Source organism: Dactylosporangium sp. NPDC051087 (assembly GCF_055586325.1).
Window position 1 is genome coordinate 1 of record NZ_JBVJIJ010000045.1, and the last position, 53,989, is coordinate 53,989.

The following is a 53,989-nucleotide window of genomic DNA, read 5'->3' on the forward strand; positions in this document are numbered from 1 at the left end:
TGCGGGCTGCGCAGGGTCGCACCCCACAGCATCCGGTCGGCCCACAGGTCGGAGGAGAACGCGAACTCGCCGGTCACCTTCAACGTCCCGTCGGGCCGCTGCGGCGACGTGCCGATGCCGCTGGCGGCCTGCACCGACGTCGTCATCGGGCCTCCCGGAGCTTGCGGGCGGCGCGGCCGAGGGCGGCCGCCACCGCCGTCTCGTCCACTGTGGACAGGTTGCCGTCCTGTACGACGGCGCGCCCGCCGACGAGCAGCAGCCGCAGCGGCGCGGGCGGCCCGAGGACGAGGGCCGCGACCGGGTCGTCGATGCCGGCGTGCCCGAGCCCGTCCAGCCGCCACAGCGCGATGTCGGCGAGCTTGCCCGCTTCCAGGGAGCCGAGCTCGTCGTCGCGGCCGAGGCACCGCGCGCCGCCGATGGTCCCGAGGGCCAGGGACTCGCGGGCGGTGAGCGCCGCCGGCCCGCCGCGCAGCCGGGCGAGGTACAGCGCCTGCCGCAGCTCCGCGCCGAGCTGCCCGGCCTCCTGCGAGGCGGCACCGTCGACGCCGAGCCCGACGGGGACGCGGGCGTCGAGCAGGTCGCGGACGGGGGCGATGCCGGCCCCGAGCCGCCCGTTGGAGCTGGGGCAGTGCGCGACGCCGGTGCCGGTCGCGCCGAGCTTCGCGATCGCGTCCTGGTCGAGGTGCACGGCGTGGGCGAGCCACACGTCGCCGCCGAGCCAGCCGAGCGACTCGGCGTAGTCGACGGGCGTGCAGCCGTGGACCTCCCGGCAGTACGCCTCCTCCTCGACGGTCTCGGCGAGGTGCGTGTGCAGCCGGACGCCCTCGGCGCGGGCCAGCTCGGCGGCCTCCCGCATGAGCCGCGGCGTGACGGAGAACGGGCTGCAGGGCGCGACCGCGATCCGCACCATCGCGCCCGGTGACGGGTCGTGGAAGCGGTCGATGGCGTCCTTCGTCGCGGCGAGGGCGGCGTCGGTGTCCTCGACGACGCTGTCCGGTGGCAGGCCGCCGTCCTTGACCGACAGGTCCATCGACCCGCGGCACGGATGGAACCGCAGGCCGACGGACGCGGCCGCGTCGATCTCCGCGGCGAGGACGTCGCCGCCGTCGCGGGGGAACACGTAGTGGTGGTCGGTGCTGGTGGTGCAGCCGGACAGCGCCAGCTGGGCGAGGCCCGCGGTGGCGGCGGCGTGCACGACGCCGGTGTCCAGCCTGGCCCAGACCGGGTACAGCTCGCGCAGCCAGCCGAACAGGATGTCCTGCTGCGCGTAGCCGCGGGTGGCCCACTGGTACAGGTGGTGGTGGGTGTTGACCAGGCCGGGCGTGGCGAGGCAGCCGGTGCCGTCGACCCGGGTCGCGCCGGGCGCGCCCTGGTAGCGGCCGGGTCCGACGGCGACGATCCGGTTGCCCTCGACGGCGATGTGCCCGTCGGTGTACTCGGTGCCCGCGCCGTCGACGGTCGCCACCGCGCAGTGCTCGATGACGATCATGCGCCGGCCGCCAGTCGCACCGCGGCGACGATGTTCTCGTAGCCGGTGCAGCGGCACAGGTTCCCGGCGAGCGCCTCGCGGATGTCGGGGTCGCTGGGTGCGGGGTTGCGGGCGAGGAGGTCGTGGACGGCGACGACGAGCCCGGGCGTGCAGAATCCACATTGGACCGCGCCGGCGTCGAGGAACGCCCGCTGCACCGGGTCGAGCCCTCCGGCGTCCGGGAGGCCCTCGACGGTCCGCACGTCGCGGTGCTCGGCCTGGCCGGCGGCGACGAGGCACGCGCAGACCGGGGTGCCGTCGAGGTAGACGGTGCAGGAGCCGCACTCCCCCTGCTCGCAGGCGTTCTTCGAGCCGGGCAGGCCGAGGCGTTCGCGCAGCACGTAGAGCAGGCTCTCCCCCGGCCACACGTCGTCGGCCTGGCGGGCTTCGCCGTTAACGGTCAGGTTCACGCGCATCGGTGCTCCTCCCAGGCCCAGCGCAGGGTGCGGCCGCCGAGGACCGCGAGGGCGTGCCGCCGGTAGGCGGCGCTGCCGCGCACGTCGTCGATCGGCCGGGCCGCGGCGCCGACGAGCTCGCCGAAGCGGCGGATCAGGGGTTCGGGCAGTGGCGCCGGATCGTCCCAGGGCAGTTCGGCGGACAGGGACTCCGCCTCGGCGGCGCGCAGTGGTGTCGGCCCGGCCGAGCCGATCCCGGTGCCGACGCGGCGCCGGGAGGCGTCGAGGGTCAGGGCGAACGAGCAGACCGCGATGACCATCGCGTTGCGGGTGCCGACCTTCGCGAACTGCTGCGGCCCGGCGGCCGGCGGCACGAGGAACGCGGCGATGAGCTCGTCGGGCGCCAGGACGCTGCGTTTGGGGCCCTGGAAGAACTCCGCGACGGCGACGGTGCGGGCGCCGCGGACCGAGGCGACCTCGACCTCGGCCCCGGCGGCGAGCAGCGGCGGGTGCGCGTCGCCGGCGGGTGAGGCCGAGCCGAGGTTGCCGCCGACGGTGCCCCGGTTGCGGATCTGCGGCGATCCGACGGTCCTGGCCGCCATCGCCAGGCCGGGCAGGCGCCCGCCCAGCTCGTCGATGATCCTGCGGTACGTGACGCCGGCGCCGACCCGCAGCCGGTCGCCGTCGGTGGCCCACTCGGTGAGCGGCCCGACCCGGGTCAGGTCCAGCAGGGCGGGCGGGCGGCGGCGGTCGAAGTTGAGCTCGACCATGACGTCGGTGCCGCCCGCGATCGGCACCGCGTCGGGATGTTCGGCCTTCGCGGCGAGGGCCTCGTCCCAGGTGGACGGTCTCAGAAACTCCACACGACCTCCTCGGCGACGTCGTCGTCGCGCCGGACGGTGCCTTCGATCAGCCCGTAGGGCCGGTCGGCGGCGAAATACACCTCATTGGGGTTGTCGAGCCCGAACGGGGTCAGGTCGACCAGGAAGTGGTGCCGGTTTGGCAGCGACAGCTTCACCTCCACGACCTCTGGGCAGGCGGCGAGGACCCGGGAGCCCATGGCGAACAGCGTCTGCTGCAACGCGAGGCTGTGGGTGTCGGCGAACGCCTCCAGGAGCGCGGCGCGGGCGTCGGCGAACGCCGCACCGGTGTGCCGCCAGGTGGCGTTCACGCTGGTGGCGAGGATCCGGTCGCGGGTCTCCGGCAGCGTGGTGTAGCCGTCCTTGACGTAGCCGTGGAACTCCGAGTCGGTCGTCTTGAGCAGCACCAGGTCACGGACCCCGGACACGACCTGGGTGCCGTCCGCGTCGGCGTGCACCCGCGCGGTGCGGATCTCGCCGCCGTCGCGGCGGAACGTGTGCCTGCCGTCGACGGGCTGCCACGGATACTGCTCGACGGTGACCCGGGCGCCGTGGATGCTCGGCTGCGACTCGACGAAGTGCCGGGCGAGCCGGGTCGCGAACGACTCGATGTCGTCGATGCCGTGCTCGCGGGCGAACGCGTAGACGGTGTTCTTCTGCGTGTCGGTCGGCAGGACCGCCCCGTTGTCGCCGGTGAGGTGGCTGGCGGCGAGGTCGCCGCGCAGGGCGACGCTGACGTTGAGGTCGGTGAGCCCGTCGCCGTCCGGGCCGCGGGTCACGCGCACGATGCGGGTCTCGGCCTTGCCGTACTGGTTGGGTCCGAGCGAGAAGGTCGGCACGGCTCAGCTCCCCCGGTAGGTCGAGTATCCGAACGGGCTCAGCAGCAGCGGTACGTGATGGTGCCGCTCGTCGGCGACGGTGAAGACGATCGTGACCTCGGGGAAGAAGTCGGACGCGAAGCCGGTGGCGAGGACGAGCCGGTGCCGCCCGGCTGCGAGCGGCGCGTCGTGACGCCACCGGCCGTCCGCGTCGGTCACCCCCTCGTGCGCGTCCGTCGGGGTCTCGAGCCGCACCGGTACACCGGCGACGGCCAGACCTCTGGAGGTGTCGAGGACATGCGTGGAGAAACTCACGCCACGAGCCGTTCCAGGCGCAGCTCCACGATCTTGCGCAGCTCACCGCGGACGACCTGGCGCTCGGTCTCCTCGTCGTTGCCGAGCCTGCCGCGCGCCGCGGCGAGGATCTCGGGCGCCGTCTTGCCGCTGGCGAAGATGAGGAACAGATGGCCGAAGCGTTCCTCATAGGCCCGGTTGGCCGCGGCGAGCTCCTCGTCGGCGCCCTCGACACGTGCCTGCTCGCGGCGCGACCAGGCGGCCTCGGCGCTGTCGCCGGCGGGGCGCTCGCCGATGCGGGGGTGCGCGGCGAGGACCCCGGCGAGGTCCTGCCAGGTCAGCGCGTCGAACTCGGCGACGCCGGTGACGACGACGTCGGCGGATGTGGGATACGGGCGGTGGTCGGCCACCCTGGCGGCCCAGCCGGGGGAGGCACAGCAGGCCATCAGGGCCTCCTGCGCCGCGGCGGGCGGCAGACCGTTGAACCGGTCGAGCATGGCCCCCCTCTCACTATCTTCGGCACCCTACTCCGGAGATGTTTCATGTCTAGACCTGTCCAGTATCCCCTTTTTGTCCGTCCCGGCCAGCGGCTTCTCCGCGCTGCTGCTTTCGCTCGTGCGTGGCAGACTCGAAACATGCAGCTGCGACCGGAGATCGAGCTCATCGAGGTGTCGGGCCGCTCGCTGCGCATCGTCGACGCGCACCTCATCAAGGCCGGCCCGATCGGCCACGACCTGCCCGACCGCGGCGTGTCGCTGACCGCCGGCGCCGACGGGTACACGGCCCGCTGGTCACGCAACTCGGTCAGCCTGCCGGGCATCGCCCGCGCGTTCGTCGGCGGCGCCGCGGGCGGGGCACTGTTCCGTCTGCTCGGCCTGCCCGGCGCGGTGCTCGGCGCGGTCATCGCCGTCGGCCTGGCCCGCACCGCCCGCGAGCGCCCCACGACCGTGCCCGACCCGACCGTCACCGTCGCCGAGGACGGCCCCGACCTGGTCCTGCGCTCCGCCGACCTGCCGTCGCTGGTGTTCGCCGTGATGGACCTGACCGGCGCGACCGGCCCCGTCACCGTGAGCCCCGCACCGGCGGTCGCCGAGCTGACCGACGGCGGCTCGGAGTCCGTCCGGCTCGACGACGTCGGCGGCCTGGAGGAGGTCGTCGCGCAGTTCCGCGACGTGGCCGTGTCGTTCCACCACCCCGAGGTCATGGCCCGCTGGGGCGCCACCCGGCCGCAGGGCATCCTGCTCTACGGCCCGCCCGGCACCGGCAAGACGATGCTCGCCCGGGCCCTGGCCAACGAGATCGGCGGCGAGCTGCGCGAGATCCGCACCCCGGAGATCCTCGACAAGTGGGTCGGCAACTCCGAGAAGAACATCCAGCGGATCTTCGCCGACGCCCGCCGCCTGCGCCACCCGACCGTCCTGCTCTTCGACGAGTTCGACTCCATCATCAGCTACACCGGCGCCGCCTTCGACGCCGCCGGCCAGATGATCAACGCGGTGGCGGGCATCTTCAAGCAGGAGATGAACACCCTCATCGAGCACAACCCCAACGTCATCGTGGTGGCCACCACCAACTTCCCCGACCGGGTCGACGCCTCGCTCATCCGCTCGGGCCGCTTCGACCTGAAGCTGGCGGTGCCGCCACCGGGCCCGTCGGCGCGCGCCGACATCCTCGCGAAGCTCCTGCGCCGCCTCATCGCCCGCCACGAGGTCGGCGGCTTCCGCCTGTTCGCCGACGACATCGACGTGCAGGCCCTCGCGTCCGCCTCCACCGGCCTGACCGGCGCCGACTTCAAGGAAGCGCTCCGCCGCGCCCAGCTCGACAAGGCGATGCACGAGGCCCGCCAAGGTCGCCCGCCGTCCCCGATCACGCAGGCCGATCTGCTTGCCGTTCTGGCAGGTGTACGCCCAGCCTCCTGACCCCCGCGCTCCGCGCGCCCGGCCCGGCCTTGACCCCGGCCGCCTTCCGCCGCCGACCCTCCACCCGGTGCGTCAAGCCCCGCGCCCGAGGTGGCACGCAGGGACGACAAACGAACGCTGTCGTGGTGGCCGGTTGCGGCAAGCCGAGCCGGCCGCATTCCGCCGTGTGGCACTCAGGGACTACGGACGAACGGTGTCGTGGTGGCCAGTTGCAGGAAGCCGAGCCGCTGGAGGATCGGGCGGCTGTCGGCGGACGCGTCCACCTGCAGGTAGCGGTAGCCGGCCGCGGCGGCGAGGGCGGCCCGGTGCGCGACGAGGGCCCGGAAGACGCCGCGGCCGCGCCACTCGGCGACGGTGCCGCCGCCCCACAGGCCGGCGAACCCGGTGCCGCCGTGGAACTCGACCCGCCCCGCGCAGATGGGCCGGTCGCCGGCCATGACGACCGCGGCGGCGATGGAGCCGGGCCGGTCGGCGATCCGGGCGAGGAGGTCCCTGCCGACCCGGGAGTGGTCGCCGCCGAAGACCTCGTCGTGCACCTGGACGAGCAGGTCGACACCGGCCGCGTCGGTGACCGGCAGCAGCGTCGTCCCCGCCGGGAGGGACACGTCCAGCGCGAGGCCGGCGACCTCGGCGAAGAGCAGCCCCTCGACCGGGTCGGGCTCGAACCCGGCGGCGAGGAGCCGTTCCGGCAGGTCGGCGGGGCGGTCGTGGGAGTAGTGCTTCCACTCCCACGGCTGGCCGACCCTGCCGAACCGCCGGATCTGCGCGGCGATGACCGCGTCGGCGTCGAGGCCGTCGAGGTCGCACCAGGAGATGCCGTGCCAGCCGTCGCTCGACGAGACGACCCGCACGATGCCGGGCTCCCGCTCCACGACGGAGCCGGTGCCGGCGCCGACGCCGACGCTGGGCTCCTGGCGGATCTTCCGGTCGTACAGCGCAAGCACCTGCTGGGGGTCCACGCCTCAAGACCACACCTTCACGCAGCGGCGTGCAAGCGGTTTGCGGCGTCAGCCGGTGTACGTGCCGACGACCTCGATCTCCCCGACGAGGTGCGCGTTGACGGCGTCGACGTCCTCCGCCGGGATCCACAGTTCGAGGACGTCCCCGCCACCGGCCCGCCTGGTGACGTACCGCCGGGCGAACGCCGTCGCGACCCGGAATCGCGTGACGTGCCCGGTCCCGGCCGCCGGCACGTTCCACTCGCGGGCGATCCGCACGGCGTACGCCTCGTTGAGGACCGGGTAGAAGATCGGCTGGTCCGGCAGGCGCGGCGGCCAGCGGCGCCGGCCGGCGGCCTCGACCAGACGCAGCTCCTCCGGCCCGACGGGACGCCACAGCGTGGTGGTGCCGTCCGGGTTCTCCACCCGCCCGTGCAGCAGGTGCTCCACGAGCCGGCCCACCTCCGCGCCCACGGCGAGCCCAGCGGACCCGGCTAGCGCGGCAGACCCAGCGGGCGCGACCGGCGGGGCAACCGTCGGGTCGGTGAGGTCGTCGATCAGGACGGCAGCGACGGGTTCGCCGGCGAGCCAGCGCAGCGCCGCCGCGTCGTCCGGGTCCGAACGGTCGACGAGCCGGTCGAGGGCCGTCGCGTCCAGGTCGTAGACGGCGGTGCCGGCGGTGTGCCCGCACACCTCCGTGAGCGCCGCCGGCCAGCCGGCATCGGCCCGGACGAACTCGCCGCCGGCCGGGCCGATGCCGTATGCCTTCACCACGCGGGACAGTGTCGCATCACGCGTGCCGTCCCCGCCTCGCGTTTCGGGGCCGGGCGAGGACCGGCGCGAGGCTCAGCGCCAGGCCCACGAGGGCGACGCCGGTGACGAGGTTGACGCCGGGGTGGAACTGGGTGAAGCCGCCGGCGCCCGAGCCGCCGGTGGCGACGAGGGCGGTGACCGCCGCAAGGATGAGGGCCGCGCCGACCTGGCCGGAACTCTGCACCAGACCTGAGGCGAGACCCTGCTCCGCGTCGGCGACGCCGTCGGTCGCCTGGGCCATGATGGAGCTGAAGCCGAACGCGAAGCCGCCGCCCAGCAGCAGCATCGCCGGCAGGATCGCGACCAGGTAGTGCGGCGCGCTGCCGGCGGTGAGCAGGAACCAGCCGTAGCCGAGGCTCATCGACAGCATCGAGGCGACGATGAGGCGTGGCGTGCCGTGCCGGTCGATGAGCCGGCCGACGAAGGGCGACCCGAACGCGACGAGAAGGCCGGCGGGCAGCAGGGCCAGTGCCATGCGCAGCGGCGACCAGTGCAGCACGCCCTGCAGGTACAGCGTCATCATGAACTGGAAGCTCAGGTATGAGCCGAACAGGGCGACCATGCTCAGGTTGGCCCGCACGATCGGGCCGCTGCGCAGGATGCCCAGGCGGATGAGCGGGTGCGCGGCGCGCCGCTCGACGAGGACGAAGCCGGCCAGCAGCGCGGCGGCGACGACGGCGGACCCGAGCGTCACCGGGTCGAGCCAGCCACGGTCGGGCGCGGACACCACGGTGTAGACCGCGAGGAGCGTGCCGCCCACGAGGGTCGCGGCGCCGGCAAGGTCGTGCCCGCCGTCGGAGGCGGGCTCGTCCCTGGGGATGAGGACGTAGCCCGCGACCAGCGCGGCGAGGGCGAGCGGCACCGGGATCAGGAACGTCCACCGCCAGCCGACGCTGGTCAGCAGGCCGCCGAGGATGAGCCCGGAGCTGTAGCCGCTGGCGCCGAAGACGGAGAAGACCGACAGCGCCCGGTTGCGGGCCGGTCCCTCGTGGAACGTGGTGGTGAGGATCGACAGGGCGGTCGGCGCGGTGAACGCGGCGGCGAGGCCCTTCACGAAGCGGGTGGCGATGAGCAGGGTGCCGTCGTCGACGAGCCCGCCGACGAGGGACGCGACGGCGAAGACGCCGAGCGCGGCGAGGAAGACGCGGCGGCGGCCGAGCAGGTCGGCGGTGCGCCCGCCGAGCAGGAGCAGGCCGCCGTACCCGAGGACGTACCCGTTGACGATCCACTGCAGCGAGGTGGTCGACAGGCCGAGCTCGGCGCCGATGGACGGCAGGGCGACGCCCACCATCGACACGTCGAGGCCGTCGAGGAACAGCACGGCGCAGAGCACCGCGAGGACTCCCCACAGTCGCGGGGTCATCGTCGCGTGGGTCTCCGGCGCGGTGGTCGTGCCTGGAGCCGGGAGGGTCGTAGTCACCCGACGGACACTAGATGCGCGTGCATTCAATGTCCATGCACTAATTGCAGATGCATTTAATGTAGGTGCATCCAGGTGTGGTACCGGAGTAGGATGCGCGGCATGACGTCGCAGGAGGCGCTTGTCGAGCACTGGCGCTCGCTGCTGACCAGCTACAACGAGGTCGCGTGCCATCTGGAGCGGGCGCTGTCGGACGCGCACGGGCTGAGCATGAGCGAGTTCGAGATCCTCGACCGGCTGGTCGCGCAGCAGTGTGAGAAGCGCCGCATGCAGGACCTCGCCGCCGACATGTATCTCAGCCAGAGCGCCCTGTCCCGGGCGGTCGCCCGCCTGGAGAAGAGCGGCCTCGTGGCGCGGGCGCTGTGCGAGGCCGACCGCCGCGGCGTGTTCGTGACGCTCACCGCCGAGGGGCTGCGGCGCCACACGGCCGCGCGGGAGACCCACCTCGCGGTGCTCGCAAGTCACCTGCAGGTCGGCCGCTGAGCAGTGCGGCGGGTGCCGTGCTTCAGGACACCCGGCGGTAGTAGGAGTGGACGGCGGGCTGGCCGGTGTAGTTCGCGCCGGCCTTGTCGTCGGCGCCGAGGTATTCGTACGGCAGCGTGACGTCGCCGCGGTCGTCCCGGCCGATCCTGCGGCGCCGCCCGTCGTAGTTGAACCCGGCGTCGCGCAGGTGCGCGGCGAGGCGCCGCCCCGCGGGCCGGCCGTCCTCCAGGCGGATGCTGTCGAGGTCGATGTCGGCGACGAGCCTGCCGCCGCCGGTCAGCCACCCCGCGGCCGCGGCGAGCAGCCCGAGCTTGTCGCCGACGTAGTGCAGGCCGTGCACGCTGGTGATGAGGTCGTACAGCCGGTCAGGCTTCCAGTCCGCCACCGACGCGGTCGTCAGGCGCAGCCACGGCACGTCCGGCGCCGGGTCGAACGCGTCGACGAGGTCCACCCCGTGGACGAGGACCCGGTCCTCCACCCCGGCGGCGTGCAGCCTGGCGGCGGCCTCGACCAGCGCCCGCCCCGTCCCGCAGCACAGGTCGAGCCACGCGACGGTGTCCGGCGCGCCGGTCACCGACACCAGCGGCAGGAGCGCCTCCACCGGGTTGAACCCCAGCTCACGGTCATAGCCGTTGACCCCGGCGAGGGCGCGCTCGCGGTTCATCGCGGAGTTGGCCACCACTGCCGAGCCGGCGAGCGTGTCGTCATCGAGCAGGGTCACCGAGCCATGATCGCAACCAGGACCCGCGAAGCCAACACCGTTCCGCCCTTCCAGCACCCCTCGCCCGCCGTCCGGTCTCGTCCTGTGGGACGACTCCCCCCCCGCCATTGCCTTGTGACCCGCTTGCGGCGGCGGATCAGCCCTGCCCGTGCCAGATGTTCCGCATCCCGCCCGCCGTCCCGCACCATGGGACACCCCGGCCCGCACGACGGCACCGAAGTGATCACCAGCGATGCCTGCGCGCCGCCGAGCCGCCCGCCGCCGCCGGTGGCGGCGGGCGGCGGGCGGGGAGATCAGCGCCTGCCGCCGTGGTCGTCGCCCACGTCGTGACCCGGGCCGTCGTCGGAGCCGTGACCGCCGCTGCCGTGGTCGTCGCCCACGTCGTGGCCGGGGCCGTCGTCCGAGCCGCCGCGCCCGCTGCCGCCGTGACCGGACCGGCCGCTGCCGGATCCGCTGCCGGATCCGCTGCCCGAGCCGCTGTTGCCCGAGCCGCCGGTACGGTTGCCGCCGTGGTCGTCGGCGGACGGGGAGGCCGAGGCCGTCGGGTTGCCGCCGTGGTCGTCCGTCGAGGCGGAGGCCGACGGGGACATGGTCGGGTCGTCGCTGGACGGCGACGCCGAGGGGTCACCGCCGTGGTCGTCCGCGGACGCCGACGCGGACGGGCTGTCCGAAGTGGACACCCGGGCCGGGCGGTCGTCGCCCGAGGGGCCGGACGCGGCGAGCGCCGTGCCGCCGGCGGCCAGGGCAACCGTCACGGTCGCTGCGATGATGAGGACCTTGCGCATGTCGTACACCTCCGTGGTTGTGCTGCGTTTGCAACAACCACGTTCCCGGGCGCGGCGATATCGGGGCGCTGTGGCAACCCTAAGGTTCGGTTAACGCGCTCAGCGTGACCGTGACCCGGGCGCCGCCGAGCGGTGAGCGGTCCACCGTGAGGGTGCCGCCGGCCGTACGCCGGGCGATGTCCAGGCCGAGTCCCGTGGAGCCGGCCCCGCTCACGCCACGGGCACCGGCGGCCGGGTCGAAGCCGGGACCGGCGTCCTGCACGGTGAGGACCCGGTGGCCGTCGAGCGTCACGGCGACCGCGACGCCCTCGTCGGTGTGCGCGAAGACGTTGCCCAGCAGGGCGTCGACGCACGCGGCGAGGTCGGCGGCGGAGACCGCCACGGGCAGCGGGCCGTCCGGCAGGTCCGTCGTGACCGGGCGGCCCTGGTCCTCGGCGAGCACCGTCCAGAAGCGGACCCGCTCGGCGACGACCTCGGTCGCGTCGCAGGCCGGCACGTCCCGCTCGCGGCGGGCGTCCTCGATGACGGCGGTGACCGCCAGGTCCAGGGCGGCGACGTGCGCGAGGATCCGGTCCGCGTCGGCCTCGTCGCGCAGGCCCTCGGCGTCCAGGCGCAGCGCGGTCATCGGGGTCCGCATGCGGTGCGACAGGTCGGCGACGCGTTCGCGTTCGGAGCGCAGGAGGTCGCGGATGCGGGCGGCGAGCTGGTTGAGGGCCGCGGCGACCGCCCGCACCTCCGGCGGCCCGGCCGTGGCCGGCGCCCGGCGGTCGAGGTCACCGCCGGCCAGCGCGTCGGAGACCGCGGCGAGGGTGCGGATCGGGCGGACGACCATGACGGCGAGCCGGTCCGCGACGGCGACGCCGACGGCGAGCAGGACGACACCGAGCAGTGTGAGCACCAGCCACGCGCGGGCAACGCCCTTGCGCAGCTCGGCCCGCGGCACGAAGACGCGGATGACGGCCGTCCCCTGCGGCAGGCCCTGCACGGCGACGAGCACCTCCCGGCCGTCCGGGTGCTCGACGGAGAAGGTGCCGGACCGGGCCGCGAGCGACACCCCGGGGGTCCTGCCGGCGGCCGGGCCGACGACGGCACCGTCAGGGAGGTACACCGTGACCGGGCGGGACACGTCGACGTTGACCTGCTCGACGGCGAGACGCAGCGACTGCGGGTCGGCGGTGGCGACGAGGACGCCGAGGGACTGCGCCTGCGTCATGGCGGCCGACACGGCCCGGTCCGCGGCGACGCCACGCAGCAGCAGCGCGAGGGGCACGAGGAACGCGAGCAGCACCAGCGTCATCGCCGCCGCGACCAGCAGCGCCAGCCGCCACCTCATCGCTGCAGCCCGAACTTGACGCCGACGCGGCGGACGGTGTGCAGGCGGCGCGGCTCCTGCGCGGTCTCCCCCAGCTTGCGGCGCAGCCACGACAGGTGCACGTCGACGGTCTTGTCCGCCGTCGTGTACGGCACCTGCCACACCTCGGTCAGCAGCTCCCGCTTGCCGACGACCTCACCGGCGCGGGAGACCAGGTGGTACAGCAGGTCGAACTCGCGCGGCGTGAGGTCCAGCGGCCCGCCGTCGAGGGTCGCGGTCCTGGCCCGCGGGTCGATGCGGACCCCGTCGACGTCGAGCGCCGGATCTCGTTCGGGTGCGGACGGTCCACCGTCGGCGCGGCGCAGCACCGCGCGGATGCGGGCGTCGATCTGTTCGGCGCCGTACGGCTTGACGACGTAGTCGTCGGCGCCGGCGTCCAGGGCGCGGACCATCTCGCCCTCGGTGCGTCTCGCGGTGACGACGATGATGGGCACGCGGCTCACGGCGCGCAGCATCCGCAGCACCTCCCGGCCGTCCAGGTCGGGCAGGCCGAGGTCGAGCAGGACGACGTCGGGCGCCTCGGCGACGGCGAGCTTGAGCCCGTCCATGGCGGTCGCGGCGGGCACGACGACGTGCCCGCGCCCGGTCAGCGCGCGCACGATGCCCGTCCGGATGGTCCCGTCGTCCTCCACGATCAGCACCTTCGCCATAGCCCGAGGTTAACCATGCCTTAGCGATCGGCGGTGGATAGTGGTGTACATGTCGACGACGTTGCTCCGCCGGTGGGTCCTCGCGGGTGGCGCCTGGCTGCTGACCGTCGCCCTGGCCACGGCCCTGGCGACGGGCGCGGTCGGGTCGATGCGGCAGGGCATCTTCGGCACGTCGGACGCACCGTACAGCGAGGCGGACGTCGACGCGCTGCTGGCCGCGGCGTCCGCCGCCCCCGTGCCGCCGTCCACGTCCCCGGGTTCCGCCGCGCCGTCCACGCCGTCCGCACCGCCCTCGTCGGCGGGGCAGGGCGGGGTCGTGCGGGCCCTGACGACCCCGGGCGGGACGATCGTCGCGGTGTGCGAGGCGGGCCTGGTGACGCTGCGGTCGTGGACGCCGGGCTCCGGGTTCGAGAGCGACCACGTGGAGCGGGGTCCGGCGGCGGTCGCGTCGCTGCGGTTCAAGGCCCGCAGCGGCGGCGCCGACGTCCGCGCCCAGGTCACCTGCGCCGGCACCGAGCCCAACCTCACCGTCACCGGCGACGACTGAGCGCCCCGCCCACGCCCCGGTCCCGCTGACGGTTCACGCCGGACAGCACGGCATCATGCGGCGGACGGACGGACGGACGGCGTTCCGGCGTGTGAAGGCGAAGGCCGAGCGGGCGCCCCCGGTCACGGCCGGAAGGCGTCGGCGAGGGCTCTGGCCGGTGGGGTGAGCGAGCCGTGCACGAGCTCCGTCCGATGGACGAGCCGGGGCACGGAGACCGGGACGCCGACGACGCCCGGATGGGTCAACGGGCCGGGCAGCAGCACCAGGCCCGCGCCGGCCGCGACCAGCTCCAGCAGGCCGCCGGTGTCGGTGCCCGGATAGGCGAACCCGTCGCGGAAGCCGCCGCTGTGGGCGAGGGCCCGCAGTTGCGGCAGCGGCGTGGCGACGTCGGGGGCGTCGATCCACGTCGCGTCGGCGAGCTCTGCAAGCCCGATGCGGCGGCGACCGGCGAGGGGATGACCCACCGGGAACACCGCCACGGCGGTGGACTCGGCCAGGACCGACGACACCAGCTGACCCGCGTCGGGCAGCGGCAACGGGTCGCTGGGCGCGGTCACGCCGTCGACGAGCCCGACGTCGAGCGTGCCGGTCGCGACCCCGGTGGCCACCGCGTCGCGCCCGGCGACCAGCAGCGTGAACCGGACGCGGGGCATGGCCCGCTGCACCGAGGCCAGCACCGCCGCGGCGCGGGCGCTGCCGGCGCACGGGGTCGCGCCGAGCACGACGGTCGCGGCGGGCTCCCCCGCCAGCCGGGCCACGTCGGCGCGGGCCGCGCTCAGCCGCAGCAGGATCGGACCGGCGTGCTCGAGCAGCCGCGCGCCCGCGTCGGTCGGCGCGACGGGACGCCGGTGCAGCAGCGCGGTGCCCAGGTCGGACTCCAGCGCGGCGATCTGCTGCGACACGGCGGACTGCGTGTAGCCCAGCTCCCGTGCGGCCTCGGAGAACGAGCCCGAGCCCGCGACGGCGACGAACGTGCGCAGCAGGTGCGGGTCCACGACATCAGTATCGCTTATCGCGGTACGCACATCAGTTGTTGGACTGATGCCCTCCTCCAGGAGGAGAGTGAAACGCATGGCACCGACCCGCACCGCCCGTGTCGCCCTCGTCGGCGACCGCTCTCCGCACGTGCGTTCCCACACCAGGATTCCCGGGCTCCTCGAGGTGCTGCGCGCACAGCACGGGATCGGCGTCGACGCGTACTGGATCCCGACCTCCGACGCCGAGGCGACGGACCTCGCCGGGTTCGACGGGATCTGGCTGCTGCCGGGGAGCCCGTATCTCAGCGAGGCGGGCGCCCTGCACGCGGTGCGGGTCGCCCGTGAGCACGGCATCGCGTTCCTCGGCACGTGCGGCGGCTTCCAGCATCTGCTGCTGGAGTTCGCCCGCACCGTCTGCGGCATCGCCGACGTCCACCACGGCGAGTCCGACCCCGGCGCCTCACCGCAGCTGATCGTGCCCCTGGCGTGCTCACTCGTCGGCCACGAGGGCGCGGTCCACCTGACCCCCGGCTCCCTCGCCGAACGCGTCTTCGGCGTGGAGCGGTCCGTCGAGCGCTATCACTGCGCGTACGGGCTGGACCACAGCTACCTGCCGGAGCTCACCAGGCACGGGCTGCGCTTCACCGGCTTCGACGACAGCGGCGAGGTCAGGGTCGCCGAGCTGGACGGCCACCCGTTCCTGATGGGCACCCTGTTCCAGCCGGAACTCGCCGGCGACGGCTCCCGCTGCCACGTCGTCATCCGCGCCTTCGCCGAGGCCGCCGTGTCCGTCGCCGCCCACCGACCCGTACGCACGCCGGCGCGCTGACCCGGCGCCTGGCGTCCGGCTGGCACCGCTGCCGTTCAGGCGTCCGGCGGCGGTGGCGTCTCAGCTGAGGTCGGCGACGACGGCGAAATGGTCCGACGGCCAGACGCCGTCGCGCGGCTCGGTGCCGGCCAGGTGGACGCCCTGGACGACGCCGCGCCCGCCGCCCCGCAGCCCGGCCAGCACGTAGTCGATCCTGGCGCTCGGAGCGCCGTGCTCAGCGGCGTGCGGGTTGCGGCGGTCCCAGGTCCAGCCGGGTTCGCCGCCGCCGGTGTACCGCCACGCGTCGACCATCACGAGTCCGGGCACGACCGGCGCGGTCAGGTGGCCGCCGGCGCGGCGCATCTCGTCGGAGTCCGGCTCGGCGTTGAAGTCGCCGGTGAGCACCGGCGGGTGACCGTCGGCGCGGTGCGCGGCGACGAACGGCATGAGCCGCTCGACCTGCGCGCAACGGTCCGCCGAACCGTCCGGCTTCGAGTCCAGATGGGTGGTGAACACGGGCACCGGCCCGCCGGGCGCGTCGACCCGGGCGTGCAGCACAGTGCGGCCCTCACCGCCGAGGTCGCCGATCGCGGTCGCGGCGATCGCCCACCGGCTGAGCACCGCGTTGCCGACGTCGACGCCCGTGTCGCCGATGCGGTCGTGCCAGCGCCGCGGCGCCGGCGACGGACTGTACGCCCAGTGCATGCCCAGCTCCCGCGCCAGCACCTCGACCTGATGCTCGCCGCCGTGGACCGCCCAGGCCTCCTGCAGGCAGCACACGTCGGGCTCCTCGGCCCGCAGCGTCGCGAGGATCGCACCGTGCCGGGCCCGCCAGTCGCCGAACCGCCACCAGACGTTCCAGGTCATGATCCGCACCGGGCCGATCGTAGATCAGTGCCGGCCGATCGGAACGGAACCGTCGACGCCCAGCGCAGCGGCGTGTCCTCACCGCAGGGCGGCGATGACCGGCAGGAGTGCGGCGGGGTCTTCGACGTGGGCGTTGTGGCCGAGGCCGGGGAGGTCGACGGGCTCCCGGACCAGCGCGGCGAGCTGTTCCCGGCTGACCATCCGGTCGTGCTCCCCGCGGGCGAGGACGACCGGGACCGGCGCGGCGGCGAGGAGGGCGGCGACGCCGGGCTCGCCGACGGCGAACGTCCGCGGGTCGTGCGTGCTCCGCCAGCCGTCGCCGTCCCGGACGACCGCCGCGCCGGGCGCGTCGTCCTTGAGACCGACGAGCCCTGCGACCCGCTGGAAGCGGGTTGCGGCCTCCTCGCGGGTCGGGTGGATGATCGGCGGCTTCCGGGCGACCGCGGCCGCGCGGCCGAGCTCGTCCCGGGTCCAGGCGACCTTGACGCCGAGCCCGACGACGGCACGCACGCCGGGCAGCTGGGCCAGGTGCAGGCCGACCACCCCGCCGAACGAGTGCCCGACGACGACGGTCCCGCGCGGGTCGACCAGCGGGGCGACGGCGTCGGCGACCCCGGCGAACGTGTACCCGTCCAGCCACGCCGAACCACCGTGCCCCGGCAGGTCGGGTGCCACCCACGCGCAGTCGAGGAGCGCGGTCAGGTCGTCCCACACGTCGGCGGTGGCGCCGAGGCCGTGCAGGAGGAGCACCGCCGGGGTGCCGGAGCCGCCACGGAGCACGCGAAGTTCGGTCACCCCGACAGCATCCCGCACGGAAGCGCCGCCGTGGGTGACCCGCCACCCGCCCGCCGGGTGAACGGGTGGCCGGGGCAGGCGATCCGGGTCCACAGCCGCACGGGGTGCCGCGCCATTGCGAACGCGACAGACCCGCACGGGGTGCCCGGCGGCGGGCGTCCACATCGGACCGTCCGGGGATCATGCGTCGAGGAACGGCCCGGCGTGGTCGAAGCTGGCCGCCGCGGGTGCGGCGGCCACCAGGGGCCAGACGATGCGCTTGACCTTCTACATCCCGCCGGACACGCACGCCGGCGGAGGGTTCACCGCATGGTGGCGTACGCGAGGAGGCGCGGTGCCGTGCTGCCCTCCCACGTGGCGGTGAGGGTCGGCGCGGAAGGCGCGACGTCCGGGTCGTCCTGGAGGACCCTGAACACGGTCAGGTCCAGCACGTCGGTTGCGATGACGGACGGGTCCCCGTCATCCACGCGGACGACGCCGGTGACGGCGGCGGCCGGTGAGGAGGAACCGGAGGCGGTGGTCTGCACGTCGCTGGGGCGGGACCGGCGGACGCCGTCGACCTCGAACTCCTCCACCGCCTGGGCGGCGCCGGTCAGGATCGTGTGGGCGAGCGTGGCGGCGTAGACGGGGTCGCCGGTCGCGTCGTACACCCACCGGCGGCCGAGGACCGAGTGCTCGGTCGTGCCGACGAGCCACCGGTCGGCGCCGTCGAGCGGGGCGCCGCGGTAGGTGAGCGGGATCTGCAGGACCGGCCCGTCGCCGGCCCGCACGAGCATCGTCTCGACGCCGACCTCGCCGGCGGGGTCGTCGAACCGGAACGCGCCGACCTTCGCCAGGACGGGGTCCGCCGGTCCGGTGTACCAGACCCGGCCCGGCAGCCACGCGGTGAGCAGTTCGAGCTTGCTGGGCGTCAGGTCCGCCCGGTGCAACAGCGCCATGATCGCATGCTACCGACGGCCCGTCCGAAGAAAGGCGGGCGCACCACGGCAGCGGGCCGGGTCAGCCCGCAGACGAAGGCGACGGCGGCGAAGACGGCGACGGCGACGGCGAGATGGCGCAGTCGTCGCCGATGTCCAGGGTGTGGTCGGGCTTCAGGTAGGCGTCGAGGTCCTCCGTGTCGGCCGGGCCCCGCACGTCGGCGGCGCTCTCCTTGAACGGCGCCAGCATCCCCTTGCGCGCGGCGGCGCAGTCGATCCAGGCCAGGTACCCGTCGCTGTGCCCGACCCACATCCCCTTGTCGCCGGCCCTGAGGCGGGCCGTGGCGGGGAAGTCCCAGCGGACCTCGTCGTGCGCGGCGGCGAGGGGATGGCCGGGGTTGCCGGTGAAGGCGTAGACCCAGACGAAGTTCGTGGTGATCTGCAGCGTCTGCAGGCCGTCGACGGACACGGACGCGAACGTGACCCGCCCGCTGACCCGCACCTCCTCGGCCGCGTCGAGGCGGGCGGACGGGTCGATCCAGGTGGCGAGGGTACTGAACGTGCTGCGGTCGAACCAGGGCCTGATGTTGGACGCCGAGTTGGGGGCGAGCAGCGCCAGGAACGGGGCGGGGTCGTGGCCGGTGAGCATCCGCTGGTCGAGGCGGGCGGCGACGAGCGCCGTGCGGACCTGTCGCAGCGCCGCGTCGACCTGCGCGGCGGTGAACCCGGTGACCGCGGTCGCCGCCGGCAGGGTGATGCCGGCCTCACCCTTCGGGTAGGTCGCGGCGGCGGTGCCCTCGAAGGGGTCGGTGGGCGCGGCGCTCGCCGTCGTGGTGACGGTGACGCCCGACGGCACCGCCTGCGTGGCATAAACGGCGGCGGAGTCGGTGTCCGCAGAGGCGGAGCCCGGCAGGTGGGTGCGGATCGCCGGCAGCGCGGCGGCGAGCAGGACCACGGCGACGGCGGCGCTGAGGAACCAGGCGACGGTCCGCGCCCGCTCGGAGCGGAACCGGAACGCCAGGCCGAGCCGGCGTCGCCGCTCCGCCCGTTTCGCCCTCCGCTCGGCCTCTTTGGCCCAGTCTTCCATGCCGTCGAAGGGGTCGCTCATCATCTGCTCCGGGCCGAGGGGTGGCGGCACAGTATGCACGACACCCCACATCGGCGATGCCCCCGGCAAAGACCAGGATCAGGCGAGGGCGAGCAGCCCGCGGTCGTGGCCGGGCGGCGCGATGACGGCGAGCCCGGCGGGCGGGACCGCCGAGGTGGGGACGGAGACGCTCGGCAGCCCGTAGGCGCTGGCCGGCACCGAGCACCGCAGCGTGTCCCGCCGCCACGTGTCGCGCGCGGTGAGGCTCAGGTCGCGCGGGTGGCCGGGCCCGCCGGCCGGCAGGACCAGCCACGCGTCGCGGTCGGCGAGCTGGTCGAGCAGCTGCGCCCGCAGCCCGGCGATGAGCGAGCGGGCGGCGGCCTCCTCGTCGGCGGTGACGGCCGCGCCGAAGCGGAAGCGGTCCTCGACGTCGACGCCGAGCGCGCGGGGGTGCGCGGCGATCCAGGCGCCGTGCGCCCGCCACGCCTCGGCGGCCTGCACCCGGCGGAACGCCAGCAGCAGCGGGTCGGGATCGTCCCAGGTGGACAGTGTGACGGTCGAGACCGGCAGGCCGAACTGGGAGGCGTCGACGCCGTCGACGGTGAGCAGCCGCGCCGGCGGGTCCGACGGGCCGTCGGGCAGCAGCACGGAGCCGACGAGGGTCAGGTTCGCGGCGGTGGCGGTGATCCAGCCGACGGTGTCGAACGACGGCGCGAGCGGCAGCACGCCGTCGGTGGGCACGGCGCCGTGGGTGGGGCGCAGCCCGAACAGGCCGCAGCACGACGCGGGGACCCGGATCGAGCCGCCGGTGTCGGTGCCGAGGCCGATGTCGGCGTGGCCGGTCGCGACCGCGGACGCGGGGCCGCTGGAGGAGCCGCCGGTGACGAGCTCCGGCGCGGCCGGGTTGGGCGGCGCACCATAGTGGACGTTCGTGCCCGAGAGCGAGTAGGCGAGCTCGTCGGTGTGCACGATCCCCTGGACGACCGCGCCGGCGGCGCGCAGCCGGGCGACGGCCGGGGCGTCCTCGGCGGCGGGCAGGGCGGACGCGAGCCAGGTGGGGTTGCCGCCGCCGACGGCGAAGCCGGTGACCTGGAACAGGTCCTTGACCGCGAGCCGCAGGCCGTCGAGCGGGCCGTGGCCGGTCGCCGGGGCGAGGGGCATCCCCTTCACCCGCCACACCGAGGGATCCGCGGTCATCCGTCGCCTCCTGCGTCCCGGCAGGCCGCCGCGACGCCGCGGCGGACCGTGATGAGCCTAGCGCCGAATCCGCGGGGCCGTCACCAGTCCGGCGGGCCGAGCCATGTCGCTTTGGCGAGGGCGTTCTGCCCGGCCGAGTTCGGGTGGAAGAAGTCCTGCGCGACGACCATGTCGAGGGTGAAGGCGACCCGGTGCGCGGCGCCGCCGTCGTCCTTGCACCGTGCGCCGTAGGCCTTGCAGGCGGCGGTGAGCTGGCTGTTGTACGCATCGACCCGCGTCCCGAACGCCTTGCGGCGGGCCACGTCGGCGGCCGCCGTGGAGGTGGGCGCGGCGAGCAGCGCCTGGCAGATCCCGAGCGACCAGGCCTTCACCGCGACCTGGCTGGTGTGCCCGACCTCCCACAGCCGGTTGACGTCGGGGATGCTGACGACCAGGACGCGGGCCTGCGGCAGGCCCGCCTTCAGCACGGCGAGGGCGTCGTCGACCTGGCGGCGGAACGTGTCGACGGGGGTCATCGCGTCGAGGGTGGGCCGGCAGGCGTCGTTGGCGCCGATGAGGATCGTGACGTAGGCGGCCTTCGCGGTGACCGCGGTGCGGGCCTGCGCGGCGAGCGCGTCGGCCCGGGCGCTGCCCTGGGCGGAGTTGACCCCGCGGAGGCCCGGGCTGGTCCCGCGCAGCCGCCGGTAGTGGCTGTCGACGCGGGTGCCGTCGCCGGTCGACCACGAGTTGCGCGGGCACGGCGACGGCGCGAGGCAGGAGGCGAACGCGGTGGTGAGCGAGTCGCCGAGGGCGACCATGGTCGTGGTCGTGCCGCCGGACGGGGCCGGGTCCGCGGTGGCGCCGCCCTCACACGCAAGGGCGAGGGCCGCGAGGGCGGCCAGCCCGAACACCCAAAGTCGCGTAACGATCAGCACATAGTAGCGTGCAGCCGCTTCAGCAGCGACATCTCGAGCTCTTCGGGAAGCTTGAAGAACCCGTCCCCGGTGAGCAGCCGGTGGTCGTCGTTCGGCCGGTAGGACATGGGCACCAGCACCCCGTCGCGCACCTCGACGCTGCCGATGACGTCGTGCGCCGGGACGTCGCCGGAGGGGTCCGGGGTGCGGGCGTCGAGGACGTCGACCCAGCCGTGCTCACCGACCACGGAGGCCTGCTCGCGGATGCCCGGCACGACGAAGATGTCGTCGGCGATCATCTCGTGCAGGAAGCGCACGAACGCCGGGTTCTCCTCGAAGTGGTCCGGCTGCATCGCGGCCGGCCCGCCGACGCCGACGGCGAGGAGCCCGACGACCGCCTCCGGCGCCAGCCCGTATTCGGCGACCTCGTCCGGCTCCAGCGGCGACACCAGGTGCCGCAGGACGGAGCCGACGACCATCTCGTAGATGTAGAACTCAGCGGTCCCCACGGAGCTTCCCGTAGACGAGGACGTCCCGCCAGGCGCCGTCGCGGAACTCCGCGGAGCGCAGGATGCCCTCGCTGAGGAACCCGACCTTCTCCAGGGCCTTCTGCTCCGGGATGTTCTCCGGCTGGGTCCGGGCCTCGATCCGCGGCGCGGCACTGTTGGCGAACAGATAGTCGCACAGCAGCGTCTGCGCGCGCCAGCCGACGCCGCGGCCACGCCACTCCGGCAGCAGGATGATGCCGATGCTCCAGTACCGCGACCAGCCGGTGCCGCACGCCTCCCAGCTGACGTAGCCGGCGGCGGTCTCGTCGGCCTCGACCATCAGCCGGCCGTCGTGGTCGCCGAGGAAGCCGTCCTCGGCGAACCGCCGGGCCGGGCCCGTCGGCTCGCGGTAGCCGGACCACGCGGGGCCGGCCAGGCCGGGCTCCGTCACGAACCGGCGGAACATTCCCAGATCGCTCTCGACCACCGGTCGCAGCCGCACCCAGGTCTTATTCAACTCGCCTCACCTCGCTCACGCCGGCCGCCTGCGCGCGACGCGCAAGATCGCCCGCCATCCTCGCCGATGATCGGGCCGGCCGCCATCCGACCAAGAGCCGACAAAACACCGACGGCCGGGAAGGGCAACCGCCGATAGATCGGCCACGCTACCGTCTGGGGCCATGCCCGTCGATGCCTTCGCTCACACGTTCGCCGTGGCCGCCGCGCCGGCCAGGGTCTACGCGCACCTGGCCGACCCGCGGTCCTACGTGGGCCTGTCGCCGCTCGTCGTCGCCGTCCGCGACGTCCGCACCGACGGCGACCGGGTCACCTACGTGGCCCTCGAACGCTTCCGCTTCTGGACCAACCCGATCCGGGTGACGATGACGCTCGACCCGGACGCGCGCACCGTGACCAGCGAGGTCGTCTCGCCCGGCCGGGTGCGCCTGCGGGCCGTGGTGACCCTGGTCCCGAGGGATCAGGGCACGGAGGTGACCGAGTCCGTCACCGTCGACTCGCCGTCGTTGCTGCGCCGGTACGTGCTGCGGACCGCGAGATCCGTGCAGCTGCACAGGGCCGCCGAGCTCACCCGCCGGATGGCCTAACGGGTCAGGTGCGCCGCCACGTGCTCGCGGATCAGGGCGAACGACCGGGCGCGGGCGTCGATGTCGTACACCATGCAGGTCAGCATCAGCTCGTCGGCCTGCGTGCGGTCCAGCAGCTCGGTCAGCTGCGCCCGGACGGTCGACGGGGACCCGAGGGCCTGGCCGTCGCGCCGGTCGAGGATGAACTCGCGTTCCCGTTCGCTGTACGGATACGCCGCCGCCTCCTCGGGCGTGGCCATCGCCTCGGGCCGGCCGGACCGCAGCCGCAGGAACGACAGCTGGCTCGGCCCGGCGAGGAACTCGGCCTCCTCGTCGGTCGGGGCGGCGACGGCGCTGACGGCGACCATCGCGTAGGGCGCGTCGAGCCACTGCGACGGCCGGAAGCTGTCGCGGTAGAGCTTCAGGGCCGGCAGCGTGTTGGCGCTGGAGAAGTGGTGGGCGAAGGAGAACGGCAGGCCGAGCAGCCCGGCGAGCTGGGCGCTGAAGCCGCTGGAGCCGAGCAGCCACACGTCGGGCTTGTCGCCGCGCCCCGGTGAGGCGAGGATCCGCTGCTGCGCGTCGTCGCCGGTGAAGTAGGCGATGAGGTCCTGCAGCTCCTCGGGGAAGTTCTCCGCGGACAGCCCGTCCATGGTGCGGCGCAGCGCGAGCGCCGTGTACTGGTCGGTGCCGGGCGCCCGCCCGATGCCGAGGTCGATCCGGCCGGGGTGCAGCGCCTCCAGGGTGCCGAACTGCTCGGCGACGACGAGCGGCGCGTGGTTGGGCAGCATGACGCCGCCGGACCCGACGCGGATCGTGGAGGTGGCGGCGGCCAGGTGGGCGAGGAGCACCGCGGGTGAGGAGCTCGCGATCGCCGGCATGTTGTGGTGCTCGGCGACCCAGAACCTGCGGTATCCGAGGGCTTCGACGCGTCTGGCCAGCTCCGTCGTGTTGCGCAGGGCGTCGCCGGCGGACGCGTGGGCGGCTCGGGGCGCGACGTCAAGGACGGAAAGCGGAATCTCGGTCACAAACCATGGTCAACAGCGACGGCCGCCGGGATGTTCCCGGCGGCCGTCAGATGTGGCGGGGATCAGACGCGGCAGGGGTTGCCGGTCGGGTTGGCGGCGCTGCCGTGGATGTCGGCGTGCGCCTCGCTGATGACCACGTCGGTCAGCAGGGTGTCGAGGACGACGGCCTGCTGGGTGACGCTGGTGGCGGTGGTGGTGGTCGCGTTGAGCTTGAGCGAGCCGACCACCAGCGGCACGGTGAGCGGCGCGCTGCCGACCGTCACCGCTATCCCGTTGATCTTCAGGTACGAGATGTTCGACGAGCCGGACAGCACCGGGGCGAGCCCGCCCGGGCCGGTCGCGCAGGTCGCCTTCGCGGTGGCCTGGATCACGCCGAGCTCGATCGTCACCGGGGCGACCCCGCCGACGGTGATCTTCACCTGCTCCACCTTGGCGGTCGCGGTGCCGTTGTCACCGGCCGCCGGCGTGGTGTTGAGGTTGTCCGGGGTCAGCGCGGTGTTCGCGTCGAGCGTCTTCGTCTCGACCTTGATCAGGCCCGAGTTGAGGGTGAGCTGGGCGAGGACCTTGCTGTCGTCGGCGCAGGGGACGTTGGCCGGGTTCGCCGCGGGCGAGGACAGCGGGCCGACCCGCAGCACCTGGGCCGTGCAGGAGAACGTGCCGTTGCGGTCGGCGTCGACGATCGTGCCGAGGCCGGTGCCGTCGGCGATCGCCGCGCCGCTGGGCGCGGACAGGTTGACGGTGAAGGTCTCGTCGAGCTCGTCGACCGCGTCGTCGATGATCGGCACCGTGACCTGCCTGCTGGTCTGGCCCGGCGGGAAGGTGACCGTGCCGGAGCTCGCGGCGTAGTCGGCGCCGGCGGCGGCGCTGCCGTCGGCCGTCGCGTAGTTCACGCCGACCGGGGCGGTCGAGGCGGCGGAGAGCGAGACGGTGAAGGTCGCGTTGCCCGCGTTCTCGTTGACCACGACGTCGTCGATCGAGATGCCGATGACCTTGACGGACAGGGTCTGGACGAAGGCGGCGCCCTGGCTGACCCCGTCGACCTTGAAGTCGGCCTTGCACGTGTACGTGCCGGGCGCGGCCGTGCCGGCGACGGCGACGTGCTCGGTGAAGTCGGCGGTCGCGCCGCTGTCGACGGTCCTCTCGGCGGGCGCGAAGGTCACCGTCAGGGCGGCGGCGCAGTCGAAGACCACGGGAGCGACCTTGACCTGGATCGCCTGGATGCCGGCGAGGATCGCGGCGCTCACCTCGCCGGCGGGCACGTCGGGAAGGTAGACGCCGCCGGTGCCGGAGGTGATCGCCTCGGCCTGCCCGCCGGTGTTCATCGCGCCGACGTCGACGGCGACGACCCGGATGTGCGCGGCGTTGAGCTTGGCGACGGTGTCGGCGAGGTTGTGCCCGAGGCTCGGGTCGTGCGACGGGGCGTCACCGAACATCACGATGATGCGGGTGCCGCCGTCGCGGAAGGTCACGGCGCCGTCGGCGAGGTTGTAGAGCGCGTTGAGGCTGTCCTCGGGGAAGTCACCGCCGCCGCTCGCGGTCCACAGGTCGATGCCGGCCTGGACGGCGGCCTGGTCGGCGGTGATGTTCTGGTGGACCGCGAAGGGGGTCGCGTCGTCGACGTCCGTGTACTCCGCGACCCCGAACTGCGCGGCCGGCTGCGCCGCGGCGATCTGGCTCATCACGGACGCGGCGTTGGTGCGCACGTCGGTGATCGGCCCGGTCATGCTGCCCGTGGTGTCGGCGAGGAAGACGATGTCCGGCTTCGGCGGCACCGGCGCCGTCTCGACGTGCTTGGCGATGTCGGCCGACTGGCCGGGTCCCAGGGTCAGGCTGACGCTGGGCGGAGTGACACCTGGAGCGGCCTGCGCGGCGGTCGCCGCCGAGAAGACGGTCACCGCCCCTGCGGTCAGCACCAGGCTGAGTAATGACGCGAGTTTCACGTGCTTCCTCCTCTGAACGGCGTATTGCCGAGGAGAAGCAAACAATGACGGTGTCCACCCGGGACAGGACTTGCAGAGGGCGCCGGGGTCGTATACGCAGCGCTCACCGTCGCCGACGAATTCACTCCTGTGAGTGCGGCCGGAGCGCGATTCACATTCAATTCAGTCCACCGCCCGGGTGGCGCCCGCTGTATGAATGTTTACACCGCCCGGAATTGCGGCGCGGCCCCTGCGGACAAACGGTGTCCCTCGACGGGTTACGGTCGTGAGAGGGGGTACTACCAGGAGGGCAGCATCATGGCCGGGAAACCGCAGCTGACCGCGGCGCGGTCCGTCGCGCTCGTCAAGGACTCCTCCGGGGCGCCCGCCGTGAACCTCGCCAAGGTCCGCGAGTCCGGGCACGTCGACCTCGCCAAGCGCGCCGACAAGGCCGGCCTGGCGCTGAGCAGGCGGGGTCTCGGCGGCATCCGCGCCCAGGCGATGCTGGTGCTCGACCACTCCGGCTCGATGCGCCCCGACTACAAGAACGGGGCGGTGCAGACCCTGGTCGAGCGCGCCCTGGGCTTCGCGCTGCAGATCGACATCGACGGCACCGTCCCGGTGATCCCGTTCGACACGAAGGTCCTGCCGGTCGTGCCCGTGACCGTCGACAACTACAGCGGCGTCGTCGACCGCGAGATCCACCAGGGCTGGATGGGCACCACCAACCTCGCCGACGCCCTCGCGGCCGTCCTCGCGGAGGCGGAGACGACGACCGCGCCGATCTTCTGCATCGTCGTCGCCGACGGCGGCCCCGACAGCCGGCGGGCCACCACGAAGGTCGTGTGCGAGCTGTCCCGCTACCCGGTGTTCCTGAAGCTCCTGGCCGTCAAGCCCGTCGAGTACTTCCAGACACTCGACGACCTCGACGACACCAAGCGGCTCCTGGACAACGTCGACACGAAGTCGTCGACCGAGACCCTGGACCTGCTCACGTGCACCGACCTGCAGTTCGCGGAGGCGATGGCCGACGAATGGGACACCTGGGTCGAGGCGGCGACCGCCGCGGGCATCCTGACCTAGACCCGGGGGTCAGGACAGGCGCAGCCGCGCCGTGATCTCGTCGACGATCCGCTCGGGGGTGGCGTCGATCGACACCTCCGTGACGTCCTCGTCCGGCTGGGGCGGCTCCAGGGCGGCGAACTGGCTGTCGAGCATCTCCACGCGCATGAAGTGGCCGTGGCGGGCGGCGAGCCGTTGCGTGATCAGCTCGCGGGACCCGTTGAGGAAGACCAGCCGCACCTGCGGGCGGCCGTCGCGCAGCTGGTCGCGATACACCCGGCGCAGGCCGGAGCAGGTCACGACGCCAGGGGTGCCGGCGGCGGCGTGCTCGTCGACCCACGCGACGATGGCGGCGAGCCACGGCGCCCGGTCCTCGTCGGTCAGCGGCTCACCGGCGGCCATCTTCGCCACGTTGGCGGCCGGGTGGAAGTCGTCGGCCTCCGCGTACTTCCAGCCGAGCCGGCCGGCGAGCAGCTCCCCCACGGTGGTCTTGCCGGTGCCGGCGACACCCATCACGACGATCACTGGAGGCGGGGTGTCCGGCATGGCGATACCGTACCCGGGCGGCCGGACCTCCGCACGTGGCGGCGGGCCGGTCGCCCGGGTGCGGCTCAGGACGCCGCCATCGCCACCAGCGGCGGGAAGTGCCTGGCGATGAGCTGCTTCGCGACCGTGTCCGGGTCGCCGATGTCGCCGACGCGGTGCCGCTCGACGAGCCGGGCGTGCCCGGGCAGGCCGGTCCCCCGCTCCCGCAGCGTCCGCTGCATCTGCGTCTCGATGGCGCCCGGGTCGACGATCTCGACCGTGCAGGCGCGGCTCGCCGCCTCGCTGACGCAGCGCATGAACGCCTCCGCGCCCGCCTTCGTCGCGCAGTACGTCGCCCAGCCCGGATAGCTGCGGTGCGCCGCCGAGGAGGCGACGTAGACGATCCGCAGCCGCGGGGCCGGGTCGCCGGCGAAGGCGGCCAGGAAGGTGTTGGTGAGCAGGATCGGCGCGACCAGGTTGACCTGGACCGCGGCGAACACGTCCTCGGGGGCGAGCTCGCCGGCGAGGCCGATCGGCTCGACCGTCGCGGCGTTGTGCAGCAGCACCACCTCGTCCTCGGGGTGGGTCGCGCCGGCGAACGCGGCCAGCTCCGCCTCCGCCGGCAGGCTGACCGCCTCGGCGAGGTCGGTGGACCGCAGCCGCACCGACGCCGGGTGCCGCGCCGCGAGCGCCTGCTGCTCGGCGGGGAAGGACCTGGCCAGCCCGAGGACCCTGGCACCGTCGGCGTGCAGCGCGTGGAACAGGGCCGCGCCGAGCCCTCTGGAGGCGCCGGTCACGATGACCGAACGCATGCGGGAAACGTCCGCGGTTGCGGACATGACATCACTCCAACCGTGTCGAGGTGCCTGACAACAACGACGGGGGTGGGAGTTCGGTCTACGTGCGCCAGACCTGCAGCACGGAACGGTCGGGCGCGTGGTCCGTGCGGGCGCCCGGCGGTGGCTCGGCGAGGAGGACCGGCACCAGCTGGGCGAAGGTGCCCGCGGTCAGCTGGGCGAGGGCGTGGACCGTGACCTCGGGGGTCTCGACCTGCTCGCCCTCGGCGTGCAGCATGAGGGGCTGCTGCTGGTCGTCGTCGCCACCGGTCGACCACGAACCGTGGTCGTGATGGTCGGGCGCGAGCAGCTGATGGGTGACGCCGGCGTGGGAGGTGGGCGCGCCGATGGTCGCGCCGAACAGCATCGCCAGGACAAGGGCGAGGACGCCGACGACCCAGCCGGGCTTGCCCGCCCGCGTGAGTCCGTCCAAGTCCGCCCCCTCCCCGGTGATGCCCTCCGCAATCATGGCCCAACACCTCGCACATCGGAGTGTCGCGAATTTGCCAGCATCTGCGAAATTCAATTTCACCGATAGAGTGCCCGTGTGTCAGTACGAGCGGTTGTCGGGGCCGATCTGCCCTGGTTGCAAGAATTGCTCATCAATTCGTGGGGTGCGGTCCACGTCATCACGGGAGAAAACGGTCGGGACGCCGATCGGCTGCCCGGTCTGGTCGCCGAGGACGCGACGGGCGAGCGGGTGGGGCTGCTCACCTACGAGCTCGCCGCGACAGGGCTGGAAATCGTCACGCTCGACGTGACGCGTCCACATGCCGGGATCGGCACGGCGCTGCTGGACGCGGCGCGGTCGGTCGCCGCCGACGCGGGCCGCACCCGGTTGTGGCTGATCACCACCAGCGACAACCTCGAGGCGCTGCGCTTCTACCAGCGCCGCGGCATGCGCGTCCGGGACGTGCGCCCGGGCGCGGTGCAGCGGGCCCGCCTGCGCAAGCCGCAGATCGGCGAGGCCGGCGAGTCCGGCATCCCGCTGCGCGACGAGCTGGAGCTGGAGCTGTCCCTCGCGACCCCGGACGCGTGCGTGCGGCCCGGCACGCTCGCCGACGTGAAGCCGGTCCTGGGGCTGCTGGACGGCGCGACCCGCTGGCTGGCCGGGCTGGGGCGGACCGGGCAGTGGGGCACCGAGCCGCACTCGACGAACCCGCGGCGGCTGACCGCGATGATGCGGTGGGTCCCGCAGGGGCACCTGCACGTCGCCGAGATCGGCGGCGCCACGGTGGGTGCGGTCGTCGTCGGTGAGGCGCCGGAGAACATCCCGGTCGTCTACGAGCCGGAGCTGTACGTGAACCTGCTCGTCACCGACCGGGCGCGGCAGGGCCGGGGACTGGGCACGCTGTTGCTGGACCACGCCCGGGTCCTGGCGGTGCGGCGCGGGATCGGGCTGCTGCGCGTCGACTGCTACGCCGGCGACGACCGGGCGCTCGTCGGCTGGTACCGCCGGCAGGGCTTCACCCCGACGGAGACCTTCACGGTCCGGCTGGCCAGCGGCGCCGACTGGCCCGGCCAGGTCCTCGAGCAGCGCCTCTAACGCACGTCCCACAGCCACACGCCGCCGACCAGCCGGCCCGGCCCGAGCAGCGCGTCCAGCGTGCCCCGCTCGGCGGCGGCCCCGGCACCGTCCGGGGCGAGGACGATCGACGTGCGCCAGTAGGCGAGGTCGAGCCGGGCCTGCTCCCGGTCCGCGTCGGTGACGGGGGTGACCTGGCGCGAGCCGGTGGCGATGTTGATGAGCCGGTCGGTCGGGCGGGCCGGGGCGCCGACGGTCGCGTGGTTGCCCCGCACGCCGCCGGCCGGGCCGAGGAAGTAGCCGTGCGACATCCGCATGTCGGCGCCCGTCGCGGTGGCCCAGCTCATCGACGTCCAGTGCTCGAAGGTGGCGAGCGGCACGACCAGGACCGACTCCTCGGCCCGGACGTAGGAGCGCCACTGTCCCGAGGCGATGAACGACGGGACCGCCGGCCGGTCGATCACCTTGATGGGCACCGGCGCCGCCGGCACCAGCACCGCCGCGACGAGTCCGGCCTTCAGCACCCGGAGGCTCCCCGGCGCGTCGCCCGGGGCCGGCAGCCGGTCCAGGCCGATCGCGACGAGCGGCGCGACGGCCCACGTGGCCGCCTCGCCGAGCCGCGTCGGCAGCAGCGTGTCGAAGAGCGGAAGGTGGCTGAGGAGCGCGTAGGGGCCCGGGATGCCGGTGCCGCGGTTGTACAGCGTGAGCTCGGTGCCGAACGACAGCACGGCGAACACGGCGCCGGTGACGGCGACCGACCGCACGAGCGGCTCCCGCCACCGCCAGACGACGACGGCGGCGACCGCGATGACGAGCGGCCAGCCGAAGTAGCCGTGCTGCTCGGCGGAGAACCCGGGCTCCGGCTGGAACTCGCTGTAGCGCACCGCCACCGAGTTGCGCGAGAACGACGTGAGACCCAGCAGGTCCGTGTGGAAGGCGGTCATCTGCTTCTCGCCGCCGCGGTACGCGTTCGGGCCGAAGAACTGCCACCACAGCGGGTACGCCAGGACCACCGCCGTCGCGAGCAGCGTCACCCCGAGCCCGGCCAGCACGCTCGGCAGCCGCACCTCGCGGGGCCGCTGCGCCAGCCACAGCAGCCCGAACACCCCCGTGGCGAGGGCCGTGATGAACAGCGTCTCCTCGTTGATGAAGATCTGCCACACGACCAGCGCCGCGAGGATCAGCCCGCCGCGCACCGGCGCGTCGCGCAGCTTCACGACCCGCCACACGATGACGGGCACCAGGAACTGCGCGGTCAGGTTCGGGTGGAACGTCGCGTGGTTGGCCACGCTCGGCGCGAACGCGGCGACCAGCCCGCCCACCCAGGCGGCGCCCCGGCGCTCGACGACGTGCCGGGACAGCAGCCAGTACCAGGTGGCGCCGGTCGCGGCGAGGGTCAGCACGACCAGCAGGTCGAAGGCGATCCCCGGGCCGAACAGCAGCGTCACCGGCGACAGCGGCAGGCCCAGCCCCAGCATCGTCGTGTTGGCCATCCCGTTGACGCCGGCCGGGGCGTTGAGCCGGTCCAGCACGAACGGGTTCGAGGCGGTCCGCACGCACCGCGCCGCCCACGCCAGGAAGTATTCGGCGAGGACGCGGTCACCGGGTGTGTACGGCAGCCGCTGCCCCGGATGCGCGAGCAACCGTCCACAGAGGAGGAGGGCACCGGCCAGATACCCGGCCACCGCCACCGCGTCGATCGTCCACCGGCTCCGGGATCGCCCCTCGTCCATGGTCCAGAACCATACTTGGTCCGGTTTCGGGCGGTTCAGGGCACGACCTTGCGCCGCTTCCCGGCCCGGGCACGCCTCCGCCGCTTCCCGGGCTAGGGCACGACCTCGTCGACGGAGGAGGCGCCGGCGATGCGGTGCACAGCGGCGACGGCCGCCCGCGGCAGCGGCGCGTAGACGTGCGGGAACAGGCCGCCGTTGGCCGAGGTCTCCCAGCGCACCCACTCGCCCATGGTCAGCACGTCGACCGCGACGACGACGAGGTCGGGCTCGCCGCCGAAGTAGCGCAGCGCGGTGCCGGCGAGCTGGTCCCGGGAGGAGCAGTGGATGTAGCCGTCGCGCAGGTCCAGCGGCGAGCCGTCGAACCGGCCGTCCGCCTCGAAGCGGGCCCACTCGGCGGGCAGCAGGATCTTGTAGATCAGCACCGGCACACAATGCCACGGGTGAGGGGTTCTCTCACCTGTCGCAGGTGAAATGGTGTGAGCGACGAGTCACCCGTTTGCGACCTAGCGTACGCGAATATGAGAACTCGGACATGGGTGTGCGTCGCCGGGGCCGCCATCGCGGTCGGCTCGCTGAGCGCCGCGCACGCGCGAAGACCGGACCCGGCGATGGTCCCCACGGCGCAGACCACCGGGCAGCAGTCCGTCCAGGAGCAGGATTCGACGATGTACCTGCTGACCGGGACCGGGCTCGTCGCGATCGGCGGGGTGGTGCTCGTGGGCGGCGTCGCCGGGCTCGGCGGCCTGGACATTCCGGGCGGTATCACGATGACCCTCGGGCGGACCCGTTTGCGGGCCCGCCGGTGGACACGGTCGATGCGGAGCCGGGGACGGCACCGCAGCCGCCGCGTCGTCGCCCGGCGGCGGCTCACAGGCGGGTGATGCGGTCCTTCAGCAGCGTGGTGGCGATCGCGGCCTTGTGCGGCTGGCCGCGCATGAACGCCTCCGCGAACTTGACCGCCTGCTGGTAGGTGACCTTGGCCGGCATCGGGGGCTCGTCGGCGTCGACCGCGACGTCGACGAGCGCCGGCCCGTCGAACGCCAGGGCCTCCCCGAGGATGTTCTCCAGGGCGATGGGGTCGGTGACGCGGGCGCCGTACGCCCCGCAGCCGCGCGCCCACCCGGCGTAGTCCGGCTGCGGGTCGTCGCCGTAGCGGACGCCGAACTCCGGGAAGCCGTTGACCATCTGCTCCCAGACGATCATGCCGAGGGCGTTGTTGTCGTTGATGACGACCTTGATCGGCAGCCGGTACCGGGCCGCGGTGTGGAACTCGGCCATGAGCATGGCGAAGCCGCCGTCGCCGACGTAGGCGATGACCTGCCGGCGCGGGTACTCGTGCTGCAGCGCGATCGCGTACGGCAGCCCCGGCGCCATCGAGGCGAGCGTGCCGGACAGGTAGAACTCGCGGTCGCCGGTGGCCTGCCAGTGCCGGGCCGCCCAGGTGGTGACGGTGCCGGAGTCGCAGGTGAGGATCGCGTCCGGGGCGGCGACCCGGTCCAGCGTCCGGGCCAGGAACTGCGGCGCGATCGGCTCGCGGTCCGCGCGTTCGGTCGCCTCCAGCCGCTCGCGCCAGTCGCGCATCTTCTCCTGGTACCGCTGCAGGAACCGCTGGTCGGTGCGCCGCCGCAGCCTTGGCAGCAGGGCCTCCAGGGTGGCCGCGGCGTCGCCGACGAGCGGCACGTCGGTGGGGATGCGGGTGCCGACGCGGGACGGCTCGACGTCGATCTGCACCACGTGCGCCTGCCCGGGCGCCGGGAGGAACTTCGTGTAGGGGAAGTTCGTGCCGACCATCAGCAGCCCGTCGCACTCCTGCATCAGGTCCTCGCTGGGCGCGGTGCCGAGCAGCCCGAGCCCGCCGAGCACGAACGGCGAGTCGTCCGGCACGACCATCTTGCCCATCAGCGACTTCACGATCGGCGCGCCGAGCACGTCGGCGACGAGCTCGACGAGCGGCCCGGCTCCGCGGGCACCGACCCCGGCCAGGATCGCCGGCTTCGAGGCGTTGTTGAGCAGGTCCGCGGCGGCCTGCAGGTCGTCGTCCGCGGGCCGCACCGGCGGGGCGACCCACACGGGCGCGGTCGCCGGGTCGCGGACCGGGCCGACCGCGTCGAACGGGTTGTCGCCGGCGGTCGCGACCTGCACGTCGTTGGGGACCGTCAGGTGCGCCACGCCACGGCGGGCCAGGGCGGTGCGGACCGCGATGTCCACCAGCGACGGCACCTGCGCCGGGTTGCCGACGGTCTCGTTGTACTCGGCGACGTCTTCGAAGAGCCGGTCGAGGTGGACCTCCTGCTGGTACGCGGTGCCGATGACGCTCGACTCCTGCATGCCGGTGATCGCGAGGACCGGCGCGTGGTCGAGTTTCGCGTCGTACAGCCCGTTCGCGAGGTGGATGCCGCCGGGGCCGGACGTGGCCAGGCAGACGCCGAGCCGGCCGGTCGCCTTGGCGTGCGCGACGGCCATGAACGCGGCCGCCTCCTCGTGGTGCACCAGGACGAACCGGACCCGGTCGGCGTTGCGCCGGAGGCCCTCCATGATCCCGTTCACGCCGTCGCCGGGCAGGCCGAACACGGTGTCGACGCCCCAGTCGGCCAGCCGGGCGATCAGCGCCTCACCGACAGTCGGTTTGCTCATATGCCTGTGCTTTGCCGGTACGGGCGGAAACAAACGGGAACTGGCTGATCAAGTCGGGTAGCGTGCCTGGCCATGGGGATGCTCGACGGGGTGTTCGGCAGCCGGCAGGACCGTTTCGCCAGGCAGGTGCTGACCGCGCTGCGGGACGCCGGGGTCGCCGACGCCCGCTACGACCGCGACCGCTTCGCCATCCACGTCCGGGTGGGCGGTCACCGCGCCGGCGGCCGGGGCGGGGCCGGCGGGCAGGACGCCGGGGCACCGTCGATCGCCTACCTCGGCAACATCTTCCGTGAGTGCCGCGACGCGGGCCGGGAGGAGCGGCGGCAGCGCATCGCGCGTTTCCTGTCCGCCGTCGTGTTCCCCTCCGGCGCGCCCGACACGTGGGAGGAGGTCGCGCCGCTGCTGCGACCCCTGCTGCGGGCGGTGACGTTCGGGCTGGGGGTGCCCGCGGGGTCGCCGCCACTGGTGCGCCGCCCGGCGCTGCCGATGCTCGACGAGGTCGTTGCCGTCGACCAGCCGACGTCGATGATGTACGTGACGACCCGCCAGCTCGCGCAGTGGGGGGTGCCCGCGGCGGTGGTCTTCGACCGCGCCCGCCGCAACCTCACCGGACTGCCGGGCAGCACCTCCGGTGACCCTTCCGGTGGCGCCGCGGTGATCCGGATCGTCGACGACGGCGACGCGTACTGCGCCTCGCACCTGCTCCTGCCCGGATGGCTCGCCGCGCAGGCGCACCGGCTCGGCGGCACCCCGGTCGCGTTCGTGCCCGACACGACGGGCCTGCTCCTGGCCGCCGACGAGGCCGCGGGTGCCCTGTTCGCGGTGGTCGAGGAGGAGTACCGCGACGCCGCCCGGCCGATCTCCACGATGGCGTACACGGTCGACGCGACGGGTGCCGTGGTGCCCTACGCCGCGCCGCCCGGGCATCCGCTGCACGCCGCCGTGCACCGCTCCGAGGTCCTGATGGCCGCCGCCGAGTACGACGCGCAGGCACCGCACCTGGACACCGGCGCGCACGTGGCGGCGGTCACCGTCGCCGAACGCCCGGACCGGTCCGTGTTCTCCGTGACGGTCTGGCCCGAGGGCGTCGACACGCTGCTGCCCCGGGCCGACTACGTGTCGTTCGGCTCGTTCCTCGTCACGTGGGCGGCCCTGGAGCGCGAGGTCGACCTGGAGCCGGAGCCGGGCCTCGACCCCGGACGCTTCCGCCTGCGCACCTGGCCGCACCCGGGCGTGGTCGCCCGCCTGCGGGCCGTCGCCACCACCCCGTAGCACCGACCCGTCCGGCCGGCTCCGGACGTCCGGGCCGTGGGGCGTCGGCGTACGCGCCGGGGGCAGGCCGTGGGGCGTCACTGCCCAGACACGGACCGGGTGACGACCCGGCGGTGCCCGGTGCGGGACGGCGACGGCCCCGCCGGAAGGTGCCCGGCGGGGCCGTCGTCGCGTGTCGTGCGGGCGGGTCAGCCGCCGAGGCCGGCGGGCAGGCCGCCGCTGTCCGCGTCCTTTGCGTCGAGGATGTCGACGATGAAGCGCAGCGTGCCGGCGGGGTAGCCCTCGGGGGCGTCGTCGCCGTAGGCCTTGCTGCCGGGGATGTCGAGCTGGACCCGGGTGCCGACCTTCAGGCCGACGAGCCCCTCGTCCCAGCCCTCGATGACCTGCGGCTGCTTGCCGAGCTGCTTCTGGCCGACCGGGATCTCGATCGTCTTCTTGCGCGGCCAGGACGCGTCGAAGACCTTGCCGTCCTTGATCGTCGCGCCGACGTAGTTGACCGTGACGGTCTGGCCCGCCTTGACGGTCTTGCACTCGCCCTTGATCAGGATCGTCTGCTTGACGGTCTTGATGTCGGCGCTGCCGGTGGTCATCTTCGGCTCGGTGGCCAGGCCCTTGTCCATGCCGCCGAGCAACGGCGGGAACGCGGCGGCGTCGGCCGACGGCTTGCACTTGACCCGGTTCTTCTCGGCCCGGTCGCCGAAATACCAGACGCCGGCGAACGCGCCGCCGACGACCAGCAGGACGATGATCGTGCCGGCGATCGCCTGGCCGGCGCGGCGGCGGCGGGCGGCCTTCGCGGCGGCGATACGGGCGGCGGCGCGCTTCTCCGCCTTCGTCATCGGGGCCGGCGTCTTCGACTTCGACGACGGCTTCTCCTTGGCGGCCTCCGCGTCGTCGTCCTCCGCGTCCTCGGCCGCGTCGTCGTCCGGGTCACCCGCGGCGGCAGCGTCCGGGTCGCCGGCGCCGGCCGCGGCCTCAGCCTCGTCGGCCGGGTCGGCGGCGGCGTCCGTGTCCCCGTCCTTGTCCCCGGCGTCCTTGTCGCCGTCGGCCGGGTCCCCGGCGTCGTCCTTGTCGAGCGACACCGTCTCGTCGGCGCCGGTCACGGCCTCCGGCGCGGTCGCCTCAGGCGTTTTGTCGCTTTCCGCACCCTCGACGTCGGTGGGCTCGACCTCGGTGTCCGGTGCCGCCTTCGGCGGCGTGGCCTTCGACGGCCTCGCAGTGCGGCGGCTTCTGCCCCGATCGCTCACAGTTGGAAGACTCCCCTGCTGGACGGACCCGAATAGTGGCGGACCTGAGTTTTGTTCGCCAGAGCTTCCCATATCACACGCGCCGCGACACGCCCCGGGTGGCATCACAGCCGATAGGGTCATGACATGGGCACTGTTCAGGGCGTCGAGATTACCGGACCGCTCGACGAACGATTCGCCGAGATCCTCACCGAAGAAGCTCAGAGTTTCCTGGCAGACCTGCACAGGACGTTCGACGCCCGGCGGCTGGAGCTCCTGCAGGCCCGCAGGGAACGCGAGGCGGAGCTGGCAGCCGGCGGGACGTTCGGGTTCCTGGCCGAGACGCGCGAGATCCGGGAGGGCGACTGGCGGGTGGCCGAGCCGGCACCGGGCCTCGTCGACCGGCGGGTCGAGATCACCGGGCCGACCGACGCGAAGATGACCATCAACGCGCTCAACTCCGGCGCGAAGGTGTGGCTCGCCGACCACGAGGACGCCAACACGCCGCTGTGGGCCAACGTGATCGGCGGGCAGCTCAACCTCCGCGACGCGAATGCCGGCGCACTGTCGTACACCTCCGGCGAAAAGCACTACGAGCTGACCGACGGCCCCCGTCCGACCGTCGTGATGCGCCCCCGCGGATGGCACCTGCCGGAGAAGCACATCCTGGTCGACGGGGCGCCGACGTCCGGGTCACTGACCGACTTCGGGCTCTACTTCTTCCACAACCATCTCGTCACCAGGCCCTACTTCTACCTGCCGAAGATGGAGTCGCACCTGGAGGCGCGGCTGTGGGACGAGGTGTTCGCCTTCGCCGAGGAGCGCTTCGGCCGTCCCCGCGGCACGATCCGGGCGACGGTGCTGATCGAGACGTTCCCGGCCGCGTTCGAGATGGACGAGATCCTGTACGAGCTGCGCGAGCACTCCGCGGGGCTCAACGCGGGCCGGTGGGACTTCATGTTCAGCGTGATCAAGAAGTCCAGGTTCCTCGACGCGGCCCGCGGCAGGGACTTCCTGCTGCCGGACCGCAACACGGTGACGATGACCGTGCCGTTCATGCGCGCCTACACCGAGCTGCTGGTGCGCACGTGCCACCGGCGGGGCGCGCACGCGATCGGCGGCATGGCCGCGTTCATCCCGAGCCGGCGCGACCCGGAGGTCAACAAGGTCGCCCTGGAGAAGGTCACCGCCGACAAGACCCGCGAGGCCGGCGACGGCTTCGACGGCTCGTGGGTCGCGCACCCCGACCTGGTCGAGCCGTGCCGCAGCGTGTTCGACGGGGTGCTCGGCGACCGGCCCAACCAGCTCGACCGGCTCCGCGACGACGTGATGGTGTCCGCCGCCGACCTCCTCGCCGTCGGTGCCACCCCGGGCACGCAGACGGAGGCCGGGCTGCGCAACGCCGTGAGCGTCGGCGTGCAGTACCTGGACGCGTGGCTCAAGGGCACCGGCGCCGTCGCGATCAACAACATGATGGAGGACGCGGCGACCGCGGAGATCTCCCGGTCGCAGGTCTGGCAGTGGCTGCACACCGGTGTCACCCTGGCGGACACGGGCGAGCCGGTGACCCGCTCGCTGGTCGAGCGGATCGCCGACGAGGAGCTGGCCCAGCTGCGCGGCGACCTGGCCGAGGCCCGCGCATTGTTCATGGAGGTGGCCGTGGCGGACGAGTTCGTCGACTTCCTGACGTTGCCGGCGTACGAACGCATGCCATGAGCGTCGAAGCGCTCGCCCGGCGGTTACGGGAGTTCCTGGGCCCGGACCAGGTCCTCACCGACCGGCAGCAGCTGCGCACCTACGAGTGCGACGGCCTGACCCACTACAGGGTCGTGCCCGCCGTCGTGGTCCTGCCGCGCACCGCCCAGGAGTGCGCGGGCACCGTGCGGGCGTGCGTCGAGCACGGCGTGCCGTTCGTGGCCCGCGGCTCCGGCACCGGCCTGTCCGGCGGGGCGCTGCCGCACGCCGACGGCGCGCTCATCGTCACCTCCCAGCTGCGCGCGATCCGCGAGGTCGCCCCGCAGGACGAGCGGGCCGTCGTCGAGCCCGGCGTGATCAACCTGCAGGTCAGCCGGGCCGCGGCGCCGCACGGCTACTACTACGCGCCGGACCCGTCCAGCCAGCAGATCTGCTCCATCGGCGGCAACGTCGCGGAGAACTCCGGCGGCGCGCACTGCCTCAAGTACGGGTTCACCACCAACCACGTCACCGGCGTGCAGATCGTCACGCCCGACGGCGACCTCGTCCGGCTCGGCGGGCGGGCGCCGGACGCACCCGGGTACGACCTCCTCGGCGCGTTCGTCGGCTCCGAGGGCACCCTCGGCATCGCCACCGAGGTGACCGTCCGGCTCGTGCGCCTGCCGGAGACGGTCAGCACGCTGCTCGCCGCGTTCCCCGGCACCGACCAGGCCGGCGCCGCCACCTCGGCGATCATCGCCGCCGGGGTCGTGCCCGCCGCTGTGGAGATGATGGACGCCCTGGCGATCGAGGCCGCGGAGGCGGCGGTGCACTGCGGCTACCCGGGCGGTGCCGGCGCGGTCCTCATCGTCGAGCTCGACGGGCCGCGCGCCGAGGTCGACGCGCAGTTCGCCGCCGTCGAGGCGTTCTGCCGGGAGCACGGCGCGTTCGAGATCCGCATCGCCGCCGACGACGCCGAGCGGGCCCTGTTCTGGAAGGGGCGCAAGTCAGCGTTCGCCGCCGTCGGCCGGATCAGCCCCGACTACATCGTCCAGGACGGCGTCATCCCGCGCACCGCGCTGCCCCGGGTCCTGACCCGCATCGCCGAGATCGCGAGCGAGCACGGCGTCAGGGTCGCCAACGTCTTCCACGCCGGCGACGGCAACCTGCACCCCCTGGTGCTGTTCGACGAGACCGTCCCGGGCCAGGCCGAGCGGGCCGAGGCGGTGTCGGGCGCGATCCTCGACATCTGCGTCGAGCACGGCGGGTCGATCACCGGCGAGCACGGGGTCGGCGTCGACAAGGCCAAGCACCTGCCCAGCATGTACAGCGACGCCGACCTCGACACGATGCAGCTGCTGCGGTGCGCGTTCGACCCGCACGGGCTGTCGAACCCGGGGAAGGTGTTCCCGACACCCCGCCTGTGCGGCGAGGTGCCGGGCCGGCACAAGGGCACCCATCCGCTGCACCAGCCAGGCATCGCGGAGGTTTTCTAGAAGATGACTGCGCTGATCGCGGGGGTTCCGGCCGCCGCCGTCGCCACGCCGGCCTCGACCGCCGAGGTCGCCGACGTGCTGCGCGGCGCCGCCGGTGACAATCTTGCACTGGTCGTCCGGGGCGCCGGGACCCGCCAGGACTGGGCGCTGCCACCCCAGCGGCTCGACCTCATCCTGGAGACGGCGAAGCTCTGCGGGCTCGTCGAGCACGCCGCGGGCGACCTCGTCGCCGTCGTCCGCGCCGGTACGCCGCTGCGCCAGGTCCAGGAGGCGCTGCGGCCGGCCGGGCAGCAACTGGCGCTGGACGAGCCGCTGCCGGGCGCGACCGTCGGCGGGACCGTCGCCGTCAACGCGTCCGGGCCGCGCCGCATGCTGTACGGCACGGTCCGCGACCTGCTCATCGGCGTCACCGTCGTGCGCGCCGACGGCGTCGTGGCGAAGGCCGGCGGCAAGGTCGTGAAGAACGTCGCCGGCTACGACCTGGGCAAACTGGTCGCGGGGTCGTACGGCACCCTCGGCGTCATCACCGAGTGCGCCTTCCGCCTGCATCCCCTGCCGGCCGCGCGGCGCTTCGTGTCGGTGCGCGTCGAGGGCCCCGAGGAGGCCGCGCGGGCCCTGTCCGCGGTCCTCGGCGCGCAGGTCGTCCCGAGCGCCCTGGAGATCGACACCGACCCGTTCACCGTCACCGCCCTGGTCGAGGGCGTCCCCGACGGCGTCGCGCAGCGGGCCGCGGACCTGGAGAAGCTCCTCGGCGGCGACGCCGTCACCGCCGACGCCCCGCCGCCGGGCTGGGGCACCTACCCGTGGCGGGCCGGCGACATCGGCATCAAGCTCACGTCGGCGCTGTCGCGGGTGCCGTACCTGCTGACCGCCGCCGGCGTCACCGCGCAGCTGCACGACGTCGCGCTGCACGTGCGCGGCTCCGCGGGCACCGGCGTCCTCTACGCGGGCCTGCCCGGCGACACCGACCCGGGCTCGGTCGTCGGCGTCGTCAGCGACCTGCGCGCCGCGACCCGCGCCGGCGCCGGGCACTGCGTGGTGCTGACCTCGCCGCCGGGGGTCCGCTCGCGGGTCGACGTGTGGGGGCACGTCGACGGTCTCGACCTGATGCGCCGGGTCAAGGAGCAGTTCGACCCCCTCGGCATCCTCGCGCCGGGGCGGTTCGTGGGAGGCATCTGATGTCCATCGATCCCGATCTCGTCTCCGACTGTGTCCACTGTGGATTCTGTCTGCCCACCTGCCCCACCTACGTGCTGTGGGGCGAGGAGATGGACTCGCCGCGCGGCCGGATCCAGCTGATGCTGCAACAGCTGGAGGGCGAGCCGCTGACCACCGCCGCGGCCGGCCACTTCGACGCGTGCCTGGGCTGCATGGCCTGCGTGACCGCCTGCCCGTCCGGCGTGCGGTACGACACCCTCATCGAACAGACCCGGGTCGTGGTCGAGGAACGGCACCCCCGGCCGCTGCCGGAGCGGGCGCTGCGCTCGCTGGTCTTCGGCCTGTTCCCCCACCCACGCCGGCTGGCGGCGCTGAAGGGGCCACTGGCGCTGTACCAGCGGCTCGGCTCACCCCTGCTGGACCGGCTGCCGGGGCGGCTGTCGACCCTCGCCGCGCTCGCCCCGCCGGTCCGGCCCTCCGTGCCGCTGCCGTCGTCGCTGCCGGCGCTGGGCACCCGCCGGGCGGTCGTCGGGATGCTGACCGGCTGCGTGCAGTCGGCGTTCTTCCCCGCCGTCAACGCCGCCACCGCCCGGGTCCTCGCCGCGGAGGGCTGCGACGTGGTGATCCCGCCGGGCCAGGGCTGCTGCGGCGCCCTCAGCGTGCACAGCGGCCGCCGCGCCGAGGCGGCGCGCTTCGCCCGCGGCATCGTGGACACCTTCGCCGGCGCGGGCATCGACGCGCTGGTCGTCAACGCCGCCGGCTGCGGCTCGTCGCTGAAGGAGCTCGGCGACCTGCTCGCCGACGACCCCGTCTACGCCGCGCGCGCCGCCTGGCTGGCCTCCCGCGTCACCGACTTCTCGGAGCTGCTCGCCACGCTCGGCCCGGCCGCCCCGCGCCATCCGCTGCCGGTCACCGTGGCGTACCACGACGCCTGCCACCTCGCCCACGCCCAGGGGGTGCGGTCCCAGCCCCGCGACCTGCTCCGCGCCGTCCCCGGCCTGACCCTGCGCGAGATCGCCGACCCGGAGATCTGCTGCGGCTCCGCCGGGGTGTGGAACGTCCTGAACCCGGACCCCGCCGCGCAGCTCGGCACCCGCAAGGCCCGTGACGTCCTGGCCACCGGCGCCGACTGGCTCGTCACCGCCAACCCGGGCTGCCTCATGCAGATCGCCTCGGGCGGCCGCGCCACCGGTGCCACGATCCACACCGCGCACACCGCGCAGGTCCTGGACGCCTCGATCCGCGGCGTCCGCCTCCCCCGCACCCTCTGACCCGCTCCCACGTCGGGTTGGTGACGGGGCCGAGCCCGATGGCCCGCTCCCACGTCGGGTTGGAGACGGGGCCCAGCCCGACGGCCCGGCCCCGCGTCGGGTTGGTGACGGGGCCGAGCCCGGTGGCCCGGCCCCGCGTGTCCCACGGCATGACGACGACCTTGGTGGACTGTCCCGAGTGCGGGCTTCCCGCGGCCGCGCGCGACGACGGGCCGGCGTGGAGCACCGGCGGCCCGGTGCGGCACGTGCGGCTGCACTGCGTCCTCGGGCACCGGTTTCTCGGGCCTGAGGACCGGCTGACGCGCAGGACCCGGGCTGACTGAGACAGCGCTGTGGGCAGGTCCCGGGCCGCTTGAAACAGCTGTGGGAGGTCCGTGCCGCGCTGACCGCCTAAGGGCACCTTACAGGCGGCCAGCAAATTGATCTCCGGCCTCATTGCGCTGCGTAGTCCACCCTGCGTGCGGCGCGGGGGGTGCGGTCAGTTCGGGCGCAGCGGGCGGCCCTGGCCGTCGACGGGGCGGCCGGCCAGCAGGATGATGCCGTCGACCACGAACCAGATCCACAGGCCGAGCGACACCAGCCACGTCAGGCCGAAGAGGAAGAACCCGCACCAGAACGCCGACCAGCCGACCACGACGCTGAGGATCAGCTGGGTCACGCCGATGGCGGTGTTGCCCGCATAGAGCCGGCCGATGCCGCCGAGGGCCAGGAACAGGCCCGGCAGCAGCTGCAGCAGGCCCGCGGCGAGCTTCGACTTGTCCGAATACGGCTGGCCGGTCACCGGGTCGTAGCCGGCGTTGGCGACGCCGAGGACGGGCACGACGTGGCCCGGCTGGCCGTAGCCGGGCTGGCCATACGCCGCCTGCTGCTGGGCATAGGGGTCGTAGCCGCCGGACGTCGGGGCACCGGAGACCGGCAGCTGATAGGTCGGCGAATACGGCGGGCTCGACCCGGGAGGGCCCGACGCCGGCGGGCCGGACATCGGCTGCTGCGGCCCGGCGGGCAGCGCATACGGGTCGGCCGGCTGCTGCCCATACTGGGGCTGGCCATACGGGTTGGGCTGATATGGGTCCTGCTGCCCGTAGGGTGGCTGCGTCATGGGAGCAGGCTACCGCCACCCTCCGACAGCGATGACCCCTGTGACCACGGTGACGTTGAGCCGTCCCGCGCCATGCGATCGGATGGGCGCATGGACTTCGACGGCCGCAGGCCGCTGCGCACCACCGTCCGGCTGCTCGCACCCCGCAAGGGACGCATCATTCTGGCCACCGTGGCGTTCGCGGTGAAGGACAGTCCGATCTGGCTGCTGCCGCTGCTCACCGCCAACATCATCGACGTCGTCGTCGAGCACCGGCCGCTCGTGCAGCTGTGGCTGAACGCGGCCGTCCTCGCCGTGATCCTGCTGCAGAACATCCCCGTGCACATGTTCTGGGTCGCCCAGATGAGCATCGTCGTGCGGGACCTCGGCACCGACCTGCGCTCCGCGCTCGCCGGCCGGCTGCAGCAGCTGTCGATCAGCTTCCACACGAAGGCCGGCGCGAGCGTGCTGCAGACGAAGGTCGTCCGCGACGTCGAGAACGTCGAGATGATGCTCCAGCAGGTGGCGGCGTCGGGCACGTCGGCGGTGCTGACGCTGGCCGGCGCGCTGAGCCTGACCGCGGTCCGGGTGCCGCAGTTCGTGCCGCTGTTCCTGCTGGTGGTCCCGGCGACCGCGGGACTGGTCGCGATGGTCCGGCGCCGCTCCGGCGCCCGCAACGAGGAGTTCCGCCGCCGGGTCGAGGACCTCTCCGCCCGCGTCGACGAGATGGCGCACCTGATGCCGATCACCCGCGCGCACGCCCTGGAGACCGAGGCGCTGCACCGGGTCCGCGGCACCGTCGACGAGGTCCGTGCCGCCGGCCGCCGGCTCGACCTCATCAACGGCAGGTTCGGCGCGTTGTCCTGGGTGACGTACCAGCTGCTCGGCGCCGCCTGCCTGATCGCCGCGGGATGGGCCGCGTGGAGCGGGTCCGCACCGGTGAGCGCCGGGGACGTCGTGCTGCTCAGCACGTACTTCGCGGTGCTCACCTCGTCGGTCATCGGCCTGTTCGGGCTCGCCCCGATCATCACCAAGGGGCTCGAGTCGGTGCGGTCGATCGGCGAGGTGCTCGCCGCGCCGGACCTGGAGCGCAACGAGGGCAAGCAGGTCGTCACCGCGGTCGCGGGCGCGGTCACGTTGCAGGGCGTCGGCTACCGGTACACCGGCGGCGCGGCGCCCGCGGTCACCGGCGTCGACCTCGACGTGCGGCCCGGGGAGACCATCGCGTTCGTCGGGCCGTCCGGCTCCGGCAAGTCGACGATGCTGAACCTGCTCATCGGGTTCATCCGGCCGACCGACGGGCGCATCCTGCTCGACGGCGTCGACATGGAGCGCATCGACCTGCGCAGCTACCGCCGCAGCGTCTCCGTCGTGCCGCAGGAGTCCGTGCTGTTCGACGGCACGATCCTCGACAACGTCACGTACGGCCTGCGCGGCATCACACAGGACACCGTCGTCGGGGCGCTGCGCGACGCCAACGCCCTCGAGTTCGTCGAGCGGCTCCCGCACGGCTGGGACACCGTCGTCGGCGAGCGCGGCGCCCTGCTGTCCGGCGGTCAGCGGCAGCGGCTGGCGATCGCCCGGGCGCTGGTCCGCGACCCGCGCGTCCTGCTCCTCGACGAGGCGACGTCGGCGCTGGACAGCGAGTCCGAGTCGCTGGTGCAGGAGGCGCTGACCCGGCTGATGCGGGGCCGGACGACGTTCGTGGTCGCGCACCGGCTCGCCACCGTGCGCGGCGCCGACCGGGTCGCGGTGCTGTCCGGTGGCCGGCTCGCCGAGCTCGGCACCCACGACGAGCTCATCGCCGCCGATGGCCTGTTCGCCAGGCTGCACCGGCTCCAGAGCGTCTGACCGGCGGAGTCTGCGACACTGGGCGGGTGAAGCCCGCAGCGTCCGAGGAGCTGGCCAGCGCGAGCCTGGTCGAGCTCGCCGTGTCGCGGCTGCGCCGGGAGATCCTCAGCGGCGCCACCGACCCCGGTGAGCGGCTCGTCGAGCAGCAGCTGACCCGGCGCTTCGGCATCAGCCGCGCCCCGCTGCGGGAGGCGCTGCGCCTGCTCGCCCAGCAGGGGCTGGTCGAGCACGTGCCGCGCCGCGGCGTCCGGGTCGCGACCCTGTCGGCCGGCGACATCCAGGAGCTGTATGAGGTCCGCGACGTGCTGGAGCGGCACGCCGTCTCGGTCACCGACCCGCACGCCGACCTGGCCGGTGTCGCCGCCGCGGTGAAGGCGATGCAGGAGGCCGACGCGCGCGGCGACCAGTTCGACGTGGCGACCGCGCACCGCGAGTTCCACGTGGCGGTCGTCGCGCTCGCCGGCAACCGTCAGCTCACGGACGTCTACGAGTCGATCCTGGTCAAGATCCAGCTGTACATGGCGCTCAACCTGCGCCGGGAGGCCGAGGTCGCCCGCCCGCACGACGGCGTGCACCGGCACGAGCGGCTGTTCGCGGCGGTGTCCGCCCGCGACACCGCCGCGGTGCTCGCCGCCCTCGACGAGCACGGCGCCCGCTCCTACCTCCCCTGAGCGCGCACCGCCGTCAGGGGCTGGGCGCGGCCCAGCCGTGCGACGGCGGCGCTTCGACCGCGGCGGACGCGTCGACGGCGGCGGGCCTGTCGAGACGAGCGGTGGCGGGGACGGTGAAGCCGGCCGGCATCGGATAGCCGGGTGCCGGTTGCGACCGCAGCGCCGCGAGGAACGCCGGGTGTGCGTGCCGCACCTCCAGCCACAGCCCGTCGCGGCTGACCCGGGCCCCCGCCACGAGGGTGCGGGTGCTGCTCGCGGCCACCAGGAGACCGGCGACCGCGCACAGCAGGGCGATGCCGATGGTGGAGTACCCGGGCGTGGACGGGTCCCGCTCGACGGCGGCCACGGCGACGGCCACGCTGCCGAGGAACGTGGCGTAGCCGGCCCCGACCGGGACCGCGAAGCGCAGCTCGCAGCGGCCGCACCACGGCCAGGCCGGCACGACGACCTCCCTGCGCAGCGGCCGGAGGACGAGGTGGTAGATCAGGCGCCCGCCGAGGACGGAGACCGGCCACATCCACGGCGCGAGCGCAGACAGGAAGGCCATCTCCCGCGGCTTCGCGACGTGGCGGCCGTGGCGGGGGCAGACGGGCGGCACGGGCGCGCCGGCGGGGATGCGGACGAACGGCATGGCAGGCTCCGGAGCCGAAGGGATCGCCGGATCCTGCCATGCCGCGCGCCGTTACGGCAGTGCGCTCACGGGATCGGGACGAGGACGGAGCAGCTGATGGTCGTGGCGCCGTCGGCACCCGGGTAACAGAGGTCGGAGTCCGCGCCGCCGTCGAGGGTGTCGTTGCCGGCATCGCCGTACAGCACGTCGTTGCCCGTGCCGCCCTTGATGGTGTCGGCGCCCTGCCGGCCGCGGAGCGTGTCGGGCCCGCCCGCGCCGTCGATGACGTCGTCGCCGGAGTACGTGGTGCACGGCGGCGGCGCCTGGATGGCGGTGGGCGCGAGCTGCGCGGATCCCGTCGGGTACGGGAAGCACGGCGTGGTGTACCAGCCGCCGTCGATGACGTTGGCGCCGGCGTCGCCGGTGAGCTTGTCGGCCGCGCCGCCGCCGGTGAGGTTCTCGATCTGGCCGAAGACGTCGTGCTCGCCGGTCAGCGGGTCGCCGCCGCCCGACATGTCCGCCGTGATCTTCGCCTGGCGGCCCTGGAAGGTGACGGTGTCCGTACCGTTGCCGCCGAAGAGCCAGTCGTCGCCGGGGCCGGAGTAGAAGATGTCGTCGCCCTCACCGCCCGAGGCGTCGCCGGCCGCCCCCGAGGTGGGGTGGCCGCCCATCTTGATGACGTCGTTGCCGTCGCCGCCGAAGGCGTGCATGTTGGAGGCGGACCGGTTGTCGATGACGTCGTCGAGGTCGTAGGTCTTGATGTCCAGGAACGTCGAGCCGTGCACGCAGTGGACGGTGTTCTGGTTGTTGGCGTACGGGTAGCTGCAGGTGCTCCCGTCCGGGGTGCTGAACGTGATCGGGTAGACGTCGGTGAAGGCGACGACGCCCGCCGACGGGTTGCTGATGGTGAGCCGGTTGGCCTGGTTGAGCGCCGCCTCGTAGTGCATCTCACCGCTCATGGTGAGTGTGGCGACCGGTGGTGCCGCGTGTGCGGGGCCCACGGCGGCGACGGTGAAGCCGACACCGACGATGACCGCGAGCCCGATCCGGGACAGTCGTCTCATCGCGGCAGGGTCGCAGTGATGGCGATCACATACGAGCAACTGTCGGGTACTGCACCTTGGACATCGGCGCGTTACAAGCGCCGCGGTCGGGCGTAACAGAACTGTCGACAATCGACAGTATGACCGCACTGGCCACCCGAGCGGGGATCGCCGCGCTTCGCGACGCGTACCTGAGCGGCACCCTCACCCCCGGCGACGTCGCCGAGCGGGTCGCCGCCGCGCCGTCCGCGCCCGGGGTCTGGATCAGCCGGGTGCCGGCCAAGGAGCTCCGCGCCCGTGCACGGCAGTTGCGGGACCTGGACCCGGACCTCCTCCCCCTGTACGGCATCCCGTTCGCCGTCAAGGACAACATCGACGTCGCCGGCATGCCGACGACCGCCGCCTGCCCGGCGTTCGCCTACACCCCGTCCCGTAGCGCGCCCGTCGTGGAGAAGCTCCTCGCCGCCGGCGCGATGCTCGTCGGCAAGACCAACCTCGACCAGTTCGCGACCGGGCTCACCGGGTCCCGCTCCCCCTACGGCGCCGTCGAGAGCGTCTACGGCGGCGGGCTCATCGCCGGCGGGTCGAGCTCCGGCTCCGCCGTCGCGGTCGCCTCGGGCGTCGTCGCGTTCGCCCTCGGCACCGACACGGCCGGCTCCGGCCGGGTGCCCGCCGCGCTCAACGGAATCGTCGGGCTCAAACCGACCCGCGGGCTGCTCAGCACCACCGGCGTCGTGCCCGCGTGCCGGTCCCTCGACTGCGTCTCGATCTTCACGCTCGACGTCGCCGACGCCCGAACGGTCCTCGAGGTGACGCGGGGACCCGCGGCCGGGGACCCCTGGTCGCGGGCGGCCACCGGTGAAAGCCTCCCACCGGCGGCCGTCCGCCTCGGCGTCGCCCGCCCCGGCGCCCTCGACTTCGACGGCGACCACGGCCAGGCGGAGCGCTACGTCGCCGGCTGCCTCGCCGCCGCGCGGCTCACGGCCACCACCGACCAGGTCGGCATCGCCCCCCTGCTGGCGGCCGGGGCGCTGCTGTACGAGGGCCCGTGGGTCGCCGAACGCCTGGCCGACCTCGAGGACTTCCTGCGCGGGCACGGCGCCGACGTGCTGCCGCTGACCCGCGGCATCCTGGAGGGCGGCCACGCGTTCACCGCCGCCGACACGTTCCGGGCACAGCACCGGCTGCAGGTGCTCAAGGAGGAGACCGCGCGGCTGTTCGCCGGAATCGACGTGCTGATCCTGCCGACCGTGCCGACGACGTTCACCCTCGACGAGATCGCCGAGGAGCCGTTGCGCCGCAACGCGGTCCTGGGCCGCTGGACGCAGTTCGCGAACCTGCTCGACCTCGCCGTCGTCGCCGTGCCCAACGGGACCACACCCGACGGGCGGCCTGCGGGCCTGTCGCTGATCGGCCCGGCCTTCGCCGAGGGCACGCTGCTCGGGCTCGCCGCCGCGTTCAGGGGCGAGGCGCCGCAGGTACACCAGACGCATCCGGCGACCGTGGACCTCGCCGTCGCCGGGCACCACCTGCGCGGCGGGTCGCGCAACGCCGAGCTGGTCGCGCTCGGCGGGAGGTTCGTGCGCACCACCCGGACCGAGGCGTGCTACCGGCTGCACCTGCTGCCGACGGGCGTGCCCGGCCTCGTGCGGGTCGGCGACGGGCAGGGCGCGCACATCGAGGTCGAGATCTGGCGGCTGCCGACCGCGGCGGTGGGCGCACTGCTCGGCAGCGTCACGGCGCCGCTGTCGATCGGCTATCTGTCCACGGTGGACGGCGCAACGGTGCAGGGGTTCCTGTGCGAGGCGTACGCCGCCGGCACCGCGCAGGACATCACCGCGAGCGGGGGCTTTCGGGCACACCGGCAAGAGGAGGGGCAATGAGTGCAAGCATCGGCCCGGTCGTCGGCGCCAGGCCCTACGCCTGGCCCTACGACGGCTCGGTCCCGGTCGGGCGCACGGCGCTGCTGTGCATCGACTGGCAGACGGACTTCTGCGGCCCGGGCGGCTACGTCGACAGCATGGGCTACGACATCGGCCTGACCCGCGCGGGGCTGCCGGCGACCGCGAAGCTGCTCGACCACGTGCGCGGCCTGGGCATGCTGGTCGTGCACACCCGGGAGGGGCACGACCCGGACCTGTCGGACCTGCCGCCCAACAAGCGCTGGCGGTCCGCGCGGATCGGCGCCGAGATCGGCTCGACCGGGCCGTGCGGCCGGATCCTCGTCAAGGGCGAGCCCGGCTGGGAGATCGTGCCGGAGGTGGCGCCGGCGCCCGGCGAGGTCGTCGTCGACAAGCCCGGCAAGGGCGCGTTCTACGCCACCAACCTCGACCTGGTGCTGCGCACCCACGGCATCACCCACATCATCCTGACCGGCATCACCACCGACGTGTGCGTGCACACGACGATGCGTGAGGCGAACGACCGTGGCTACGAGTGCCTGATCCTGAGCGACTGCACCGGCGCCACCGACCCGTCCAACCACGACGCCGCCCTGCACATGGTCACCATGCAGGGCGGGGTCTTCGGCTGCGTCGCCACGTCCGCGGACGTGATCGCGGCGACCGTGTCTTCGTAGGAGCCCCCGATGGCCACAGTGGACGCACTGCCAGGACCCTTCACCTTCGACCCGGCCACCACCGCCGTGCTCGTCATCGACATGCAGCGCGACTTCATGGAGCCCGGCGGCTTCGGCGAGACCCTCGGCAACGACGTCGCGCAGCTGCGCCGCGTCATCGAGCCGACGGCGGCGCTGCTGGCGGCCTGCCGCGCGACCGGCCTCACCGTCATCCACACCCGTGAGGGGCACCTGCCGGACCTGTCCGACTGCCCACCGGCGAAGCTGCACCGCGGCGACCCCAGCCTGCGCATCGGCGCCCCCGGCCCGATGGGCCGCATCCTCGTCCGCGGCGAGCACGGCCACGGCATCATCGACGAGCTCGCGCCGGCCCCCGGCGAGCTCGTCGTCGACAAGCCCGGCAAGGGCGCGTTCTACCGCACCGAGCTCGGCGAGGTGCTCGCGGCGGCCGGGATCCGCAGCCTCGTCGTCACCGGCGTGACCACCGAGGTCTGCGTGCACACCACCGTGCGGGAGGCCAACGACCGCGGCTACGAGTGTCTCGTGCTGTCGGACTGTGTCGGCTCGTACTTCCCGCAGTTCCAGGAGGCGGGCCTGGCGATGATCGCCGCGCAGGGCGGCATCTTCGGCTGGGTCGCGCCCTCCACCTCCTTCATCGCCGCATTGCAACCGTCTCTGCAGAGGACGTGAGCCATGTCCACCGACACATCCCTCAAGGTCCCGTGGTGGGTCCGCGGTGACACCAACGCCTTCTTCGGCTTCGGCGTCAACGTGCTCGTCAACGTACTGACGCTGACCTCGCTGTGCCTGTTCGTGGTGAAGCTCAGCGAAGGCGACGTCTTCCAGGCGATCCTGCCTGCGCTCGGCATCGCGCTCGTCGCCGGCAACGTCTACTACACGTTCCTGGCCCGGCGCCTCGCCCGCAAGGAGCACCGCACCGACGTCACGGCGCTGCCCTACGGGCCCAGCGTCCCGCACATGTTCATCGTCATCTTCGTCATCATGCTGCCCGTGTACCTGAAGACGAACAGCCCGACGATGGCCTGGAAGGCCGGCCTGGCCTGGGCGTTCATCATCGGCGTCATCGTCGTCGTCGGGGCGTTCATCGGCCCGTACATCCGCAGGTACGCGCCGCGGGCCGCGCTCCTGGGCACCCTGGCCGGCATCAGCATCACGTTCATCTCGATGCTGCCCGCCGCCCGCATGTGGGACCTGGCCTGGGTCGCGCTGCCGGTGTTCGCGCTGCTGCTGATCGGCCTGCTCACCGACACGAAGCTGCCCGGCAACTTCCCGATCGGCCTCGCCGCGCTGCTCGTCGGCACCGCGATCGGCTGGGCCGGCGGCGCCATGGACGGCAACGCGGTCAGCGCCGCCGTCGACGACATCGGCTTCGCGCTGCCCGGCCTGCACCTGGACCTGCTCACCTCGGGCCTGTCCGACGTGGCGCCGCTGCTGGCGACCGCGATCCCGCTCGGCGTCTACAACTTCACCGAGGGCATGTCCAACGTGGAGAGCGCCGCGGCCGCCGGCGACAACTACAACCTGCGCAGCGTCCTGCTCGCCGACGGCGCCGGGGCGATCATCGGCGCGGCGCTCGGCTCGCCGTTCCCGCCCGCCGTGTACGTCGGGCACCCCGGCTGGAAGAAGGCCGGCGGTGGCAGCGGCTACTCGATGGCGACCGGCATCGTCATCGCGGTCCTGTGTTTCCTCGGCCTCTTCGGCTTCCTCGGGGCGATCTTCCCGCTGCCGGCGATCGTGCCGATCCTGCTGTACATCGGCCTGCTGATCGGCGCGCAGGCGTTCCAGTTCTCGCCCAGGGCGCACGCCGCGGCGGTGATCGCGGCGCTGATCCCCAACATCGCGCAGTGGGCCACCAGCCAGATCGACAACTCCCTCGCGGCGGCGGGCACCACCGCGGCGAAGGTCGGCGACGCGGCCCTGGCCGGCAACGGCGTCATCTACAGCGGGCTGCTGACCCTCGGGCAGGGCGCGATCCTCGCCGGGCTCGTCTTCGGGTCGATCGTCGCGTTCATCATCGACAAACGCTTCGTCCACGCGGGGATCTTCGCGCTGTCCGGGGCGGTCCTCGCCTTCGTGGGGCTGATCCACGGGGAGAAGGTCGCCTGGAACGCCAACGGCCAGGTCGCGCTCGGCTACCTGTTCGTCGCGGTGGTGTGCGGACTGTTCGCGCTGAGCCGCCCGCAGCCGCGGGCCAAGGACGCCGACGAGCTCGAACTGGACCGCCTGCACGGCGAGGGCGAGCCGTCCGGCGCCCCCTCCGCCGCCGCCCCGGACACTACGGTCCCGGCGGCCGGTCCTCTCGCGGCCGCCGCCACCCTGACGGCACCCGCCGCACCCGCCGCACCCGCCGCACCCGCCACCACCGGCGGGCCGGCGCCGGCGGTCTAGCCTCACCAACGGCGCGGTGGTCCCTCATCCTCAGGGACCACCGCGCTCAGGGACCACGGGGAACGTCGTGCAAGCCGTTCGCAGCAGAAGGGACCGCCGTGCGGATCGACCGGGACGACGTCGTCGCCGAGGTGACGGCGGCCTTCGTGGCGTACGAGAAGGCGCTCGTCGCCAACGACACCGCCGCCCTGGCCGAGGCCTTCTGGGACTCGCCGGCCGTGGTGCGCTTCGGCATCGCCGACCGGCAGACCGGCGCCGGGGAGCTCCGGGCGTGGCGGGCCGCGCAGGCGCAGCTGCCACCGGGGCGGCGGCTGTTCGGCACCAGGGTCACCACGTTCGGCACCGACCTGGCGACCGTCACCACGATGTTCGACTACCCCGGCGGCGAGGACCGTCCCGGGCGGCAGTCCCAGACCTGGGTCCGCCTCCCGGAGGGCTGGCGCATCGTGCACGCCCACGTCTCGCAGTCGCGGTAGCCCGCCGCCGGCTCAGTGCGCCGCGGAGAGGCGGCCCCGGCCCTGGTGGGTGAGCTGGTAGGCGGCGACCAGGAGCAGTGCGCCGCTGACGATGGCGTACAGGCCGATCGCCCACGCGATCGCGACCGCGCCGGCGGCCGGGCGGACCACGACGAACAGCCCGGCGACCACGGAGATCGCGCCGACCAGCGCCACGGTCCAGCCGCCGTGCTGGCGGGTGGCGAGCCACAGGTCGGCGACGCCGGTCACGATCGCCCACGCCCCGACGAGGACGGCCAGCACCACCACGGTGATGCCCGGCCAGACCAGCGCGAGCACGCCGGCGGCCAGGCCGAACAGCCCGGCGACCACCCGCGCCACGCGTGGTCCGGTGCCGTCGGCGAAGCCGGTCACCGGGTTCGTCGCGCCCGCGGACGGGCGCATCGCGTGCACGAGCTGCTCGATGCCGGTCGCGACCGCGAAGATCCCGAACAGCAGCGCGAGCGCGATCACCGTCACCGCGGGCCAGATGACCGCGAGGATCCCGAACGCGATGGCGAGGACCCCGCGCACACCGAGCAGCCACGCCTCTCTTCTGAGCATCATGCCCTCCTAGCGAGTCGGTCTTCGAGTTCGTCGATCCGGTCGAGCAGGTCCAGCACCACGCCGACGGCGGCGTAGTTGAGCGTCAGATCGTCGTGGAGCCGGCGGATGCGGGCCACGGTGGCCAGCTCCCGCACGGCGAAGCCGGGTGTGCCGCCCGGGCCGGCGGTGACCTCCACCAGCCCCAGCGTGACCAGCCGTGCCACGAGCTCGGGATGCAGCCCGGCCGCGGAGGCGAAGTCCTCCAGCGGCAGCCGCGCCGCTCGTACCAGTGGAAAGCTCATGCGGGGCTCCGGGGGTCGGTCGTGGACGCCGCGGCGAGTTCCGCGTAGAGCCGCCGCTCGCGCTCGGACAGGTCCGGCGGGAGGACGATGCGGACCTTGGCGTACAGGTCGCCGGCGGTGCCCCGGGGATTGGGCAGGCCCTTCCCGCGCAGCCGCAGCCGGCGCCCCGACGACGAGCCGGGAGGCACGTCCATGCGCACCTGCCCGCCCGGGGTCTGGACCGGCACGGGCGCGCCGAGCGCCGCCTCCCACGGCGTGACCGGCAGCTCGACCATGATGTCCCGCCCGCGGACCCGGTACCGCGGATGCGGCGACAACCGCACGACGAGGTAGAGGTCCCCGGACGGCCCGCCGTCGCTGCCGGGCCCGCCCTGCCCGGCGAGCCGGACGCGCTGCC

The 53,989-nt window shown here is 73.6% G+C and carries 57 protein-coding genes (1 of these 57 cut by a window edge); 20 read left to right on the forward strand and 37 right to left on the reverse strand.

Annotation, left to right across the window (positions count from 1 at the left end; all coding sequences use genetic code 11):
* Nucleotides 1-142: 142 nt before the first annotated feature.
* Genes ACZ6TV_RS49920 through uraD form a run of 6 tightly spaced genes read right to left on the reverse strand, consistent with a single transcriptional unit; the run spans nucleotide 143 to nucleotide 4,392 of the window.
* Nucleotides 143-1,489 (reverse strand): 8-oxoguanine deaminase, encoded by a 1,347-nt coding sequence (locus tag ACZ6TV_RS49920; RefSeq protein WP_465307802.1) that lies wholly within the window; start codon nucleotides 1,487-1,489, stop codon nucleotides 143-145.
* Nucleotides 1,486-1,944 carry a (2Fe-2S)-binding protein gene (locus ACZ6TV_RS49925; protein WP_465307804.1) on the reverse strand — a complete coding sequence of 153 codons (459 nt, stop codon included), beginning with the start codon at nucleotides 1,942-1,944 and terminating at the stop codon, nucleotides 1,486-1,488. The genes ACZ6TV_RS49920 and ACZ6TV_RS49925 overlap by 4 nt, the downstream gene beginning before the upstream one ends.
* Nucleotides 1,935-2,786: an FAD binding domain-containing protein gene (locus tag ACZ6TV_RS49930; RefSeq protein WP_465307806.1), complete on the reverse strand. Its 852-nt coding sequence runs from the start codon at nucleotides 2,784-2,786 to the stop codon at nucleotides 1,935-1,937. Before ACZ6TV_RS49930 ends, ACZ6TV_RS49925 begins: the two co-directional genes overlap by 10 nt.
* Complete coding sequence (gene pucL / locus ACZ6TV_RS49935; protein WP_465307808.1) at nucleotides 2,774-3,622, reverse strand: factor-independent urate hydroxylase; 849 nt, start codon at nucleotides 3,620-3,622, stop codon at nucleotides 2,774-2,776. Before pucL ends, ACZ6TV_RS49930 begins: the two co-directional genes overlap by 13 nt.
* A 3-nt stretch (nucleotides 3,623-3,625) precedes the next feature.
* Nucleotides 3,626-3,916 (reverse strand): hydroxyisourate hydrolase, encoded by a 291-nt coding sequence (locus ACZ6TV_RS49940; RefSeq protein WP_465307810.1) that lies wholly within the window; start codon nucleotides 3,914-3,916, stop codon nucleotides 3,626-3,628.
* The gene (gene uraD / locus ACZ6TV_RS49945) at nucleotides 3,913-4,392 is read right to left on the reverse strand and encodes a 2-oxo-4-hydroxy-4-carboxy-5-ureidoimidazoline decarboxylase (protein ID WP_465307812.1); all 480 of its coding nucleotides are present in this window, start codon (nucleotides 4,390-4,392) and stop codon (nucleotides 3,913-3,915) included. Before uraD ends, ACZ6TV_RS49940 begins: the two co-directional genes overlap by 4 nt.
* Before the next feature lie 138 nt (nucleotides 4,393-4,530).
* Between uraD and ACZ6TV_RS49950 the strand changes: the two genes are divergently transcribed.
* A complete protein-coding gene (locus ACZ6TV_RS49950; RefSeq protein ID WP_465307814.1) occupies nucleotides 4,531-5,814 on the forward strand; it encodes an ATP-binding protein in 1,284 nt (427 codons plus the stop codon).
* Between the two features lie 173 nt (nucleotides 5,815-5,987).
* Here the strand turns inward: ACZ6TV_RS49950 and ACZ6TV_RS49955 are convergent, their stop codons facing one another.
* From ACZ6TV_RS49955 to ACZ6TV_RS49965, 3 genes are all read right to left on the reverse strand, one after another.
* A complete protein-coding gene (locus ACZ6TV_RS49955; protein WP_465307816.1) occupies nucleotides 5,988-6,773 on the reverse strand; it encodes a GNAT family N-acetyltransferase in 786 nt (261 codons plus the stop codon).
* A gap of 48 nt (nucleotides 6,774-6,821) precedes the next feature.
* On the reverse strand, nucleotides 6,822-7,178 hold the full coding sequence (locus ACZ6TV_RS49960; RefSeq protein WP_465307936.1) for an ADP-ribosylation/crystallin J1: 357 nt from the start codon (nucleotides 7,176-7,178) through the stop codon (nucleotides 6,822-6,824).
* A 364-nt stretch (nucleotides 7,179-7,542) separates the two neighbouring features.
* On the reverse strand, nucleotides 7,543-8,985 hold the full coding sequence (locus tag ACZ6TV_RS49965) for an MFS transporter (protein WP_465307818.1): 1,443 nt from the start codon (nucleotides 8,983-8,985) through the stop codon (nucleotides 7,543-7,545).
* A gap of 102 nt (nucleotides 8,986-9,087) precedes the next feature.
* Here ACZ6TV_RS49965 and ACZ6TV_RS49970 point away from each other — a divergent pair, with 102 nt between their 5' ends.
* Nucleotides 9,088-9,468, forward strand: a complete 381-nt coding sequence (locus ACZ6TV_RS49970) for a MarR family winged helix-turn-helix transcriptional regulator (protein ID WP_465307820.1) — start codon at nucleotides 9,088-9,090, stop codon at nucleotides 9,466-9,468.
* A gap of 22 nt (nucleotides 9,469-9,490) precedes the next feature.
* Here ACZ6TV_RS49970 and ACZ6TV_RS49975 read toward each other — a convergent pair whose 3' ends face one another.
* The 4 genes from ACZ6TV_RS49975 to ACZ6TV_RS49990 all read right to left on the reverse strand — a co-directional run bounded on the left by ACZ6TV_RS49975 (nucleotide 9,491) and on the right by ACZ6TV_RS49990 (nucleotide 12,996).
* Nucleotides 9,491-10,189 carry a class I SAM-dependent methyltransferase gene (locus ACZ6TV_RS49975; protein WP_465307822.1) on the reverse strand — a complete coding sequence of 233 codons (699 nt, stop codon included), beginning with the start codon at nucleotides 10,187-10,189 and terminating at the stop codon, nucleotides 9,491-9,493.
* A gap of 293 nt (nucleotides 10,190-10,482) precedes the next feature.
* The gene (locus tag ACZ6TV_RS49980; protein WP_465307824.1) at nucleotides 10,483-10,974 is read right to left on the reverse strand and encodes a hypothetical protein; all 492 of its coding nucleotides are present in this window, start codon (nucleotides 10,972-10,974) and stop codon (nucleotides 10,483-10,485) included.
* Between the two features lie 79 nt (nucleotides 10,975-11,053).
* Nucleotides 11,054-12,307: a sensor histidine kinase gene (locus ACZ6TV_RS49985; RefSeq protein WP_465307826.1), complete on the reverse strand. Its 1,254-nt coding sequence runs from the start codon at nucleotides 12,305-12,307 to the stop codon at nucleotides 11,054-11,056.
* Complete coding sequence (locus ACZ6TV_RS49990; protein WP_465307828.1) at nucleotides 12,304-12,996, reverse strand: response regulator transcription factor; 693 nt, start codon at nucleotides 12,994-12,996, stop codon at nucleotides 12,304-12,306. Before ACZ6TV_RS49990 ends, ACZ6TV_RS49985 begins: the two co-directional genes overlap by 4 nt.
* A gap of 49 nt (nucleotides 12,997-13,045) precedes the next feature.
* Between ACZ6TV_RS49990 and ACZ6TV_RS49995 the strand changes: the two genes are divergently transcribed.
* Nucleotides 13,046-13,543 (forward strand): hypothetical protein, encoded by a 498-nt coding sequence (locus tag ACZ6TV_RS49995; protein ID WP_465307830.1) that lies wholly within the window; start codon nucleotides 13,046-13,048, stop codon nucleotides 13,541-13,543.
* A 122-nt stretch (nucleotides 13,544-13,665) separates the two neighbouring features.
* Here the strand turns inward: ACZ6TV_RS49995 and ACZ6TV_RS50000 are convergent, their stop codons facing one another.
* A complete protein-coding gene (locus tag ACZ6TV_RS50000) occupies nucleotides 13,666-14,538 on the reverse strand; it encodes a LysR family transcriptional regulator (protein ID WP_465307832.1) in 873 nt (290 codons plus the stop codon).
* Nucleotides 14,539-14,614: 76 nt separating this feature from the next.
* On the opposite strand from ACZ6TV_RS50000, the gene ACZ6TV_RS50005 reads away from it, so the two are divergent.
* Entirely contained in the window at nucleotides 14,615-15,349 is a 735-nt protein-coding gene (locus ACZ6TV_RS50005) for a CTP synthase C-terminal region-related (seleno)protein (RefSeq protein ID WP_465307834.1), read from the forward strand.
* 60 nt (nucleotides 15,350-15,409) lie between these two features.
* Here ACZ6TV_RS50005 and ACZ6TV_RS50010 read toward each other — a convergent pair whose 3' ends face one another.
* The 8 genes from ACZ6TV_RS50010 to ACZ6TV_RS50045 form a co-directional block, all read right to left on the reverse strand.
* Entirely contained in the window at nucleotides 15,410-16,195 is a 786-nt protein-coding gene (locus ACZ6TV_RS50010) for an endonuclease/exonuclease/phosphatase family protein (protein WP_465307938.1), read from the reverse strand.
* A 78-nt stretch (nucleotides 16,196-16,273) separates the two neighbouring features.
* Nucleotides 16,274-16,990, reverse strand: a complete 717-nt coding sequence (locus tag ACZ6TV_RS50015) for an alpha/beta fold hydrolase (protein WP_465307836.1) — start codon at nucleotides 16,988-16,990, stop codon at nucleotides 16,274-16,276.
* Nucleotides 16,991-17,292: 302 nt separating this feature from the next.
* Nucleotides 17,293-17,928 (reverse strand): CG0192-related protein, encoded by a 636-nt coding sequence (locus tag ACZ6TV_RS50020; protein WP_465307838.1) that lies wholly within the window; start codon nucleotides 17,926-17,928, stop codon nucleotides 17,293-17,295.
* A 61-nt stretch (nucleotides 17,929-17,989) separates the two neighbouring features.
* Nucleotides 17,990-19,054: a hypothetical protein gene (locus ACZ6TV_RS50025; RefSeq protein WP_465307840.1), complete on the reverse strand. Its 1,065-nt coding sequence runs from the start codon at nucleotides 19,052-19,054 to the stop codon at nucleotides 17,990-17,992.
* A 39-nt stretch (nucleotides 19,055-19,093) separates the two neighbouring features.
* Complete coding sequence (locus ACZ6TV_RS50030; RefSeq protein WP_465307842.1) at nucleotides 19,094-20,191, reverse strand: amidase family protein; 1,098 nt, start codon at nucleotides 20,189-20,191, stop codon at nucleotides 19,094-19,096.
* Between the two features lie 80 nt (nucleotides 20,192-20,271).
* Complete coding sequence (locus tag ACZ6TV_RS50035) at nucleotides 20,272-21,081, reverse strand: SGNH/GDSL hydrolase family protein (RefSeq protein WP_465307844.1); 810 nt, start codon at nucleotides 21,079-21,081, stop codon at nucleotides 20,272-20,274.
* Between the two features lie 17 nt (nucleotides 21,082-21,098).
* Nucleotides 21,099-21,593: a hypothetical protein gene (locus ACZ6TV_RS50040; RefSeq protein ID WP_465307846.1), complete on the reverse strand. Its 495-nt coding sequence runs from the start codon at nucleotides 21,591-21,593 to the stop codon at nucleotides 21,099-21,101.
* Nucleotides 21,580-22,089, reverse strand: coding sequence for a GNAT family N-acetyltransferase (locus tag ACZ6TV_RS50045; protein ID WP_465307848.1), 510 nt, complete (start codon nucleotides 22,087-22,089; stop codon nucleotides 21,580-21,582). Before ACZ6TV_RS50045 ends, ACZ6TV_RS50040 begins: the two co-directional genes overlap by 14 nt.
* Nucleotides 22,090-22,252: 163 nt before the next feature.
* Here ACZ6TV_RS50045 and ACZ6TV_RS50050 point away from each other — a divergent pair, with 163 nt between their 5' ends.
* Nucleotides 22,253-22,675, forward strand: coding sequence for an SRPBCC family protein (locus tag ACZ6TV_RS50050; protein ID WP_465307850.1), 423 nt, complete (start codon nucleotides 22,253-22,255; stop codon nucleotides 22,673-22,675).
* Here the strand turns inward: ACZ6TV_RS50050 and ACZ6TV_RS50055 are convergent.
* Complete coding sequence (locus ACZ6TV_RS50055) at nucleotides 22,672-23,679, reverse strand: LLM class flavin-dependent oxidoreductase (RefSeq protein ID WP_465307852.1); 1,008 nt, start codon at nucleotides 23,677-23,679, stop codon at nucleotides 22,672-22,674. The two genes, ACZ6TV_RS50050 and ACZ6TV_RS50055, sit on opposite strands and share 4 nt — an antisense overlap.
* Nucleotides 23,680-23,741: 62 nt before the next feature.
* The gene (locus ACZ6TV_RS50060; protein WP_465307854.1) at nucleotides 23,742-25,619 is read right to left on the reverse strand and encodes a Calx-beta domain-containing protein; all 1,878 of its coding nucleotides are present in this window, start codon (nucleotides 25,617-25,619) and stop codon (nucleotides 23,742-23,744) included.
* 297 nt (nucleotides 25,620-25,916) lie between these two features.
* Between ACZ6TV_RS50060 and ACZ6TV_RS50065 the strand changes: the two genes are divergently transcribed.
* The gene (locus ACZ6TV_RS50065) at nucleotides 25,917-26,681 is read left to right on the forward strand and encodes a VWA domain-containing protein (protein ID WP_465307856.1); all 765 of its coding nucleotides are present in this window, start codon (nucleotides 25,917-25,919) and stop codon (nucleotides 26,679-26,681) included.
* 9 nt (nucleotides 26,682-26,690) lie between these two features.
* On the opposite strand, the gene ACZ6TV_RS50070 is transcribed toward ACZ6TV_RS50065, so the two are convergent.
* The 3 genes from ACZ6TV_RS50070 to ACZ6TV_RS50080 all read right to left on the reverse strand — a co-directional run bounded on the left by ACZ6TV_RS50070 (nucleotide 26,691) and on the right by ACZ6TV_RS50080 (nucleotide 28,454).
* Nucleotides 26,691-27,206: a gluconokinase gene (locus ACZ6TV_RS50070; RefSeq protein ID WP_465307858.1), complete on the reverse strand. Its 516-nt coding sequence runs from the start codon at nucleotides 27,204-27,206 to the stop codon at nucleotides 26,691-26,693.
* A gap of 65 nt (nucleotides 27,207-27,271) precedes the next feature.
* Nucleotides 27,272-27,997 (reverse strand): SDR family NAD(P)-dependent oxidoreductase, encoded by a 726-nt coding sequence (locus ACZ6TV_RS50075; protein ID WP_465307860.1) that lies wholly within the window; start codon nucleotides 27,995-27,997, stop codon nucleotides 27,272-27,274.
* A gap of 85 nt (nucleotides 27,998-28,082) precedes the next feature.
* Nucleotides 28,083-28,454 carry a hypothetical protein gene (locus ACZ6TV_RS50080; protein WP_465307862.1) on the reverse strand — a complete coding sequence of 124 codons (372 nt, stop codon included), beginning with the start codon at nucleotides 28,452-28,454 and terminating at the stop codon, nucleotides 28,083-28,085.
* A 162-nt stretch (nucleotides 28,455-28,616) separates the two neighbouring features.
* On the opposite strand from ACZ6TV_RS50080, the gene ACZ6TV_RS50085 reads away from it, so the two are divergent.
* Nucleotides 28,617-29,567 (forward strand): GNAT family N-acetyltransferase, encoded by a 951-nt coding sequence (locus ACZ6TV_RS50085; RefSeq protein ID WP_465307864.1) that lies wholly within the window; start codon nucleotides 28,617-28,619, stop codon nucleotides 29,565-29,567.
* Here the strand turns inward: ACZ6TV_RS50085 and ACZ6TV_RS50090 are convergent.
* Both ACZ6TV_RS50090 and ACZ6TV_RS50095 read right to left on the reverse strand, forming a co-directional pair.
* Nucleotides 29,564-31,279: a DUF6311 domain-containing protein gene (locus tag ACZ6TV_RS50090; protein WP_465307866.1), complete on the reverse strand. Its 1,716-nt coding sequence runs from the start codon at nucleotides 31,277-31,279 to the stop codon at nucleotides 29,564-29,566. The genes ACZ6TV_RS50085 and ACZ6TV_RS50090 overlap by 4 nt on opposite strands.
* A 92-nt stretch (nucleotides 31,280-31,371) precedes the next feature.
* Nucleotides 31,372-31,701 (reverse strand): DUF952 domain-containing protein, encoded by a 330-nt coding sequence (locus ACZ6TV_RS50095; protein WP_465307868.1) that lies wholly within the window; start codon nucleotides 31,699-31,701, stop codon nucleotides 31,372-31,374.
* A 96-nt stretch (nucleotides 31,702-31,797) separates the two neighbouring features.
* Here ACZ6TV_RS50095 and ACZ6TV_RS50100 point away from each other — a divergent pair, with 96 nt between their 5' ends.
* Complete coding sequence (locus tag ACZ6TV_RS50100) at nucleotides 31,798-32,160, forward strand: hypothetical protein (protein ID WP_465307870.1); 363 nt, start codon at nucleotides 31,798-31,800, stop codon at nucleotides 32,158-32,160.
* On the opposite strand, the gene ACZ6TV_RS50105 is transcribed toward ACZ6TV_RS50100, so the two are convergent.
* Complete coding sequence (locus ACZ6TV_RS50105; protein WP_465307872.1) at nucleotides 32,147-33,913, reverse strand: thiamine pyrophosphate-dependent enzyme; 1,767 nt, start codon at nucleotides 33,911-33,913, stop codon at nucleotides 32,147-32,149. The genes ACZ6TV_RS50100 and ACZ6TV_RS50105 overlap by 14 nt on opposite strands.
* A gap of 72 nt (nucleotides 33,914-33,985) precedes the next feature.
* On the opposite strand from ACZ6TV_RS50105, the gene ACZ6TV_RS50110 reads away from it, so the two are divergent.
* Nucleotides 33,986-35,185, forward strand: coding sequence for a DUF1444 domain-containing protein (locus tag ACZ6TV_RS50110; protein WP_465307874.1), 1,200 nt, complete (start codon nucleotides 33,986-33,988; stop codon nucleotides 35,183-35,185).
* Between the two features lie 188 nt (nucleotides 35,186-35,373).
* Here ACZ6TV_RS50110 and ACZ6TV_RS50115 read toward each other — a convergent pair whose 3' ends face one another.
* On the reverse strand, nucleotides 35,374-36,432 hold the full coding sequence (locus ACZ6TV_RS50115) for an FKBP-type peptidyl-prolyl cis-trans isomerase (protein WP_465307876.1): 1,059 nt from the start codon (nucleotides 36,430-36,432) through the stop codon (nucleotides 35,374-35,376).
* A gap of 126 nt (nucleotides 36,433-36,558) precedes the next feature.
* On the opposite strand from ACZ6TV_RS50115, the gene aceB reads away from it, so the two are divergent.
* The 4 genes from aceB to ACZ6TV_RS50135 are packed head-to-tail and all read left to right on the forward strand — an operon-like array spanning nucleotide 36,559 to nucleotide 42,010.
* Nucleotides 36,559-38,127, forward strand: coding sequence for a malate synthase A (gene aceB, locus ACZ6TV_RS50120; RefSeq protein ID WP_465307878.1), 1,569 nt, complete (start codon nucleotides 36,559-36,561; stop codon nucleotides 38,125-38,127).
* Nucleotides 38,124-39,581: an FAD-linked oxidase C-terminal domain-containing protein gene (locus tag ACZ6TV_RS50125; protein ID WP_465307880.1), complete on the forward strand. Its 1,458-nt coding sequence runs from the start codon at nucleotides 38,124-38,126 to the stop codon at nucleotides 39,579-39,581. The genes aceB and ACZ6TV_RS50125 overlap by 4 nt, the downstream gene beginning before the upstream one ends.
* 3 nt (nucleotides 39,582-39,584) lie before the next feature.
* Nucleotides 39,585-40,760 carry an FAD-binding oxidoreductase gene (locus tag ACZ6TV_RS50130; RefSeq protein WP_465307882.1) on the forward strand — a complete coding sequence of 392 codons (1,176 nt, stop codon included), beginning with the start codon at nucleotides 39,585-39,587 and terminating at the stop codon, nucleotides 40,758-40,760.
* Entirely contained in the window at nucleotides 40,760-42,010 is a 1,251-nt protein-coding gene (locus tag ACZ6TV_RS50135; protein ID WP_465307884.1) for a (Fe-S)-binding protein, read from the forward strand. The genes ACZ6TV_RS50130 and ACZ6TV_RS50135 overlap by 1 nt, the downstream gene beginning before the upstream one ends.
* 478 nt (nucleotides 42,011-42,488) lie before the next feature.
* On the opposite strand, the gene ACZ6TV_RS50140 is transcribed toward ACZ6TV_RS50135, so the two are convergent.
* Nucleotides 42,489-43,109, reverse strand: coding sequence for a hypothetical protein (locus ACZ6TV_RS50140; protein WP_465307886.1), 621 nt, complete (start codon nucleotides 43,107-43,109; stop codon nucleotides 42,489-42,491).
* A gap of 90 nt (nucleotides 43,110-43,199) precedes the next feature.
* Between ACZ6TV_RS50140 and ACZ6TV_RS50145 the strand changes: the two genes are divergently transcribed.
* Both ACZ6TV_RS50145 and ACZ6TV_RS50150 read left to right on the forward strand, forming a co-directional pair.
* Entirely contained in the window at nucleotides 43,200-44,939 is a 1,740-nt protein-coding gene (locus ACZ6TV_RS50145) for an ABC transporter ATP-binding protein (RefSeq protein WP_465307888.1), read from the forward strand.
* 26 nt (nucleotides 44,940-44,965) lie between these two features.
* Nucleotides 44,966-45,610, forward strand: coding sequence for a GntR family transcriptional regulator (locus ACZ6TV_RS50150; RefSeq protein ID WP_465307890.1), 645 nt, complete (start codon nucleotides 44,966-44,968; stop codon nucleotides 45,608-45,610).
* Between the two features lie 13 nt (nucleotides 45,611-45,623).
* Here the strand turns inward: ACZ6TV_RS50150 and ACZ6TV_RS50155 are convergent, their stop codons facing one another.
* On the reverse strand, nucleotides 45,624-46,241 hold the full coding sequence (locus ACZ6TV_RS50155) for a hypothetical protein (RefSeq protein ID WP_465307892.1): 618 nt from the start codon (nucleotides 46,239-46,241) through the stop codon (nucleotides 45,624-45,626).
* Nucleotides 46,242-46,306: 65 nt separating this feature from the next.
* Nucleotides 46,307-47,284 (reverse strand): calcium-binding protein, encoded by a 978-nt coding sequence (locus tag ACZ6TV_RS50160; protein ID WP_465307894.1) that lies wholly within the window; start codon nucleotides 47,282-47,284, stop codon nucleotides 46,307-46,309.
* Nucleotides 47,285-47,403: 119 nt separating this feature from the next.
* Between ACZ6TV_RS50160 and atzF the strand changes: the two genes are divergently transcribed.
* The 5 genes from atzF to hpxZ all read left to right on the forward strand — a co-directional run bounded on the left by atzF (nucleotide 47,404) and on the right by hpxZ (nucleotide 52,726).
* Nucleotides 47,404-49,146: an allophanate hydrolase gene (gene atzF, locus ACZ6TV_RS50165; RefSeq protein WP_465307896.1), complete on the forward strand. Its 1,743-nt coding sequence runs from the start codon at nucleotides 47,404-47,406 to the stop codon at nucleotides 49,144-49,146.
* Entirely contained in the window at nucleotides 49,143-49,841 is a 699-nt protein-coding gene (gene biuH, locus ACZ6TV_RS50170) for a biuret amidohydrolase (RefSeq protein ID WP_465307898.1), read from the forward strand. The genes atzF and biuH overlap by 4 nt, the downstream gene beginning before the upstream one ends.
* Nucleotides 49,842-49,850: 9 nt before the next feature.
* The gene (locus tag ACZ6TV_RS50175; protein ID WP_465307900.1) at nucleotides 49,851-50,531 is read left to right on the forward strand and encodes a cysteine hydrolase family protein; all 681 of its coding nucleotides are present in this window, start codon (nucleotides 49,851-49,853) and stop codon (nucleotides 50,529-50,531) included.
* Nucleotides 50,532-50,534: 3 nt separating this feature from the next.
* Nucleotides 50,535-52,250 (forward strand): SulP family inorganic anion transporter, encoded by a 1,716-nt coding sequence (locus ACZ6TV_RS50180; RefSeq protein ID WP_465307902.1) that lies wholly within the window; start codon nucleotides 50,535-50,537, stop codon nucleotides 52,248-52,250.
* A 98-nt stretch (nucleotides 52,251-52,348) separates the two neighbouring features.
* Nucleotides 52,349-52,726: an oxalurate catabolism protein HpxZ gene (gene hpxZ, locus ACZ6TV_RS50185; RefSeq protein WP_465307904.1), complete on the forward strand. Its 378-nt coding sequence runs from the start codon at nucleotides 52,349-52,351 to the stop codon at nucleotides 52,724-52,726.
* Nucleotides 52,727-52,738: 12 nt separating this feature from the next.
* Here hpxZ and ACZ6TV_RS50190 read toward each other — a convergent pair whose 3' ends face one another.
* The 3 genes in view from ACZ6TV_RS50190 to ACZ6TV_RS50200 are tightly spaced (each overlapping or abutting the next) and all read right to left on the reverse strand, a layout consistent with a single transcriptional unit that may run on beyond the window.
* Nucleotides 52,739-53,311, reverse strand: a complete 573-nt coding sequence (locus ACZ6TV_RS50190) for an HdeD family acid-resistance protein (RefSeq protein ID WP_465307906.1) — start codon at nucleotides 53,309-53,311, stop codon at nucleotides 52,739-52,741.
* Nucleotides 53,308-53,592, reverse strand: a complete 285-nt coding sequence (locus tag ACZ6TV_RS50195; protein WP_465307908.1) for a chaperone modulator CbpM — start codon at nucleotides 53,590-53,592, stop codon at nucleotides 53,308-53,310. The genes ACZ6TV_RS50190 and ACZ6TV_RS50195 overlap by 4 nt, the downstream gene beginning before the upstream one ends.
* A protein-coding gene (locus ACZ6TV_RS50200) for a DnaJ C-terminal domain-containing protein (RefSeq protein WP_465307910.1) crosses the window boundary here: on the reverse strand, nucleotides 53,589-53,989 show its 3' end. It continues 559 nt past the right edge of the window; only the last 401 of its 960 coding nucleotides appear in the window; the start codon falls outside the window, past its right edge — the gene reads right to left on this strand; its stop codon occupies nucleotides 53,589-53,591. Before ACZ6TV_RS50200 ends, ACZ6TV_RS50195 begins: the two co-directional genes overlap by 4 nt.

What these genes read in the sequence shown, in the direction of transcription:
- ACZ6TV_RS49920 (WP_465307802.1), bottom strand. Translation starts at nt 1,489, where the DNA reads ATGATCGTCATCGAGCACTGCGCGGTGGCGACCGTCGACGGCGCGGGC.
- ACZ6TV_RS49925 (WP_465307804.1), bottom strand. Translation starts at nt 1,944, where the DNA reads ATGCGCGTGAACCTGACCGTTAACGGCGAAGCCCGCCAGGCCGACGAC.
- uraD (WP_465307812.1), bottom strand. Translation starts at nt 4,392, where the DNA reads ATGCTCGACCGGTTCAACGGTCTGCCGCCCGCCGCGGCGCAGGAGGCC.
- ACZ6TV_RS49950 (WP_465307814.1), top strand. Translation starts at nt 4,531, where the DNA reads ATGCAGCTGCGACCGGAGATCGAGCTCATCGAGGTGTCGGGCCGCTCG.
- ACZ6TV_RS49970 (WP_465307820.1), top strand. Translation starts at nt 9,088, where the DNA reads ATGACGTCGCAGGAGGCGCTTGTCGAGCACTGGCGCTCGCTGCTGACC.
- ACZ6TV_RS49980 (WP_465307824.1), bottom strand. Translation starts at nt 10,974, where the DNA reads ATGCGCAAGGTCCTCATCATCGCAGCGACCGTGACGGTTGCCCTGGCC.
- ACZ6TV_RS49985 (WP_465307826.1), bottom strand. Translation starts at nt 12,307, where the DNA reads ATGAGGTGGCGGCTGGCGCTGCTGGTCGCGGCGGCGATGACGCTGGTG.
- ACZ6TV_RS49990 (WP_465307828.1), bottom strand. Translation starts at nt 12,996, where the DNA reads ATGGCGAAGGTGCTGATCGTGGAGGACGACGGGACCATCCGGACGGGC.
- ACZ6TV_RS49995 (WP_465307830.1), top strand. Translation starts at nt 13,046, where the DNA reads ATGTCGACGACGTTGCTCCGCCGGTGGGTCCTCGCGGGTGGCGCCTGG.
- ACZ6TV_RS50005 (WP_465307834.1), top strand. Translation starts at nt 14,615, where the DNA reads ATGGCACCGACCCGCACCGCCCGTGTCGCCCTCGTCGGCGACCGCTCT.
- ACZ6TV_RS50010 (WP_465307938.1), bottom strand. Translation starts at nt 16,195, where the DNA reads ATGACCTGGAACGTCTGGTGGCGGTTCGGCGACTGGCGGGCCCGGCAC.
- ACZ6TV_RS50020 (WP_465307838.1), bottom strand. Translation starts at nt 17,928, where the DNA reads ATGGCGCTGTTGCACCGGGCGGACCTGACGCCCAGCAAGCTCGAACTG.
- ACZ6TV_RS50030 (WP_465307842.1), bottom strand. Translation starts at nt 20,191, where the DNA reads ATGACCGCGGATCCCTCGGTGTGGCGGGTGAAGGGGATGCCCCTCGCC.
- ACZ6TV_RS50050 (WP_465307850.1), top strand. Translation starts at nt 22,253, where the DNA reads ATGCCCGTCGATGCCTTCGCTCACACGTTCGCCGTGGCCGCCGCGCCG.
- ACZ6TV_RS50065 (WP_465307856.1), top strand. Translation starts at nt 25,917, where the DNA reads ATGGCCGGGAAACCGCAGCTGACCGCGGCGCGGTCCGTCGCGCTCGTC.
- ACZ6TV_RS50070 (WP_465307858.1), bottom strand. Translation starts at nt 27,206, where the DNA reads ATGCCGGACACCCCGCCTCCAGTGATCGTCGTGATGGGTGTCGCCGGC.
- ACZ6TV_RS50075 (WP_465307860.1), bottom strand. Translation starts at nt 27,997, where the DNA reads ATGCGTTCGGTCATCGTGACCGGCGCCTCCAGAGGGCTCGGCGCGGCC.
- ACZ6TV_RS50090 (WP_465307866.1), bottom strand. Translation starts at nt 31,279, where the DNA reads ATGGACGAGGGGCGATCCCGGAGCCGGTGGACGATCGACGCGGTGGCG.
- ACZ6TV_RS50100 (WP_465307870.1), top strand. Translation starts at nt 31,798, where the DNA reads ATGAGAACTCGGACATGGGTGTGCGTCGCCGGGGCCGCCATCGCGGTC.
- ACZ6TV_RS50105 (WP_465307872.1), bottom strand. Translation starts at nt 33,913, where the DNA reads ATGAGCAAACCGACTGTCGGTGAGGCGCTGATCGCCCGGCTGGCCGAC.
- ACZ6TV_RS50110 (WP_465307874.1), top strand. Translation starts at nt 33,986, where the DNA reads ATGGGGATGCTCGACGGGGTGTTCGGCAGCCGGCAGGACCGTTTCGCC.
- aceB (WP_465307878.1), top strand. Translation starts at nt 36,559, where the DNA reads ATGGGCACTGTTCAGGGCGTCGAGATTACCGGACCGCTCGACGAACGA.
- ACZ6TV_RS50125 (WP_465307880.1), top strand. Translation starts at nt 38,124, where the DNA reads ATGAGCGTCGAAGCGCTCGCCCGGCGGTTACGGGAGTTCCTGGGCCCG.
- ACZ6TV_RS50130 (WP_465307882.1), top strand. Translation starts at nt 39,585, where the DNA reads ATGACTGCGCTGATCGCGGGGGTTCCGGCCGCCGCCGTCGCCACGCCG.
- ACZ6TV_RS50135 (WP_465307884.1), top strand. Translation starts at nt 40,760, where the DNA reads ATGTCCATCGATCCCGATCTCGTCTCCGACTGTGTCCACTGTGGATTC.
- ACZ6TV_RS50140 (WP_465307886.1), bottom strand. Translation starts at nt 43,109, where the DNA reads ATGACGCAGCCACCCTACGGGCAGCAGGACCCATATCAGCCCAACCCG.
- ACZ6TV_RS50145 (WP_465307888.1), top strand. Translation starts at nt 43,200, where the DNA reads ATGGACTTCGACGGCCGCAGGCCGCTGCGCACCACCGTCCGGCTGCTC.
- ACZ6TV_RS50155 (WP_465307892.1), bottom strand. Translation starts at nt 46,241, where the DNA reads ATGCCGTTCGTCCGCATCCCCGCCGGCGCGCCCGTGCCGCCCGTCTGC.
- ACZ6TV_RS50160 (WP_465307894.1), bottom strand. Translation starts at nt 47,284, where the DNA reads ATGAGACGACTGTCCCGGATCGGGCTCGCGGTCATCGTCGGTGTCGGC.
- atzF (WP_465307896.1), top strand. Translation starts at nt 47,404, where the DNA reads ATGACCGCACTGGCCACCCGAGCGGGGATCGCCGCGCTTCGCGACGCG.
- biuH (WP_465307898.1), top strand. Translation starts at nt 49,143, where the DNA reads ATGAGTGCAAGCATCGGCCCGGTCGTCGGCGCCAGGCCCTACGCCTGG.
- ACZ6TV_RS50175 (WP_465307900.1), top strand. Translation starts at nt 49,851, where the DNA reads ATGGCCACAGTGGACGCACTGCCAGGACCCTTCACCTTCGACCCGGCC.
- ACZ6TV_RS50180 (WP_465307902.1), top strand. Translation starts at nt 50,535, where the DNA reads ATGTCCACCGACACATCCCTCAAGGTCCCGTGGTGGGTCCGCGGTGAC.
- ACZ6TV_RS50190 (WP_465307906.1), bottom strand. Translation starts at nt 53,311, where the DNA reads ATGATGCTCAGAAGAGAGGCGTGGCTGCTCGGTGTGCGCGGGGTCCTC.
- ACZ6TV_RS50195 (WP_465307908.1), bottom strand. Translation starts at nt 53,592, where the DNA reads ATGAGCTTTCCACTGGTACGAGCGGCGCGGCTGCCGCTGGAGGACTTC.